Source organism: Pseudomonas sp. MHK4, assembly GCF_054600775.1.
The window spans coordinates 281,763-339,433 of record NZ_BAAIAK010000001.1; the positions used below are offsets into that span (position 1 = coordinate 281,763).

A 57,671-nucleotide genomic window follows, 5' to 3' on the forward strand; every position below is an offset into this window, starting at 1 on the left:
ATGGCTCTGGCTGTAGGGGTAATGGTTGCGGCACAGACGCTTGAGCAGGCCATTGAGCTGCTGCAGCCAGGCACCAGCGGGCGCGCCATCGTAAGGTTTGGGCATTCGCGCAAGTTCAGCGAGTGCGGCCACGCGCACCGGGTCCAGCGGTTGTTCGACGGGGGCGACCGGCTGTTTGCGAGTCAACAGGTGCCGCAGCTTCCACAGGCCAAAGCCGATGGCCGGCAGCAACAACAGCAGCAACCACCAGCCCGGAGCCGGCGGCCAGAAATCCACGGGCGGTGGGGAAATGAGGGGCTGCAGTTGCTCGAGACTGCTCATCGACCTTTCCCCGGCTTCTGTGGGTTGAGGTACTCGCGCAATTGCTCGACCATCTCACTTTGCGTGCTCAGAGGCATCAGCAACACCCGCAGCTTTTGCGCCAGCAACTCCCAGCGGGCGATGCGCGCTTCGGCCTGGGCGCGGTACGTCTGGCGCAGGTCGAAGTTGAGGGTGTCGAGTTCCAGTTGCGCGCCACGCTCGGCGAAACGCAACAGTCCGGCGGCAGGCAGGGCGTGATCCAGCGGGTCGGACAACGGCAGCAGCAGCAGGTCGCAATGGCGCGACAACAGGCTCAACTGCTGTTCGGCGCTTTCGGACAAGGCGCGCTCGTCGCAGATCACGATCGCCAGGCTGCCGGGCCGCAGCACTTCGCGCGCGCGGCGCAAGGCGATGCCGAACGCATCGCGATCGGGCTCGCTTTCGGTATGCAGCGACTGGTTGACCCGCACCAGGCGGTTGAGCAATTGCAGCAGGCTCTGTTTGCTGCGCCTTGGCTTGATTTCGTAATGCTCGTTGTCGCCGAATACCAGGCCGCCCACCCGGTCGTTATGCCCCAGCGCGGCCCAGCCGATCAGGCTCGCGGCCTGGGCGGCGAGCACGGACTTGAACATCAGCCCCGAGCCGAAAAACAACCGGCGACTTTGCTCGACCATGATGAAAATCGGTCGTTCACGTTCTTCGTGAAACAGTTTGGTGTGGGGTTCCTGGGTCCGGGCGGTGACGCGCCAGTCGATACTGCGCACGTCGTCGCCGGCTTGATAAACCCGCACCTGATCGAAATCCACGCCACGGCCCCGCAGCTTGGAGTGGTGCAGGCCAATCAGCGGGCTGCGCTGGCTCGGTGTGGAAAACAGCTGCACTTCACGCACGCGATGGCGCATCTCGATCAACTCGGCGAGGCTGACACGGATGCCCGGTTCGGGCGGCAGGATGGCGTTCATCGAGGTCAAGCGACGGCTACGACGTCGAGAATCCGCTGGACCACCCGGTCCTGGTCGATACCGGCGGCTTCGGCTTCAAAGGAAAGAATGATGCGGTGGCGCAATACATCGAACAGTACCGCCTGGATGTCTTCGGGGCTGACGAAGTCGCGACCGGCCAGCCAGGCGTGGGCCCGGGCGCAGCGATCCAGGGCAATCGAACCGCGGGGGCTGGCGCCGTAGGCGATCCATTCGGCCATTTCCGGATCGAACTTGGCCGGGGTGCGCGTGGCCATGACCAGCTGCACCAGGTATTCCTCCACGGCGTCGGCCATATACAGGCCGAGAATCTCCTTGCGTGCGGCGAAGATCGCCTGCTGGCTGACCCGGCGTTCGGGTTTGGTTTCGCCGTTCAAGGCTTCACCACGGGCTTGCTGCAGGATGCGGCGTTCGACAGCAGCGTCCGGAAAACCGATTTTCACATGCATCAGGAAACGGTCCAGCTGCGCTTCGGGCAGTGGGTAGGTGCCTTCCTGCTCGATCGGGTTTTGCGTGGCCATCACCAGGAACAACGGCGACAACTCATAGGTGCTGCGTCCGACACTGACCTGGCGCTCACCCATGGCTTCGAGCAATGCCGATTGAACCTTGGCCGGGGCACGGTTGATTTCGTCCGCCAGCACCAGGTTGTGGAAGATCGGGCCCTGCTGGAACACGAAGCTGCCGGTTTCCGGACGATAGATCTCGGTACCGGTGATGTCGGCAGGCAACAGGTCGGGGGTGAACTGGATGCGATGGAACTGCGCTTCGATGCCTTCTGCCAGTTCCTTGATGGCCTTGGTCTTGGCCAGGCCAGGGGCCCCTTCGACCAGCATATGGCCGTCGGCAAGCAGGGCGATGAGCAAGCGCTCGATGAGTTTTTCCTGGCCGAGAATCTGCGTTGAAAGAAAGGTTCGCAGCGCTAGCAGCGCTTCACGATGTTCCATCGATGACTGTTCCTGGAAAGGGTGACCGAAGACGTTCGTATAACGCCAGGGCTGGGGGCGTTACTTTAATCCATCGCGGGGGGCGGCGACTAACGGCATTTTGTGCAAAGTGCGGGAAATGGTGGGGAGATTTGCTGGAATTTTGCAGGGCGACGGTCTTGAGGTGACTGGCCGGGCCTCATCGCTGGCAAGCCAGCTCCTACAGGTATTGGCGGTAGGCATTCAATATGCGGTACACATCGGTCATTTGTAGGAGCTGGCTTGCCAGCGATAGGGCCAGTTCAGACAACTCAAACCTCGCTGACGAAGGTCCCGGTACCGTCAAGAATGTTCTTCAGGGTTTCCTGGACTTCCGCCAGATCCACCATGTCCGGGTTGAACGTGATCTCCAGCACATCATCCCCATTCAACGCATCGGCATCCGCCGCTGCGATCTCGATCTTCAGCAGGGTAGGGCCAAGGGTCACCTTCACGCCATCCAGTGTCGAAGGCTCGCCCTCAAGCGTGATTTCCAGCTCATCCTCATCCGGATAACGGCTCATGAGGAACATTTCACCCTTTTCGCTATGGCAGCACAGCATCGCCATGTCGTCTTCTTCTTCATCGCAAGGGTTGACGATCAAGAGGGCGGTGGTCATTTGCATGGGGATTTCCTGGCTCGGGGAGCGTGATGAACGTAACGAAAACGCAATTCTGCCAGCCCAAGGAATTTTCTGCTGCCTCTGGATGCTGGAACGTCGGGAAATATCCGATTTCAATTATCAATTTGATGTATTGGAAGGCCGTTAAAACTCGACTTCGTGAATGATGAAAGGTGTTTCTCACAGATTTTTCCTAACCCGCCTTAGGAAATTTCCGCTCCTGTTGCAGGAGGTTTGCGAGCTCTAAAAATAACGCCCGTCTGCAGGTTTTTCGCTTGTATTGGCGCAATTCAATCCCTTAGCGTGATCAGCCAGACGCAAAGGATTGCGCAATCAATCATGAAAAAAGGACGTCTTTCGATGAGTCAGTATTTCGAATGGGCAGATGAGATCAAGCACCTGTCCGAGGAACAAATCGAGCAACTGTACCAGCGCTATCTGGACGGTGAAAAAAGTGCCGACCTGAAAATCGAGTTCAACATTGCGCCTGAAGTCCGCAGTTTGTTGAAGATATTGCCGCCGATTATCAGCAAGGACCTGACCTGCCCCTACTGCGACCTGCCCATGTGGGTGCGCCGGCACGCCAAGGGCACGCCTGTCTCACTTCGTAACCCTTTCAAGTGTGTCCGTTGCGAGCACTGTCACCATGAGCCCGGCCACCATGGGCGAATCAAGCGCTGTTCCTGCAATGAGTGCTACAAGCTGCGCCAGCAGGAAATCGCCGCCCAGGCGCAGCGCGATCGTCTTGAGCTGGAGAAACGCTACGCCACGCCACGTTCGCCGGTGCCTTATGCGGCGATGGGCTTCGTCCAGAAACTGGCACTGCTCGCCTTGCTGGACGACGGCCAGGTCGCCGGCGCCGAGCGCATTGCCTCGCTCGACACCGGGTTTCGGAGCGAACCTTTGGCGCCCACTGACGAGGCCAGTGAAGCGCTGGTGAGGAACCTGCACGAGGCCGGTGCGCTGGACGTCGATCTGGATGGCGACATCAAGGCCTTCGATCGGGCCTCCGGTTACCTGATCAAGGACGTTTCTTCCGTGCGCTGGCTACCCAATGTCGCGCTGGAGCCCGGTATACGCAGTACTCGCGACGCACTGTACCGGGCTTTGTATCAAGAACTGTCCGGTAATGTTCAGCCCGCGTGGAAAAGCGAACTGTACGCCTTGATGCTGAGCCTGGCCCGGGACGAGTCGATTCAATACATCCAGGTACTGGCCAGTGAAGTGAGTTTTGTATTCACTGCCCTGGGGCGCGCCGAAACCGTTGTCGGCCAGCTTCTGCTGAACTTCTCGGTGAGCCATATCTACTACTTTGCGCGCTTGGCGGTGAAGAATGCCGCGCATTTCTACGCCACCGGCAACTCAAAAGGGCGCAACCACGCTTGCAACACCATCCCGGGCAGCATGTTGGGCACGGCGCAGGATGCAATGGCGCGAAACTGGCGTAAAACCGCCTATCGCGATTCGCGAGTGCCGCAGTCAGCCTTGCACCGAATCCTGTATGACGTGGTACTCAAGGACAGCGGGGCAGGGTTCTCCAAGTCTCCGGGCCGCTACTGGCATGACGAACTGGTGCCACGGTTTTTCTCCGACAATGGTTGCGGGGCGGACCCGAGCGGGCATCTGCAGCTGTTCTGCCGCGAGTGTGATTCGAGCAACGTCGATGCCAGCATGGACAGGATGACGGTTCAAATGCTCTGTTACGACTGCGCGACAGTGAGCAGATTTCAGGCGATCGATGACTTGATCGACTGAATCGGTCGAGGTTCCTTCAATCAGCCCCAACGGCGTCCATGGGCGGTTCGACGATCATGGACGTTGTCAGTTTTTGGTTGAGGCGGGGTGGAGGCGTCCCGACCGGTCGTTCTGGTACGGATGTTCCGCAAAAACCCTGCAGTCAGCCCCGAAATCGCCTTCGACTGCTAGTGTTGTTCAATGTGCGCCTGCAGAGCAGCGTACCGTTGACCGAATATGTCGCAGCACCGCAAGCATGGGCCTTGCCGCACTCGTTAAGCTGCGCAACGGATGAGCACCCGTAAAGGCATTGCGCTGCATGCAGCCCAGTCGCTTTTGCAGATGCCCATTCACGGAAGGTGAATGTGACCCGAGTGTCTCGTTTAGCTTCACCCACCTGTCATCCTGTTGCCTCTGCCCGAGAATCAGGAACAGGGTGACGGATAGCTTTGAAACATAGCCCCGAACAGGGGTGTTTCGCGCGACGCTTTCATCAATAACAAGCCCAAGCGGAGTACCACAGATGGCGTTCTTCACCGCAGCCAGCAAAGCCGACTTCCAGCACCAACTGCAAGCGGCACTGGCGCAGCACATCAGTGAACAGGCACTGCCACAAGTGGCGCTGTTCGCTGAACAATTCTTCGGCATCATTTCCCTGGATGAACTGACCCAACGTCGGTTGTCTGACCTCGCTGGCTGTACTCTTTCTGCGTGGCGCCTGCTTGAGCGCTTCGATCACGCGCAACCGCAAGTTCGCGTCTACAACCCCGATTACGAACGCCATGGCTGGCAGTCGACCCACACCGCGGTCGAAGTGCTGCACCACGACCTGCCGTTCCTGGTGGACTCGGTGCGTACCGAGCTGAACCGTCGCGGCTACAGCATCCACACCCTGCAAACCACCGTGCTGAGCGTGCGTCGTGGCAGCAAGGGCGAGTTGCTGGAAATCCTGCCCAAGGGCACCCAGGGCGACGACGTGCTGCAAGAGTCGTTGATGTACCTGGAAATCGACCGTTGCGCCAACACCGCCGAACTGAACGTGCTGTCCAAAGAGCTGGAGCAAGTGCTCGCCGAAGTGCGCGTTGCGGTGGGCGATTTCGAGCCGATGAAAGCCAAGGTCCAGGAAATCCTCACCAACCTGGACAACAGCCAGTTCGCCACCGATGCCGACGAAAAGAGCGAAATCAAGAGCTTCCTGGAATGGCTGGTGGGCAACCACTTCACCTTCCTCGGCTACGAAGAGTTCGTGGTCAGTGATGAAGCCGATGGCGGCCACATCGTCTATGACAAGGACTCCTTCCTTGGCCTGACCAAACTGCTGCGCGCCGGGCTGAGCTACGATGACCTGCGCATCGAAGACTACGCCGTGAACTACCTGCGCGAACCGACCCTGCTGTCGTTCGCCAAGGCGGCGCACCCAAGCCGTGTGCACCGTCCGGCTTACCCGGACTACGTGTCGATCCGTGAAATCGACGCCAACGGCAAAGTCATCAAGGAATGCCGTTTCATGGGCCTGTACACCTCCTCGGTGTATGGCGAGAGCGTGCGGGTCATCCCGTACATCCGCCGCAAGGTCGCGGAAATCGAACGCCGTTCCGGTTTCCAGGCCAAGGCTCACCTGGGCAAGGAACTGGCCCAGGTACTCGAAGTACTGCCGCGCGACGACCTGTTCCAGACCCCGGTGGACGAGCTGTTCAGCACCGTGATGTCGATCGTGCAGATCCAGGAACGCAACAAGATCCGCGTGTTCCTGCGCAAGGACCCGTACGGTCGTTTCTGCTACTGCCTGGCCTACGTGCCGCGTGATATCTACTCCACCGAAGTACGGCAGAAGATCCAGCAAGTGCTGATGGATCGCCTGAAAGCCTCGGATTGCGAGTTCTGGACCTTCTTCTCCGAGTCCGTGCTGGCCCGTGTGCAGCTGATCCTGCGCGTCGACCCGAAAAACCGCATCGACATCGACCCGCTGCAACTGGAAAACGAAGTGATCCAGGCCTGCCGCAGCTGGCAGGACGATTACTCGGCCCTGACCGTCGAAAGCTTCGGCGAGGCCCAGGGCACCAACGTGCTGGCCGACTTCCCGAAAGGTTTCCCGGCCGGTTACCGCGAGCGTTTCGCAGCGCATTCGGCTGTGGTCGACATGCAGCACCTGCTGAGCCTCAACGAAAAGAACCCGCTGGTGATGAGCTTCTACCAGCCGCTGGGCCAGGTCGGCCAGCGCGAGCTGCATTGCAAGCTGTACCACGCCGATACCCCGTTGGCGCTGTCCGACGTCCTGCCGATCCTGGAAAACCTCGGCCTGCGTGTGCTGGGTGAATTCCCGTACCGCCTGCGCCACACCAATGGCCGCGAGTTCTGGATCCACGACTTCGCCTTCACCGCCGCCGAAGGCCTGGACCTGGACATCCAGCAACTCAACGACACCCTGCAGGACGCGTTCGTCCACATCGTGCGCGGCGATGCCGAGAACGATGCGTTCAACCGCCTGGTACTGACCGCCGGCCTGCCATGGCGTGACGTGGCGCTGCTGCGTGCCTACGCCCGTTACCTCAAGCAGATCCGCCTGGGCTTCGACCTGGGCTACATCGCCAGCACCCTGAACAACCACACCGACATCGCTCGCGAACTGACCCGGTTGTTCAAGACCCGTTTTTACCTGGCGCGCAAGCTGAGCAGTGACGATCTCGAACAGCGTCTGGAACATGCGATCCTGACCGCGCTGGACGACGTCCAGGTGCTCAACGAAGACCGCATCCTGCGTCGCTACCTGGACCTGATCAAGGCCACCCTGCGTACCAACTTCTACCAGACTGACGCCAACGGCCATAACAAGTCGTACTTCAGCTTCAAGTTCAACCCGCACTTGATCCCTGAACTGCCAAAACCTGTGCCGAAGTTCGAGATCTTCGTCTACTCGCCACGCGTCGAAGGCGTGCACCTGCGCTTCGGCAACGTGGCCCGTGGCGGCCTGCGTTGGTCCGACCGTGAAGAAGACTTCCGTACCGAAGTCCTGGGCCTGGTAAAAGCCCAGCAAGTGAAGAACTCGGTGATCGTGCCGGTGGGTGCGAAGGGCGGCTTCCTGCCGCGTCGCCTGCCTCTGGGCGGCAGCCGTGACGAGATCGCGGCCGAGGGCATCGCCTGCTACCGCATCTTCATTTCGGGCCTGTTGGACATCACCGACAACCTCAAGGACGGCGCCCTGGTGCCACCGACCAACGTCGTGCGCCATGACGACGATGACCCGTACCTGGTCGTCGCAGCGGACAAGGGCACCGCGACCTTCTCCGACATCGCCAACGGCATCGCCATCGACTACGGCTTCTGGCTGGGTGACGCGTTTGCGTCCGGTGGTTCGGCCGGTTACGACCACAAGAAAATGGGCATCACCGCCAAGGGCGCGTGGGTTGGCGTGCAGCGCCACTTCCGCGAGCGCGGCATCAATGTCCAGGAAGACAGCATCACCGTGGTGGGCGTCGGCGACATGGCCGGTGACGTGTTCGGTAACGGCTTGCTGATGTCCGACAAGCTGCAACTGGTCGCGGCATTCAACCACCTGCACATCTTCATCGACCCGAACCCGAACCCGGCGACCAGCTTCGTCGAGCGTCAGCGCCTGTTCGACCTGCCGCGTTCGGCCTGGTCGGATTACGACACCAGCATCATGTCCGAAGGCGGCGGCATCTTCTCCCGCAGCGCCAAGAGCATCGCGATTTCCCCGCAGATGCAGGAACGCTTCGACATCCAGGCCGACAAGCTGACCCCGACCGAACTGCTCAATGCCTTGCTCAAGGCACCGGTGGACCTGTTGTGGAACGGCGGTATCGGCACCTACGTCAAGGCCAGCAGCGAAAGCCACGCCGATGTCGGCGACAAGGCCAACGATGCACTGCGCGTGAACGGCAACGAACTGCGCTGCAAAGTGGTGGGCGAGGGCGGTAACCTGGGCATGACCCAGTTGGGTCGTGTCGAGTTCGGCCTCAATGGCGGCGGTTCCAACACCGACTTCATCGACAACGCCGGTGGCGTGGACTGCTCCGACCACGAAGTGAACATCAAGATCCTGCTGAACGAAGTGGTTCAGGCTGGCGACATGACCGACAAGCAGCGTAACCAGTTGCTGGCGAGCATGACCGACGAAGTCGGCGGCCTGGTGCTGGGTAACAACTACAAGCAGACCCAGGCCCTGTCCCTGGCGGCCCGTCGCGCCTTGCCGCGGATTGCCGAGTACAAGCGCCTGATGAACGATCTGGAAGGTCGCGGCAAGCTGGATCGCGCCATCGAGTTCCTGCCGAACGAGGAGGCGCTCAACGAGCGCATCGCCGAAGGCCATGGCCTGACCCGTGCCGAGCTGTCGGTGCTGATCTCCTACAGCAAGATCGACCTCAAGGAGCAGCTGCTGGGCTCCCTGGTGCCGGACGACGACTACCTGACCCGCGACATGGAAACCGCTTTCCCGCCAACCCTGGTGAGCAAGTTCTCCACGGCGATGCGTCGTCACCGTCTGAAGCGCGAAATCGTCAGCACCCAGATCGCCAACGACCTGGTCAACCACATGGGCATCACCTTCGTTCAGCGACTCAAGGAGTCGACGGGCATGAGCCCGGCGAACGTGGCCGGTGCTTATGTGATCGTGCGTGATATTTTCCATCTCCCGCACTGGTTCCGTCAGATTGAAAACCTGGACTACCAGGTGTCCGCCGACGTGCAACTGGAGCTGATGGATGAGCTGATGCGCCTGGGCCGTCGCGCCACGCGCTGGTTCCTGCGTGCCCGTCGCAACGAGCAGAACGCTGCCCGTGACGTCGCGCACTTCGGTCCGCACCTGAAGGAGTTGGGCCTCAAGCTCGACGAACTGCTCAGTGGCGAGATCCGCGAGAACTGGCAGTCGCGCTACCAGGCGTACGTCGAAGCTGGTGTGCCGGAGTTGCTGGCGCGCATGGTGGCGGGTACGTCGCACCTGTACACCCTGCTGCCGATCATCGAGGCCTCCGACGTGACCGGCCAGAACCCTGCGGACGTGGCCAAGGCCTACTTCGCCGTGGGCAGCGCGCTGGACATCACCTGGTACCTGCAGCAGATCAGTGCCCTGCCGGTTGAAAACAACTGGCAGGCCCTGGCCCGTGAAGCGTTCCGCGATGACGTCGACTGGCAGCAACGTGCGATCACCATCTCGGTCCTGCAACAGGGCGACGGCAGCCAGGACGTGGAAACACGCCTGTCGCTGTGGATGGCGCAGCACAGCAGCATGATCGAACGCTGGCGCGCCATGCTGGTGGAAATCCGTGCCGCCAGCGGTACGGACTACGCCATGTACGCGGTGGCCAACCGTGAACTGTTGGACCTGGCGCTGAGCGGGCAAGCGGTGGTGACTACCGCTGCACCTGCCAGCGAAGTGCTGGAGCCGGCGGCCTGATCAGGCGTTGAATGAAAAAGCCCCGCATTGAGAGATGCGGGGCTTTTTTTTCGGCCGAGGTTTTTATAGCGTCAATTCTGGCCCCTTCGCGGGCAAGCCCGCTCCTACAGTGCTACGCGGCTAACCTGTAGGAGCGGGCTTGCCCGCGAAGGGGCCCTATGTGTCAATACAACTTATTACCTTGTTTATTATCAGCCATCGACACTTTATCTGTCGGCCTGGTCAATAAATTACTGAGTGACTGGTCAAACTTCTGCAGTGCCCTTACTTGCACATTTTGCTGTTCATTAATATCGGCAACAATATCTTCACTGCGTTTAAAATCTGCCCACACCGGGCTCAGTGCTACGGCGTCATGGCCTCTTGCCGTGCCGATATAGTTGAGGTTGCGATCATAGAAGTGCGCACTGACATTGGCCTCGACGTCCGAACTACGCGAAGTGATCAACTGGCTGCGGCTGTCGACGATGGCGACCACGTCCGGTTTTGCCGCCTTGAGGCTCTGCATGTCCGGGTACACCGTGACCGAACCGAACTGGCGTTGCAGCGAGGCCTTGACCCAGTCCACCGCCAGGTCGGGCTTGGACGTGGCGACATAGGCGTCGTGGATCGGTTGAACCAGCAGGCTCTGGCCGAAACCGGTGCCGGCATTGGTTTGGTAGTCCTGCAAGTAGGCACGATTGGCCTGGGTGTTGTGGCTGTAGACCACGCCCAGGGAAACGTCGTGGCCGTTTGGAATGCTGGAGGCACTACTGCGACCCACGGGGTCGGTGAAGATACCGTCCAGCGAAGATACCGCGGAAGGTGCCGTTGGAATCGAGCAGCCGGTTAACAGCGCCGTTATTGTCAATGTACTGACAAGTGCAAGTTTCATGGTGTTTCTCCACTGAAACAACATCAGTCGGAAAGTTAAGTTGCCGGACACGGCCGGCAGTGGCTTTCAGACTAAACCTGGAGTCGCCAAATTAAATACCCAATCTGCTTGATAATCAGGTGGTCAATAGTTTTATTTGGTTTAAAGAAGTACGGTTAAGTGCCCGAAGAAATAAAAAGACCCCAATCACGGATTAAGGCCTGTTTATTTATGGCTATTCGTTCAGCGATCAGTTTTTCAAGGGGACCAGCACTTTTTCGTCTGGCGACAACACCATGAATACCAACAGTTTCGCGGGTTTGGTTGTGCTGGCGTTCTTCGACACCAGATGCTCCGAGCCAGCGGGTTCGTACCAATACTCACCGGCCTTGTACGTCACCTCCTTTTCGCCCTTCACCTGGGAAGTGATCGATCCCGAAAGTACATAGGCCATGGCCGTACCGTCGTGTTTGTGGGCGATCGACGCCTGGCCTGGCTTGTAGTCGACCTCAATCATCAAAGCCTTTTTGCCTGGGACGTTTTTCAGCATCTGGTCCTGCAACACCGTGACCTTTTCTGAAGGATCACCGGCCTCGTGGGCTAACGCCGAGGCGCAAACGGTCAAGGCAAGGGCCGCGAGAGAGAAGCGCAACATGTTCATGGTTCATCACCTGCAGTGGTTAGTTGTCAGGGACCAATCTATTGCGTCAGGGGGGACAAACAAACAGCCAATTCTCGGGAAGGCCAGGGGACCAATGTGCGGCGCTTAAACGAAAAAGATCGCAGTCCCCGACAACGTTTGCAGAGGTACCCATACTCTGCAAGCGCGACCAGGGACTGCGATCTTTAACCGTATTTTATCTGATCGGAAAGCTGTTGAAGTCGACGGCGTTGGCCAACTGGCAATCGATCAGGTCGATGAAGCCTTGCACCTGGGGACTGTTGAAATGCGATTGCATCGCCGTTTCCGATTGCCAGTGGGCGCTGACAGTCCAGCGGTTACTGTCCTCAGGGCAGCGGTCGACCATATAGGATTCACAGCCCGGTAGTTCGCGCAGGGTGTCGACAATCTTTTGCAATTGCTGACCCAGTTCTTCCGAGCGGCCGGCGACGGCCTGAACCTTTACGGTATTGATCACGTTGTAGGACATTGACACTCACTCCTGAATCAGGCCGGACGAATCCTGCTCATTGAGGGATAACGCCTATGCAGGATAGGCCTGCACCCCCGGACCACCAATAGCCAATCGCCGGATAAAGCCGCAGACCAATCGTCAGGCTACCTGCTGCAAAATGTCCCGAAAACGATCCAGGGCGATGTCGATGTCCAGGGTCTCAATCGCGCCAAAACCGAGGTAAAACCCGGCCTGGGGCGCTTCTTGGTAGAAAAAGCTGTCGATGGCATAGAGCCCCACTTCAACCTTTTTCGCCAGTTCGATCACCAGCGCCACGTCGATCGGGACCTTGCACAGCACCGCCATGTGAAAACCCGCGGTAATCGGCACCGCCTCAAGCCAGGGCGAGAGATCGCCGGCCATGCGCGCCAGGATCCGTTCACGCCGGCCCGCGTAAATCGAGTGGCAGCGACGAATGTGCTTGAGCAGGCAGCCTTCGGCGATGAACTTGGCCAGTGCCCACTGGGGCAGGGTGGAGGTGTGCAGGTCGGTGAGCTGTTTGGCGCGCACCACCGCCTCGAGAATCGCTGGCGGCAGGATCGCGTAACCCAGGCGCAGCTCCGGCAGCAGGGTTTTCGAGAAGGTCCCGACATAGGCGACGATCCCGCGCTCATCCATGCTTTGCAGCGAATCCGTGGGGCGGCCTTCGTAGCGAAACTCGCTGTCGTAGTCGTCCTCGATGATGATCGCGCCCAATTCATGGGCCTTGGCCAGCAATGCGACCCGCCGCTCCTGGCTCATGGGCATGCCCAGGGGGAACTGGTGCGACGGGGTGACGTAGATCAGCCGCGTTCCGCGGGGGATTTTCTCCACCACAATGCCTTCGGCGTCCACCGGCACGCCCATCACCGTGGCGCCGTGGGTGCCGAACAACAGCCGCGCCGGTGGATAACCGGGGTCCTCCATGGCGACGATACTGCCGGGGCGGGTCAGCACTCGGGAAATGAGGTCCAGCGCCTGTTGCGCGCCGTTGCACACCACCACGTCCTCATCCCGGCAATTGACCCCGCGAGAAAAGGCGATGTGCTGGGCGATGGCATTGCGCAAAGCCGGCAGGCCTTCGGGCAGGCTGTAGAAGCCCTTGGACCCGGCGATCTGGCGCAGCGCATGGGACGTGCAGCGGCGCCAGTCGTCCTGGGGGAACTGGCCCTTGCTGGTGGCGCCGCCAATGAAGTCGTAACGCAGCGAGCCTTCCAGCGTCGGGTGGCGTAGAAACACCGGCAGCTTGCGCCAGGACTCGATCACCTCAAAGCCGGCGAGCTCGTCAGGGCTCTGCTTGCGCTCGACCTTCGAGGCCCGGGCGTTGACGTAGGTGCCTTTGCCAATCACCCCAGTGAGGAAGTTTTCATAGGTCAGCTGGGCATAGGTATCGGAAATGGTCTTGCGTGAGATGCCCAGTTGCTCGGCCAGCAGGCGGCTTGGCGGCAGTTGCGAACCGGCTGCCAGGCGACCCGATTCGATAGCGCTGCGCAGTTGCTTGTACAACTGGCCCGCCAGGTCCTTGCGGCCGTTAATGACGACGTGTAGTTCCATACCGGCAAGGCTCCTGGGCTGTTGAGACGCGTGTGCATCGCGCCAGATTAACCGCAACTTGTGTTTATACATAAGTTGCGTGTAGGAAAAACCGCCAATTGGTCTGCGCCCCGGTGGTCCACGGAGAATTCGCCCAATTGGACCTGTAACGCCGCCTTATCAACGACTACCTTGGGGGCAAATCATCGCTAAATGAGGTTGCGCCATGAACCCCCGCCTGGATTACTACAGCGCCTCGCCCAAGGCGATGAAAGCGATGATCGCCATGGAAGCCCTGACCAGCAGCCTGAGCATCGAGCCGGCGCTGCTGCACCTGGTCAAGATCCGTGCCTCGCAGCTCAACGGCTGTGCGTTCTGCACCGACATGCACTCGGTGGACGCCCGGCGCCTGGGCGAAACCGACCGCCGGCTGTATTCGATTGTGGTGTGGCGCGACAGCAACTTCTTCAATCCCCGTGAGCGCGCCGCACTGGCCTGGACCGAGGCGGTGACGCTGCTGTCCCAGGACCATGTGCCGGATGCCGTTTACGAGCAGGCCCGGACGCAATTCAGCGAAGGGGAGCTGGTGGACTTGACGATGGCTGTCAGCACCATCAACAGCTGGAATCGACTGGCCGTGAGTTTTCGCCAGGCGCCTAGCGCCTGAGTGCTGTCACACGCCGTTCATGCACGTTGCGCAAGATGGAGCTCCCAGGGAAAGATCGACAGGGAGTCATCGATGTCAGGCATGGAAACCCGCAGTGCTCAGCCGGTAGCGCAATATCGCGCAGCCCTCGATACAACCCTGTCCTGGCGCGCCCGAGCGGCCCAGCTCGATCCATTGCTGGCGCAGTGCTTCAGCGTCACTGCCCGTTGCGGCTGCTACATGCAGGCGGCCCGCCGCCTCAACCTCAAGGCGACGCGGTTGCGCGAGCAATTGGCGCAGCTTGAAAGGCAGTTGCAGTGTTCGCTGTTCAGCCCGTCGGAGAACGGCCTGGTGCTCAGTCGTGAGGGGCTGCAACTGCACAAACAGCTGACCGCGCTGGCGCATGAACGCGAGCTGCCGGTGATCGAGCAACCCCGGGTGCGGCTGGCCGTCGCCGAGACCATCCTGCACGACATCCTCGGTCGCGATCTGGTGGCGTTGCTGCGACGCAATGCCAGTGCACGCCTGGACATCATCAGCCTCGACAGCGAATTGTCCCTGCAGGCAGTCAGCGCCGATATCGTGGTGTGGCTGGCGGGTACCGATTCGCCGCTGCCGGGACCGAGTTTCGCCGTCAGCGAGCCGCGATGCCTGGCGCGACTCGACTACGTGCCGCACATCGCCAAACGCTATTCACGGGTCGCCGCCCGGCCGGACGGCCTCGATGACCTCGCCGACTTCATGCTGGTGCAATGGCAGCACGATCGGCAGGTCGACAGTTTTCGACCCTGGAACGACCTGGTCGACCAGCGCCTGGCCGGGGTCGTGCAGCTGCACTCCTACGAACTGATGCTGGAGATGGTCCGTTGCAGCGCCTGCATCGGCCTGTTGCCCGGCTACATGAGCCACTTCGACCGTGGTTTGATCGGTTTGCCGGGGTTGTTCAGCCAACCGATGCAGCGCCAGGTGTGGATGGCGGTGAATGCCGAATCCGAGGGTGAGGTGCAGGTGCAGGCGATTGTCGAGTTGATCCTCAGCACCTTCGAAGAGCGACGGGAGTGGTTTGAAGGCTGAACTCGATCAAATGTGGGAGCGAGCCTGCTCGCGATGGACGTTAACGATAACGCGTGAATCCTGACACCCCACGGCGCTCTCGGGTTTTTCGCGAGCAAGCTCGCTCCTACAGGGTTTTTGCCATGGTGGATGCGTTAGAGTAACTGGCCATGTCTGTCTCAAGGATGAATCACCCATGACCGCCACTGACGCCGTCATCACCCTCGAACGCCTCAACGAATTCCACGTTGAAGGCATCACTGCGCTCTACCGCGATCCGCTTGTCGCCCGTCAGACGTTGCAAATGCCGTTTCCGACCTCCGAGACTTGGCACAGACGCCTGGCGACAGACAACGAGCGTGTCTTTCAATTGGTGGCCCTGCACCAGGGGACGGTGATTGGCAGCATTACTCTGGAGCAGTTTTCCCGTATCCGTCGCAGCCATGTCGGCAACTTCGGCATGGGCGTTGCCCCTGCGTGGCAGGGCAAGGGCGTGGGTTCGACACTGTTGGCGGCGGCGCTGGATATCGCTGACAACTGGATGAACCTGCGGCGGGTCGAGTTGAGCGTGTATGCCGACAACGAAGCGGCCATCGGCCTGTATCGCAAGTTCGGCTTCGAAAACGAAGGGCTGTTTCGCGACTATGCAGTGCGTGATGGTGCCTACGTCGATACCTTGAGCATGGCGCGTCTGCGCAGCATGCCCGGGGCCGATTGATCGCACGCCCTGAGGTAAACGCCACCGCTCGTACGTTTAGTCGTACGTCGGTGGCGCGCATCTGCCATGCTCAAAGTCCGCAGCACCGCTCCAACCATAGGAACACCGCAATGGACGACGTACAGCAACTGGGCGAGATGCTTCGCCACTACGCAGAAAGCGAAGCGCACAAGAAGCAGCTGTTCGAGACGCAATCGGCCGAATGGACGACGCGTATTACCGAGCTGTTCGATCAGATCCAGCAGTGGCTGGAGCCGGTGCTGGCACCGCATCTGCTGGAAGTGAACCGCGAGGCGTACACCGCTTCGGGGCCGAGCGTTCCGGTCGAGACATCGACATTCAAGAGCGAGAAACTGTCCATTGTGATTGCCGGAAAACCGGTGGAGTTCGTGCCGGATGTGATGGGCGCGGGCGGGCAGATTTCACTGGCAGTCATGGGCCTGACCGCCGCGCGCTATGGAAGTGTTTCGCTGGTATGCCTGCCGACAACGAATGGCTGGCAGTGGCGCAAGACCAACGGCCTCAAAGAAGCGGACACTTTTGTCTTCGATGCAAGTTTTCTGGCGCAGCAATTACAAAGTCTAATCCCCCGCGAACGTGGCTAAAGCCATGTTTACTTCGGTTGAATAATGTTTAAATGGCCAGGTGGCGTCCAGAATGGCCAGGTCGACTTGGCCGATTTTGTTCCGTCAGGAAACTTGGCCTGAACCGAAAACACATAATGAGTGCCAGGTTGCAGTTCGTAATTAACGTGATAGGGTGTAATCACATCCATCTGGGTTTGCCCCCACTCAATGCTATACCCGGTGACCGAACTTTGCCGTGGGGTCCAACTGAACCATGCGATGTTGGGCGAAACGACGTCATGATCGTCAATGTAAGGGCCGGGAAGTAATTCCCTAGTATAGAACGAGCTGGAAGCGGGTTGGGACACGTTTCCTGCTGCATCTCTTGCAGCAATTTCAACCCTGTAGGTTGTAGCTTCTCGTAGTCCAGTAAACGTGTAATAGTTGTCGGGGTGGTTGGCGGAGATCACTTGATTCTCGAGTATGATTCGATAGCCAGTGACCTTTAGATTGTCGGTAGAAGGTGTCCAGGTGGCTGTTGCTGAAGTATGGGCAATATTGCTGAACACCGGTGTGCCAGGTCGCGTAGGCGGCACGTCGTCGATATCCGGAAAAAGTATTTTTGCTGATTCTCCGGGGATGTTATTGGAATTGACAGCCCAGACTTCGAAAGTGTTTTTATTGGCTTCAAGGTTGGTAACCGTGTAAGGCGATCCAGGCGCGTAAACAGGGGTTTCGTCATTGACTAAAATCATATAGCCATGCGCAAGATGCACAGGTGGCCATGTCAATCTTACCGAAGTGCTGTTGATGGCTTGTGCGCTCAGGTGTGCTAGTTTGTGAGGCGGGGTGATGTCGCCAGATACGTTAAGAGTCATAGCGGGCGACAGTTCATTCGTGCCTTTTAGGCGCGCTCTGACGTCAACGGGGGCGAACACATTCTCCGTGACGACTATTGTACACTGTTCATCTTTTCCAACATAGAAAGTATAGGGGTAGTGATATATTTGGAAGTCGTAGTCAAGGCTTGATGAGTATGCTTCTTTCCATTCCAATAGTCCGACATGATGCGGCGCGTGTCCAAGATCCATGACTGAAAAATCAGGGTCGATAGGTGCTCCGGGCCGACGCTCGAGTGTGATGGAGGCCCATCTTGAATATAATCCCACATTATCTTCGGCCCGTACCGAAAATACATACTCCGTGGCACGATCAAGATTGGTAACCGAATAAAACAAGTTGGTAGTGTAACCGAGGAAGTTTCCGTCACGGGTAACTTCGTATCTCTTGATACCACTGACGTCGTGGGACAGCTCCCATTCCAATGTGACCGATGTCATCCCGATGCTAGCCAATCCCAGGTTCGCTGGCGTGCTGGGAGGAGCAATATCTTCGACGTGAAGTACTACTTCCGGGCTGAAAGCACTTGTCCTGCCAAGCGCATCTACTGCGCGAACTTTATAGGTGTGGCGACCAGGCATAACCGACTCTAGAATGCCTGGCGATGTATGTGGAGTTATTGTTATGACTCCGTTTGCATGAATCTCGTAATACTGTATGGGAACATTCGTTGGTGCAATCCAGTCGAGTTGTACTTGTTCGGTCAAATCTACCTGAGCTGCTGAAAGCCTTGCTGGTGCGTCAGGGAGTGGATATTGTCTTCCTCGTTCCATGTTGGTGTTGATGCAAAAATCGACGAGGCCGGTTCCCGGAATAAAATCGACATTGACAATATTCGCAAATATCCCCCTTTTTAGAGCCGGGTTGAAGAAGTTGCGAAAGTATGGAAGGTGAGCGTCGTCACGTGGTAGGCGCATGGCACCATTGGCATTGCGCGCATGGGCTTGAAACATCCAGAGATCACCGAAAACCTCTATAGTGCCATTTTTGATTTTACTGAAGACTTCGTTGGTGTAATTCGTCAGGTGCGCCAAGCTTGAGTCCGTGCCTGCCCACATATTTTTAATGGATGGCCAGTGATTTCCTGTCCTGATGTTGGCGGGAGCTGCAATAATTATATTTCTCCCGGGGTAGTTCTGATTGAGCTCCCGTAATGTCATATGTTTTGCGCTTGGTGGAATTAACAGGCTGTTAAGTGGGGCGAGATAGCGCTCGCACCTAGGGATGCTGTCTTTTATTTTGCCTGTTTTGTATGATTCTATTGAAAGTATGATTATCTCTTTTGGGTTGCTTAAGGCAAACGATCTCATGGTTTCTACGCAGTGATCCAGGCGCCGACCGGTATTTATACCATGCTCAAAACATAATTCCTCAACCAGCCGGACACTGTTCTGGCCTGTGGGTTTGTTATAGCTGGAATCAATTATTCGAAGGTCGAAAACACGAGCGCCATGGGCAAGCTGATAGCTAAAGGTATCATCCTGGCAGGCGGCAAGCAGTCCATCAATATGCCAGAGTTTTTTCAGGTCCGCTCCAGCATTGTGAGTCGATGGTAATACCAGGTTTTGAATTCTAAGTTCGAGTATGGACTGCCAAATCTCGGTCATCCATCGACTATGGTTGACGGTGGGTCCGATCTCACGACTAATATGAATGTCGCGGGATGTTTGAGTTGGTACGTTTTTTAATTCATTTTCTTGTTCAGCCTGGCTCATGATCATGACCCTACTTAAGGAATACTGTGAGGGACCAGTATTGGCGGGCGGGCGCGTGCCGGCAACTAGCAGAACTATTAGTTGTGAAATTTTTAATCTTGTCTATAAGCGACCCAGGTTCATCACACCAGTTTCGAGGTGATCCATACGCTGCCATGCGCTTTGGAAACCGCGACGAAAAAAAACAGGTTCATGGATATTTCATTTATGCGGATCAGTTAAGTTGTACTGCTGCGGCGATCTGGCGCGATCTGATACGGTTCTTAATGATTCAGCTGAATCTGTAACGCGCTGCACCGCTGGCGCATAGTTGCCCTCGGAACGAGCCACAGAACCCGATGCCCCCGCATTCCTGATGAGGTAGCGATGTATCAATACGACGATTACGACCGGGCACTGGTATTCGAGCGGGTTGCGCAGTTTCGCGATCAGGTCGAACGCTTCATGGCGGGCGAACTGAGCGAGGAAGAGTTCCTGCCGTTGCGCCTGCAGAACGGCCTGTACATGCAAAAACACGCCTACATGCTGCGCGTCGCCATTCCCTACGGCACGCTGAGTGCCCGGCAGATGCGTACGCTGGCGAGCATCGCCCGGGATTACGATCGCGGCTACGGCCACTTCACGACGCGGCAGAACATGCAGTTCAACTGGATCGAACTGGCCGAGGTGCCGGACATCCTCGAACGCCTGGCCCAGGTGCAGATGCATGCCATCCAGACCTCCGGCAACTGCGTGCGCAACATCACTACCGAAGCCTTTGCCGGGGTCGCGGCCGACGAAATGATCGACCCGCGCCCGCTGGCGGAAATCCTGCGGCAGTGGTCGACCATCAATCCGGAATTCCTCTACCTGCCGCGCAAGTTCAAGATCGCCATCTGCTCGGCCGAGCAGGACCGAGCGGCGATCATGATGCATGACATCGGCCTTTATCTTTACCCTGGCGACGATGGGCAAATGCTGTTGCGGGTGATCGTGGGTGGGGGGCTGGGGCGTACGCCGATCCTGGGCTTGCAGATTCGCGAAGGTTTGCCGTGGAGGCACCTGCTGTCCTACGTCGAGGCGGTGTTGCGGGTGTATAACCGTCACGGCCGACGGGACAACAAGTACAAGGCGCGGATCAAGATCCTGGTCAAGGCCCTGGGCATCGAAGCGTTCGCCAGGGAAGTGGAGCAGGAGTGGACCTATCTCAAGGATGGCCCGGCTCAGCTGACCCTTGAAGAGTTCGAGCGTGTTGCCAGTGCTTTCGTCGCGCCGCAGTATCGCCAGCTGGCGGATACCAGCCTTGAGTTCGGCACACATCTGGCCCAGGACCCGGCGTTCGCACGCTGGGTGCAACGCAATGTTCAGGCGCACAAGGTAGCGGGTTACGCCAGCGTGGTGCTGTCGACCAAACCGGGCATCAGTTCGCCGCCGGGGGATGTCACTGATGCGCAAATGGAGGCGGTGGCCGAGTGGTCCGAGCGTTTCGGCTTTGGCGAGATCCGCATTGCCCATGAGCAAAACATCGTTCTGCCGGACGTGCCCAAAGCCGACTTGTCCACGCTCTGGCGCCTGGCCTGCGAGCACAACCTTGGCAGCACGAACGCCGGTTTGCTGACGGACATCATTGCCTGCCCCGGGGGTGATTTCTGTGCGCTGGCCAACGCCAAGTCGATCCCCATCGCCCAAGCCATTCAAGCGCGCTTCGATGACCTCGATTACCTGCATGACCTGGGCGACATCAGCCTCAACATTTCCGGCTGCATGAACGCCTGCGGTCACCACCACATCGGCAACATCGGCATTCTCGGGGTCGATAAGAACGGCAGCGAGTGGTATCAGATCACACTCGGCGGCGCCCAGGGCAAGCACAGCGCGTTGGGCAAGGTGATCGGCCCGTCCTTCAGCGCCGCGCAAGTGCCTGACGTGATCGAACAGATCATCGACACCTTCGCGCGCTATCGCGAAAGCGAGGAATTGTTTGTCGACACCTTGCAGCGCATCGGCCTGGAGCCGTTCAAAGAGGCGGTTTATCCGAAAGTGCTGGAGGAGTCGGCATGAACAATCTGTTGCGGCTGGAGGCGAGTGGGGCGGGGATTGTCGAGGACGATCCCTGGACGCTGGTTCGGGATCTGCAGGCGCCATTGCCCAGGGGCAGGGTGATTCTGCCCTTGGCACGCTGGCTGGAAAATCCACGGCAGAATGCAGTCTGGCTGGGGCCGGACGATGAGGTGGAGGGTCTTGAGCGATGGTTTGGCGAATTGCCGTTGATCGCCCTGGATTTTCCGAGTTTTCGAGATGGTCGTGGGTACAGCCAGGCGTACTTGCTGCGCACTCGATTGGGTTGGACCGGGGAGTTGCGTGCAGTCGGTGATGTGCTGCGCGATCAGCTGAGCCACATGCGCCAATGCGGGTTCGACAGTTTTGCGGTGCGCGAAGACAAGTCGGCCGAGGATGCGCTCAAGGGGTTGGCGGGGATGAGCGTGTTGTATGGGCGGTCGGCGATCGAGCCGCGGCCTTTGTTTCGGCGGCGCTAACAGAGTCAAGATCAAAAGATCGCAGCCTGCGGCAGCTCCTGCAGGATGTACATCGATCCTTGTGGAGCTGCCGCAGGCTGCGATCTTTGTTTATTTCAACGCCGGATCCCCCATGTTCATCTTCTTCCAGCCCTGTAACAGCACCTGGGCCTTGGGTTCCTGGCCGTTATCCAGGTAATACTGGATCAACGACAACCGCGCATTACGGTTTGCCGGCTGGACTTTCAACAGCCGTTCCAGCTCCTCGCACGCGGCGTCGACCTTGCCGCTGTCATGCAATGCCACGGCCAGCACGTAGCCGTACTGCGCACTCTGCGGTTCCAGTTGCGCGGCTTTGCGCAGGAAGGGCATGGCTTGTTCGGCTTTGCCAGCGCGCACCAGCGACAAGCCCTGGGTGTGTTGCAGCAGCGCAGCGTCGGGGTGTTCCTTGAGGCTTAGCGCCATCAGCGCCTGGGCTTCCTGACTGCGACCATTGGCCTCCAGCCACTGCACCAGCGTCACCAATGCGGGGTAGAAGTCCGGGTCGCGCTGCAGTGATGTGCGCAACAAGTCTTCGACTTCGCCGCTGCGACCGCTGGCCTGATACAGCATGGCCAGGTTGAGGCTGGATTCGGCGCGTTCGGCCAGGCTCTTTTGCACGGCTTCGTACTCGCCGATGGCAGCTTCCCAGTTGCCCTGGGCGCTGCCCAGTCCGTTGCGGGCCACGCTGAGCAAGTCGCGGGCCGCCGCGATGCGCACCGCCTTCACCGGATCGCTCAGCAAGGGCGTCAACAGCGGGGCACGTTCTGGTGGCGGCAAGAACGCGCTGATGGCGCGGATGGCGCTTTCACGCACCTGCGGTGCCGGGTTGCCCAGGTCCTTGGTCGCCAGTTTCAGCGCCTGTTCACTGGGGTACAGCGGCAACTCGGCCAACAGCGTTGCCCGTTGAATGGCCGGCAGGTTGCTGCGTTGCAGTTGCTCGTACAAGGCTTGCGCGGCGCCGGGCTGGCCGTTGCGGATCAGCCACAGGCTTTCGTCGTAGCGCGGGGCTTGCACGGCGCTGGCGTTGGCAGTGTTCCAGAGCTTGAACTGCTCGGTGACCTTGTCGCCGGCCTTGCCCTGGTGGCAGGTCAGGCAGGCGTGCGGTGTGCCGAGTTTTTTCGCGCGCTCCGGGTTGGGGATGCTGAAGCTGTGGTCATGCCTGAAGTCGTTGACCATGTAGAACTTGCCGGGCATATGGCAATCCACACACTGCGAACCCGGCTGGCCCATGGTGTGGCGGGTGTGTTCGATGGAATCGTAGTTCTTCGCTTGCAGGCCTTTGCCGTCGACGGTGTCCACCGGCGTCTTGCCGGCGGTGTTGTGGCATTGCAGGCAGACGCCATTGCCCGGCGCCTTGAGTTCGGTGCTGTGGGGGTTGTGGCAGTTGCTGCAACGCACCCCCTTGTCGAACATTTTGCTCTGGGCAAAGGAGCCGTGCTCGAACACTTCGTCCTTGATCTTGCCGTCCAGGGCATACAGCTCGCGGGTCAGGGCGCTTGGCAGGTAATCATCCATCAGGCGCTTGCCGACGGTGAAGCCATCGCCCAGCGGCGCGCGGCGCGAGTGGCAGCGGGCGCAGGTTTCAATTTCGACGGTGGCGTTCTTGTCCTTGAGGTCGACGGCGAATCCTGCGTGGATCAGCTCGGTTTTTTTCGCGGTCCACTCCAGGTGATTGGAAGCCGGGCCGTGGCAGGCCTGGCAGCCGACGCCGAGACTGTTCCACTGACTGTCGAAGGTGTTTTTCGCGGCATCGAAATTGCGCTTGTACCCGGTGGTGTGGCATTCGACGCACATGAAGTTGGCGTTCTGGCTGGGTTTGCTCCAGTGCAGCGGGTCCTTGAAGGTCACGCCCTGGCCCGGGTAGAGATGAAACCAGCGGTGCTTCTCGGTATCCCAGGCCACGCCCAGGGCTTGCAAGCGACCTTCGCCGACCTCGATCAGGTACTGCTGCAACGGTGCGATACCGAAGGTGTAGGCGACCTTGAAGTCGGCGTTCTTGCCATCGATGCCGGGGGTGTTGACCCAGAATCCGTCGTCCTTGCGCGAGAACCGGGTGGTTTCGTTCTCGGCCTTGAAGGTGACGTTGTTGAAGTCGCCGAGCATGGTCTCGGCGTTCGCTTCCTGCATCGCCAATTGGTGATGGGAACCTTGCCAGTCCTTGACCTGAGTGCTGTGGCAGCCCTGGCATTGTTGTTCGTCGACCATTTTCGCGGGCGCCATGGCGACGGGCTGCGGTTGTGGCTGCGGCTTGGCGGGTTGTGCGACAGGTGCGCTGACCGGCGCATGGGGCACGGGGGCCGGTTGACTGCTGAACAGGAACCAGCCGATGCCCGCTACCGCCAGCAGCAGGAGGCCGATGGTGACGGGAAACAGGTAGCGATTGATCAGGGTCGGTGGCGAATCAGGGTTTGGCTTTGCTGAGTTATTTTTATGTGTCGGCATTACGACTTCCGTAGTCCAGGTGCGTTTGCCGTCAGGCGCGCGTTGAGGCTCGAGGCAGCTTTGCCGGAAGGCCGGCGTGTGTCAAATGATGGTTGTGATGAATTCTGATGGCCTCATCGCTGGCAAGCCAGCTCCTACAGGGTTTTCCGGTGTTCACAAAACCAGTAGGAGCTGGCTTGCCAGCGATAGCGATCTGCAAGGCGCCGCATTACTCCCCGACAAACCAGCGGAAATACGGATTGCCCCCATCCCCGCGCATCACCTCGCGCACATCCCTGGCCCAGGCATCCCTATCACCGTCATAGGCATGCAGGCTCGCCCGATAAAACTGCATCAGGCGCTGCCGATGAGCATTCATGCGCTCGTTGAACCCGACATCGGCATTCACCAGCGGCGCTGCGATGTGCAAGTCCAGCAGGGCCGGCAGCACGCGGCTGATTTCCTTGGTCCGTACCCACGGTGCGTATTCGATTCGCGGCTGATCATCCGTCACTGCCGGTGCGTCAGCGGCGAAGCGCTCCAGGCCGGCGCGATCGGTCACCCAGGTCGCGAGCAATGCGGCGGCCGAGCCAATGCCGACGTCCTGCAAAGTGCTGCGCACGCTATCCTGCTGGAAGCGCTGGTTGATTTTCGCGGCATCCAGCTCGATCGGCTCCATCGAACCCACCAGCAGCATCTCGTGGAACTCGCTGGTCCACAGCGTGGCGTACGGGAAGACATCGAGGAAGCTGCGTACCAGCGAACGCGAGTCGTCGATGTTCTGCGTAGGCAACGGCAACCACTGGGCGACCAGGCCTTGTTTGTGCAGGCGACTGGCAGCCAGTTGATAGAAATCCCGGGAATACAGGTTGACCACGCCGGCCGCGGAGGGTGGTGGCGGTTCGAGGGTGATCAGGTCATAGCGTTGCGGGTTGCGCAGCAGTTCCTGGCGACCGTCGCGCAGGCGCACGTCGACACCCGGATCGGCTGCGGCATTGAAGTTGCCCTTGAACAACGGCGCGGCCTTGACCACCGACGGCAGCAGTTCGGCGACCACCCGGTGCTCGAGGCCCGGATAGCGGGTGAGGGCGCCTGCGGTGATGCCCGTGCCGAAACCGATCACCAGCGCCGAACGCGGTTCGCCGTTGTGGATCAACAGCGGCAACAGCGCCTGAATCCGCATGTAGCGCAGCGAAGGCATGGCATCGCCGGTATTGGACACGCCCTGGATGTACAAGCGCTGGAACGCCCGCTGGCCCTTGCCCTGGCTGACCACGGCCACGGTGCCGCCGCGTCCTTCCTCGTAGAACGCGAGGGTGCCGTTGCGCGCGCCGGGCAGCAGGCTGGCCAGTTTGTCCACCGGTATCAGCAGTGCCAGCGCCAGCGAGACCAGGCCGACTGCGATCACGCCCTGGCGCCGACCTTTCTTCACGCCGTGACCTCTGCGCACCGCGAAGTAGCCGATCCCGGCGGCGATGATTGCCAGCAGTCCAAGGGTTCGAACCAGGCCCAACAGCGGGATCAGCACAAAGCCACAGAGCATCACGCCGACGATGCCGCCCAGGGTATTGAACGCCACCACCTCACCGACATGGCGCCCGACATGGTCGCGCCCGACGCTCAAGCGCAGGGCCACGGGAAACGCCGCGCCGAGCAGCACGGTCGGTACGAACACGATGCTCAACGCGACCACGGCAAAGCGTACGCTCATGCCCAGCAGTTCACTGGCACCCCATGACAACACCCAGGCTTCGGCCACGCTTTGCGCGAGCACCAGCCAGCGCCCCAGCAGGGCAATTTCCAGCAAGGCAATCAAACCGGCACCGGCGATCAGCAAGCCGAACACCCCCCAGGGATCACGCAGGCGATCGACCCGTCGGGCGAGCAGGGCGCTACCGAGGAACAGCCCGGTGAGGTAGGTCGCCAGCACCACGGCAAAGGCGTAGGTGCGGGTACTCATGAACTGCACGATGGATTGCGACCAGACCACTTCGTAACCCAGGGCCACGCCGCCGGCAATCGAGTACAGCCAGAGGGCCAGGCGATCCGGCGCCTTGTCGGCGTGATGCTTGACCGGCGCCTCAACCGCTGGCGTGCGATGGCGCTGGAACCACAAGGCTCCAGCGGCGGCCAGCAGGTTGAGCATCGCGGCGGCCAGGGCACTGCCGCGCACACCGAGGGTGGCAATCAGCACGAACGCGGCGAGCAGGGTACCGGCGATGGCGCCGGCGGTGTTGGCCGCGTACAGGTGTCCACCGGCCTTGCCCAGCTGCTGCGGGTCGCTGGCCAAGGAGCGAACAAGGACCGGCAGGGTGCCGCCCATCAACAGCGCGGGAATACCCACCAAGGCAAAGGGCAACACCCAGGCCAGCAGGCCGATGTGCTGCTCCAGCCAGGCAAACGGACTGGCCGCGACGCTCATGGCGAAGGTCGCGCCGACACCCAGTATTGCCACCAACACTTCCAGCCCGGCATACAGCAGCACCGGTTGCTGCAGGCGGTCCGCCCAGCGACCGAACAGCAAGCCACCCAGTGCTAATCCTGCAAAAAATGCGCTGATCCCGGTGGTGATTGCATACACCTCGACGCCCACCACCAGCGACAGCTGCTTGATCCACAGCACCTGGTACACCAGCGCCGCGGCGCCGGAGACGAACAGCAACAGGGCGGGGATCAACAGCGCCGGGGAGGCGACGTGAGGGGCAGGTATGGCCGACGACTTGCTGGCGACACGTGAGGACATTGCGGATTGCCTTATACAAAACCCGATTTAACACCATCCCTGTAGGAGCTGGCTTGCCAGCGATAGCGGTGGTTCAGCCAACCTCTTCGTTGACTGCAAGTCCGCCATCGCTGGCAAGCCAGCTCCTACGGGGAATGTGTTCGCATTCCTAAAATAGTCCGCTCGCCGGTAAAGGCGAGCGGCGGTCAAGCGGTCTTACTGTGCAGCTTTCATTTTTTCAGCGATTTTCGCATCTACCGCAGCACGGATCTGGTCAACGCTGAAGCTGGCCGGTTTCTGGCTTGGTGGATAGTCGATGAAGGTTTGCAGGAACGCCGCCGACTTCATGACTGCCATTTCAGTCAGGTAAACGTTCTTGGTGGTCCAATCGTAGTATTGGTCGGAAACGATGTCGGCCCTTTCGTACGGGTCCATCCGCAGGTTGAAGATTTTCGGTACGCGCAGGCATACGAACGGTTCGCTCCAGACTTTGAAGCCGCCAGGTGCGCGCTGCTCGCAGAATACCGCCTTCCAGTTATCGAAGCGCATCGACACCAGCACGCCGTCGTCGTTGAAGTAGTAGAACTCCTTGCGCTCGCTTTTAGGCTGTTGGCCGGTCAGGTAAGGCAGCTGGTTGTAACCATCCAGATGCACCTTGAAGTTATTACCGCCGGAAGTGGGCGCCCAGCCTTTGAGCAGCTTGTTTTTTACGTCAGGCTCACCCACGGCAGCCAGCAAGGTCGGGAACCAGTCCAGGCCCGAGAACATCTCGTTGGACACTTCACCCGGTTTGATTTTGCCCGGCCAGCGAATCATGGCTGGAACCCGGTAGGCACCTTCCCAGTTGGAGTTCTTCTCGTTGCGGAACGGCGTGGTCGCGGCGTCCGGCCAGGAGAACTGGTTCGGGCCGTTGTCGGTGGTGTAGACGACGATGGTGTTGTCGGTGATTTTCAGGTCATCGAGGGTTTTCAGCAGTTTGCCGACGTCGCCGTCGTGCTCAAGCATGCCATCGGCATAGTCGTTGCCGGGCATGCCGCTCTGGCCCTTCATCGACTCGCGCACGTGGGTGAACAGGTGCATGCGGGTGGTGTTCATCCAGACGAAGAACGGCTTGTCCGCCTTGGCCTGTTTCTCGATGAACGCTTGCGCCGCCGCCGTGGTTTCGTCGTCGATGGTTTCCATGCGCTTGGTGGTCAGCGCGCCGGTGTCTTCGATCTTGCCGTCGGCGAAGCTGTGGATCACGCCACGGGGTGACACGGCCTTGACGAACTCGGGGTCGTCCTTGGGCCAGTACGGACGCTCGGGTTCTTCCTCGGCGTTAAGGTGGTACAGATTGCCGAAGAACTCGTCGAAACCGTGGTTGGTCGGCAGGTATTCATCCTTGTCGCCCAGGTGGTTCTTGCCGAACTGACCGGTCGCGTAGCCCTGGGATTTCAGCGCCTGGGCGATGGTGATGTCACGCTTTTGCAGGCCGACCGGTGCGCCCGGTACGCCGACCTTGGACAAGCCGGTACGCAGCGGCGTCTGCCCGGTGATGAACGACGATCGTCCGGCGGTGCAACTGTTCTCCGCGTAATAGTCGGTGAACATCATGCCTTCCTTGGCAATCCGGTCGATGTTCGGAGTCTTGTAGCCCACCACGCCCATGGAATAGGCACTGATGTTGGTCTGGCCGATGTCATCGCCAAAAATCACGAGAATGTTGGGTTTATCGGCGGCCCCGGCAGTTGCCGAAATCGCCATTACCGAGGTCGCCACCAAGGCGAGTTTCGGTAACCAATTGCGTATGCGAGTCATCTGACTTGCTCCTTTTCACTGACGTCGCTCGGTGCGACAAACGTTTATTGCGGTCCTGCGTCACGCTTTGTTATTGCACTTGCCCGGGTGTGGCAGCATCGAACGGATAGATCCGGCCCCATTCGGCGGCCATGTCGACGACGGTCCAGCCACGTTTGTTTGCTTCGTCCAACGCCTTGTCCAGGCGGCCAATCTGCGATTGGCGGTCATAGGCCCATTCGCGCTTGGCGTCGGTGTGATGCACCAGCCCCATGAATCGTTTGCCCGACCCGGCTGCGGTCCACTGCAGCATCTGCAGGTCGCCGTCGGAGTTGCCGAAGGCGAGAATCGGTCGACGGCCGATCACCGCGTCGATGCTCACCGGCTTGCCCGGCCCATCATCGTTGTGGGCCAGTTTCGGAGTGCGCAGGATCGATGCCTGGCCATCCTTGTAGTCAAAAGTGGTGACGAATGTAGTGCCGATCACTTGCTCGGGCGGGATGCCGTAGACCTTTTCGGCGAAGGCGCGCATGAACGCGGTGTCACCACCGGAAACGATGTAGGTCTTGAAGTTCTGGCTGCGCAGGTAGTCGAGCATTTCCAGCATCGGCTGGAAGATCATCTCGGTATACGGCTTGCCGGTTTTCGGATGGCGGGCCTGGGTCAGCCAGGTCTTGGCGTAGTCGTCGAAGGCTTCGGTGGTCATGCCGGTGTGGGTCGCACCGAAGATTTTCATCATGCCCTCGAGACCGCTGGCGGCCAGGGCCTTGTGATCGTTTTCCAGTACGGCCTGGAACGGCTGGGTGGTTTTCCACTCCGGGTGCTGCGCTGCGGTGCGCTTGACCTCTTCCAGGGCAAACAGAAACTCGAAGTACATCGGCTGCTCGCTCCACAGGGTGCCGTCGTTATCGAATACGGCGATACGGTCCTCGGGTTTGACGAAGTCCTTGCTGCCTTGATCGGTCACCGCCTGCACGAACTCGATGATGTTCTTTTTCGACGGACCATCATTCCAGGAAGGTAGCGGCTCAGCGGCCTGCACCAGCAATGGCAGGCTCAGGGCAAGGGTCAATAGAAACCGGAAAGCGTGAAGTTGGCGCAGCGATACGGAGCTCATCATGGGAAATCCTTCTCGTGAACGGGGTTGAGTGGTCGCAGTGCGGTAGCGACTGATTCTTGGTTGTGTTCGGCCTGACTATGCAGCGTAGTCAAGGATTTCTTGAGTTGGTGCAGCGCCTGATCTTTGGTCGGCTGGCGGCCGTAGCACGCACGCAGGAATGCTTGCAGGCGCGGGCCGAAGCCCGTCAGCTTCAGACCGTTGCGGCTGCGGCGGGTCCACAGGTACAGGGCGCCGAGTTGTGGCGGTTGGCCATCAAGTTGCGACGGGATCTGGCGCCAGGCGTAGTCGGGCGATTGCAGCCACGCCGCGTGGCGGGCGCGGCGCCGGGCCTGCCAGGCGAGGTGCGCGCGATGCACATACGGGCGGGCAAACCAGGCGAGCAATGCCACGCCGAACAGCAGCGCCAGCAGGCTCAAGGCAAATCCCGAGAGGTGCAGACGATTGCTCTGTCCAAGTTTTTTCAGGTCGTCGCTGATCGAGAACACGGGCTTGTAAGCGCTGTTGGCGGCGGCGTCGAAGCTCACGGCGGGAACCTGGGCGGTGCGGGTCTGCTGGCTACTGGCGTCCCACCATTTCACTTCGATCGCTGGCAAGCTGTAGTGGCCTTGGGTGTCGATGCGGTAGGTCACGCTGTCGATGCGCTCGCCGCCGGTGAAGTTGCCGCGTCCGTCGTCCAGATTGCTGATTAGTGGGCTTTTCGGGTATCGGCTCAGGCCGCTGACATCGCCCAGGGACGGCGTCGGCAGCGACATGGCCAGGGTTCCGTCAGCCTGAAGCGTAAGCTCTCGGGTGAGGCTGTCGCCAACTTTCAGCGGTGTGGCCGAATTGATGATCTTCTGGCTGAACCGCAGCCCTTGAGCGACCAGCACCGGTTCGCCGGGCTGGAACCCCGGCGGTTGCGTCGCCGTGAAGTGCAGCGGTTGGCTTTGCGCCGTCAGTTCGGTGGTGGCCTGGCCCGGAGTTACCCGTACGGTCAGCGGCGGAATATCGAAAGCCTGGGCCACGTTTGGCGTGATCAGGTAGGTGTAGCGCATGCCGTTGAAGGATTTGCCGTCGAGTGTCTGGTTCAGGTGTTCGGCGTGGCCATCGGACGGCATCACCAGCGCGCCGGGCAATTTGAGGTCGGGCAGGGTCGGGGCGCTGGTGAACCAGGTGTCGGTGAGTACATCCAGGCGCAATGCGACGAGGCTGCCGACCATGGCGGTGTTGGCGGGTTGCAGGCTGGCCTCGATGCGCAGGTCGGGTTCGGCGGCGAGGGTGGTTGTGCTGATCAGCAAAGTGAGCAAGAAGCCGATTTTTCGGGTGATTGTTCTGACGCCATCGCTGGCAAGCCAGCTCCTACAGTTGTGCGGGGTGCGGCGCATATCGCCTGTAGGAACTGGCTTGCCAGCTATGGGTGCGACTCGGTTTTTCAGGTTGATCATGGCTTCGCCCCTGCCTGATCCTGCAAGCTGAACTTCTGCTTCAAGAACTTCGCCGGCGATGTCGTCAGGTTCTGCAACCACTGTGCATCCGAAGCAGCCTGTTCGGTTTGCACCGGTTTGCTCTGGCCCTTGCCCGCAGCCTTGTCCATCTTGATGTCGTCCGGCTTGACCTCGGGGGCGTTTTTCTCGGCGTCTTCGGTGTCTTTCTGCAAGGCGATGGCCAGGGCCAGGTTGGCCGTGGCTTCAGGGAACTGTGGCTGCAACTTCAGCGCCTGGGTGTAGGCCGCGATGGCCTGGTCGAACTTGAAGCGGCGCACGTAAATATTGCCCAGGTAGAAATACGCCTGTGGCGTTTCCAGCCGCGCGAAACTGGCCAGGGCCAGGTCGAAATCCGCGGCGTTGTAGGCAGCGATGCCTTTCCAGTAGGGGTCGACGAAATGCGCGGCGGCCTGGGGGAAGTGTTCGTGCTCGAATGCCCAGCGACCCTGCTGGTCCGGGGTGAAAAACGCGTCGGTCAAGGCGTTGGCATGTGCCGGAGCGGGTTGTAGGCCGACACCCACGGCCATTAGCAAACCGGCCATCCAGTTCAGGCTCCAGCCCCTGCGCACACTGAAAAACGCCAGCAACAGCAGCGGCCAGCACAACCAGTAACCGGCATCTTTCCAGTGCAACTCGCGCTGTTCGTCACTGGCACTCTGGAAATGCTGTTGGGCATGCAGGTCAACCCAGTCGAGGTCGTCGTTGTTGAGCGTCAGGCTGCCAAGTGGTGCATCAAGCGTCGAGGCGAGTTGCTTGATTGCGGCCTGATCGAAACTGCCCAGCGCCGGGCGACCATTGCTGTCGGTGCGCGGCTGGCCATTGGCATCGTGGATGATGCCGCCGTCCTCGCTGCCAACGGCGAGGATCAGCACTTGCAGGGCGCTGTCGGCCAGTTGCTTATCCAGGCCGGCCAGTGCCGAGGTGTCGGCGCCGTCGGTGACCAGCAGCAAGGTGCCTGGGGTTTTTTCCGCCGCCAGCAAGCGCTTGGCCTGATCGATCACCGCGCCGACGTTTTTCCCCGGTTTGCCGATCAGTTCGGTGCCCAGCGCCTGGATGAAGGTGTCGAGCAGGGCCGGGTCGTCCGTCGGCGGCAATACCAGGTGCGCGCTGCCGGCGTAGGCGATCAGCGCGTTGCGCGCACCGGCGCGACGCTGGATCAGGTCATGCAGCTTGTGCTTGGCCGCTTCCAGGCGACTCGGTTGCACGTCGTTGGCGTCCATGGACGGCGACAGGTCAATGGCGATGATCAGCGGCGCTCGGTTCTCCAGGAAGTCCGGGCGATCCTGTTCCCAGGTCGGCCCGGCGGCGGCAACCGCGCCGAGTATCAACAGTGCGCAGACCAGATGCACCGGGCGCAGCCATTGTTGATCCCGCGGGGTAATCAGCAAGTGCGGCAGCAGGTGCTCGGCGATGTTGCCGCGCAAGCGCCGCTGCAAGTCGCGGCTGCGGCGCCACAGCAGTGGCAAGAACGCGGCAAAAGGCAGCAGCAACAGCCAGAGTGGGCGCAGGAAGTGGAAGTCATTGAGGTTGATCTCCATTTCAGGCCTCCTGCCGCTGACGCGCGATGGACAGGCGTGGAGACAGCATGGCGATCAGGTGATAGAGCGCGAGCAGGGCGATCGCCAACCCGAGCGGCCACCAGAACAGATCGCGTTTGGGTTGATGGCTGAGGGTTTTCACCTGATGCGGGGTGAGCTGGTCGAGGGTGCTGTAGACCTGATCCAGAGCGTTGCGGTCTTCGGCACGGAAGAACTTGCCGCCGGTGGCTGTGGCGATTTGCTGCAAGCCCTGCAAGTTGACCTTGGCTTCACCGGAAGCATCGGGGTCGCCAATGCCGATGGTGTGGATCACCACGCCTTTGGCCGCGGCCATTTCGGCTGCGTGATCCGGGGTGATGGCGCTGCTGGTGTCGTTGCCGTCGGTGAGCAGGATCACCACTTTTTCCTGTTCATGGGCCTGATCGAGCAATTTCAGGCTCAGGCCTATGGCATCGCCGATCGCCGTGTTGGGGCCGGCCATGCCGATGCCGGTGTCGTCCAGCAACAGCGACAGGCTGGCGTGATCGAGGGTCAATGGCGCTTGTGGGTACGCGCCGCTGCCGAACACGATCAGGCCCAGGCGATCCTCTTTGCGTTTGTCGATAAAGCCATGCACCACTTCCTTGACCGCGGCCAGGCGATTGATCTGCTGGCCATTGGCGTCGGTGAAATCGGTGGTTTCCATGGACTGGGAAATGTCGATGGCCAGCATCAGGTCGCGCACCGGTTGCTGGCGTTCGATGGGTTTTTCCACGTACACCGGCCGGCACGCCGCCAGCAGCAACAGCGCCCACACCAGCAGGTTCAGGAGCAATTGCCAGTGATTGGTGCGAGTACCGGCCTGGCTCGGCGCCTGGCCGACCGCGCGGCTCATGGCGCTGAAAAACGGCACACGCACCGCGCTGCGTGCCTCACGGTAATCAGGCAGGTAGCGATAGCCCAGCCACGGCAAGGGCAGGAGCAGTAACAGCCAGGGGTAATCAAGCTGCCACATGATGATGCTCCACCCAGGTTTTGCAGGTGTTGAACAGTTGCTGGCGCTGTTCGTTTGGCATGGCGCGCAATACGGCATCGGGTGCGTAGGCGAGTTGCGCCAGTTGCTGGCTCAAATCGGCGGGCAAAGGCTGTTTACTGTGGCGCTGCAAAAAGGCTTGCCAATCCGCATTCCCAAGCGCACCGGGATCCTGTAGGAGCTGGCTTGCCAGCGATGGGGCCCTTGAGTCGTGTGGTGTTCTGGCGGCCGCCTTCGCTGGCAAGCCAGCTCCTACAGGAGGGGTGTTCGGCATGGAGATGGCTGTGCGCTTGAGCAATTCTGGAAGCTCGCGTAATGCATTCAGATCATCACTGCGCTTTTGCAACTGCGCCAACCGCACCAGCGCCTCACGCCGATAACGGTCTCGCCGCCATTGCCGGTAACGACGCGCGCTCAGCAGCAGAACCGCAACCACAAACACCGTCAGCAACACCCACCAACCCCAGGTCTGCGGCGCATAACTGACCGGCGCGGGCAGTGCGATTTCCTTGAGTTGCTCGATGCTCGGGATATTCGGGTTCATCGCCGTGCTCCCGCGCGCTTGCCCAACTCGGCGCGCAATTGTTCGTGCGCTTGGGTGGCGGTGCTGAACATCATCAACGGCACCTGGCTGCGCCGCAGCAGCGTCGCCACGTCCTTGAGCCGACCGCTGAGAAAATCACCCAAGGGCTGGTGCACCTGACGACGTTCCACCGCCAGTTCCACCTGCAACTGGCCCTGGGTGATCAGCAGGCGGCCGTTCCTGGGCAGGTTCAGCGCCAATGGATCGTAGACCTGCATGGCGATCACATCGTTATGCGCCGCCAACTGCCGCATCAGCTGCAAGGTGCGCTCACCGGCGCCGGCAAAGTCGCTGACGATGCAGATCAGATGATCATGCCCGGCCAGCGCCAGACACTGCTGCAAGACCTTGTCGAGCTGGTCTTCGCCTTCGGCGTCGGCATTGGCCGCATTCAGTTCCTGGTTCTGTTGGGCGATGCGGCTGCACAACGCTTCGATGCGCTTGCGGCTGCGCAGGGGCGCGATGCTGTCGATGCGCTGATCGTTGAACACCAGTCCGCCAACCCGATCCCCGGCGTTGAACACCATCCACGCCGCCAGGGCGCCGAGTTCGGCGGCGACGGCGGATTTGAAGCTGCGTTGCGAGCCGAAAAACATCGACATGCGCTGGTCCACGACGATCAACGCCGGACGGTCGCGTTCCTCGGTGAAGGTGCGCACCACTGGTTTACCGGTGCGCAGCGAGGCCCGCCAGTCGAGGTGGCGCAAGTCGTCCCCCGGTTGATAGCGGCGCAGTTCATCGAAATTCAGGCCACGGCCGCGCAAGCGCGACGCATGGTTGCCGGCGAGGATGCTGCCCTGGGGTTGGCGGGCAGCAAAACTCAGGTCACGCGCCTTGAACTCCAGGGCCATCAGTTGCGCCAGAGAGACGTACACCAGGCCGTCGACATTCATGCGGGAATCGCAACCTTGTCGAGCAAACGGTCGAGCACCTGATCGGCCGTCACGCCGTCAGCCACCGCGTCGTAGCTCAGTTGCAGCCGATGGCGCAGCACCGGGTGCACCACGGCGCGCACATTATCTGGCGAGACAAAGTCCTGGCCCTGCAACCAGGCATCGGCGCGGGCGCAACGGTCCAGGCCGATACCACCGCGCGGGCTGGCGCCGATGTTGATCCAGCGCCCGAGGTCGGCGTCGTAATCGGCCGGGTGGCGGGTGGCATTGATGATGTCGATCAGGTAGCGGTCGATGGCCGGGGAAACATGCACCGCACTGACTTCCCGGCGCGCGACGAAGATCACGTCCTGGGACAGCTCGAAGCCTTGCACTGGCGCAGTCTTTGCGCCCAACGCGACTTCTTCCTCGCGCAGCAGGCGCAGCACCTGGCTCTCGTTTTCCGCACTCGGGTAATCCAGCAGCACCTTCATCAGGAAGCGGTCCATCTGTGCTTCTGGCAGCGGGTAGGTGCCTTCCTGTTCGATCGGGTTCTGCGTCGCCACCACGATGAACAGTTCTGGCAGCGCATGGCTGTTGCCGGCGACGGTGATCTGCCGTTCTTCCATGGCTTCGAGCAGCGCGGCCTGGACCTTGGCCGGCGCGCGGTTGATTTCGTCGGCCAGGATCAGGTTGCCAAACAGCGGCCCCGGCTGGAAGCGGATCTCGTTCTTGCCCTCGACCTGGTGCAGCACCTCGGCGCCGGTAATGTCCGACGGCAACAGGTCCGGGGTGAACTGGATGCGACTCATCTTCGCGTCCAGGTGTTTGGCCAGCGCCTTCACCGTCCGGGTCTTGGCCAGCCCCGGCAGGCTTTCCAGCAGCAGGTGCCCGTTGGCCAGCAGGCCGACGAGAATCTGCCGGATCACCTGGTCCTGGCCGAGCACCGCTTCGGCGATGCTCGCTTGCAGGGCGTTGAGGTCGTTGAGTGCGGTCATGTTTGCTCCTAGAAAAACGCCAGGGTCATGTTGGCGGCGATGCCGTTGCCTTCAGGGCGATTCTTGGTGTCGAACTCCGGCACCCAGCGCAGGCTGAAGTTGGCTTGGGCATCGGCGAACTTGCCGGTCCAACCCACCACCGGGCCGGCACCGACCGAACGCCCGCGAAAGCCGCTGGTGGCGCCCGCCCCGGAGTCATCATTGATCTGCTGGATATAACCCGCCGCCATACCGGCGGCCCAGCCATTGCCGAAACCGTGGGTCCACAGCAGGTCGAGGTTGAAGAGATCGCCGTTCTGATAGTCCGTGTCGTCGTTCTCGGTATAGAACTCCAGCCCGCTTTCCAGTGTGAACTCGCCGCCCTTGCCGTCGAGATGGGTGAAGGCCACGGTGGGCATGAAGGTGTAGGTGTTCTGCCCGGCGTTGGCCAGGCGATTGACGTCGTAGGCGCCGGTTGGCACGTAGATCGGCAGCGAGAACGAAATGTGGTTGACCTCGTCGAAGTGATAACCGGCGGCGATCGGCGTCACCAGCATGTCGGCGAACTGAGTGGCCTTGTCCTCGGTACCCAGGGTGCGGCCACGGGGGCCGGTGATGCTCGCGGTGACATCGGTGTACTGCACCGGCACGCCGATGGCCGAGGCGTAGTTCCAGCGACCCTTGCCGGTGTCCCAGACATGGGTGAAGTCGGCCATGGTGTAGGAAACCTTCATGTCCAGGTCGGTACTGATTGCGCCACCTATCGGTATCTGAGAGTTGCCCTTGAGATCACCGTCGTACCAGATGCTGGTCAGGGACATCACCCAACCCGGTTCCGGCGGCACGATCCCGGCATTGGAAAACACTTGTTGCCCGGTGATGGGGCGGCCAACGCCACCCTCGACTGCCAGCACGAGCGGACTACCGCCGACCAGGCACAGCGCCAACAACGGGCGCACTACGTAAGGCTTGATCATGACTTGCTCCGCTTATTGATTTTGTGGGTTAACAGGCGTCAACAACGGCATGTGCCATTGGCCGTGGGGACTTGCGGCTTTGACAGGTACAAGGGCGGATAACAGAATGCGGTGATTCATGACACTTCCTTATTGAACACGCGGCGTCATTGCACGGCCGTGATGTCGTCGAGTTTCCAGCTCTTGTCGAAATAGGGCAGGGTCGGGGCATACAGGCGGAAATAGCTGAACCAGTGTTTGCCCGGCAGGGTTTGCACCCAGTTGTTCTCGAAGCCATTGGGGGCGGTCGGGCCGAAGTACAGGTCGACCGAACCGTCGGCATTCTTCTTCAGATCCTGGCGCGACGACAGGTCGCCCTTGCGCTGCGGGTTGTCGATCAGGCAGCGGCTGTCAATGTCATACACCGTCATCGACCAGAACTGCTTGGCCGGCGGATTGGCGTCGACGTGCAGGCGATAGCTCTTCGCACCGTCGAGCCAGTTACCCTTGGCGTCGGAATAGGCGCCGAGGTAGGTCTGGCCAAGCCCCGGGGTTTTCGAAACCATGCCCTTGGTATTGGTGACTGCTTCGTAGAACCAGGCGCTGCGTTCCCACAGCTGGTCGTAGTAAGCGACCCGCTGGGACGGATCGGCGATGTTCAACACCGTGTCCCACTGCCGGTCCGGCCAGTATTGAGCGCCGGGAAAGCGCTTGGCGAAGGTATTGACCTTGGCGATCAGCTCGCCGACTTGTGCACCTTGTTGCAGTGCCTTGCGCTGGGCATCGGTGGGGTTGAACGGTTTGTCCTTCTCGATCCCAAGGCTGGCAAGCATGGCCATGTAGAAGCGATCACGTTCGTTGACCGGCTCTTGCTGGATGATCTGGTGCAAGCGTTCCCAGTACGCCATGCCCCGTGGCTGGGTGCCGGACCAGGCTTTGCCACCGGGGGAGAGCAGTTTGGTCTGGCCGGGCTCGGCACGCTTGGCATAGGGGTACATTCGGAATTGCTCGACCAGTGCCTTGCCCTTGGCCGGGTCGGGATCGAGCACGCGCAAACCCACCAGCACGTTCATGGTTTGCGATTTGGCCAAGTAGTATTTACCCGCATCGGCCGGTGGCTCGGCACCCGGTGGCAGCACCAGGTATTTGCCGCCCTTGCCTTTGTCCGGGCCGGTCTGGCCCATGTCGATGATCGCCCGTTGCCAGAAATCACCGATGCCACCTGCAGTGGGGCCGGGGGGCAGTTCGATCACCAGCGGGCCGGTTTCATTGAGATCGACGAAACCCAGGATGTAGGGCGTGGTGGCGTTGGCGGTGATCACGCCGAGCTTGTCTTCGTAACTGTCGAGCACCATCAGGTCGCCGCTATGAGCGCCCAGCTTGTCGCGAAACTCTTCCTGCCATTGCGCGTAGGACACCAGCGGCAAGGCCCACAGGTAACTCTGGGTCGCCTGCTGGAAATCCAGTTCGGCATAGAGTTTGGCAATGGAGTCATGGGCCGGCAGTTCGCCCTCCATCGTGATCTTGCCGATCCGGGTGTCCAGTTCCTGGGCGCCGACCCCGCAACTGACGAACATCGTCATCAGGCTGAAACCGGCTGCGCGAAGGGCAACGTGCATAGGGGGGTCCTTATTGACCGAAGGTGGCGTTGAGGCCGACGAGCAGGGTGAATTGCGGCATGCCATCGCCTTTTTTCTCGACGGTCCACTGCGGTTCAATAAAGGCGTTGACGATATTAGGCCCGTCTTTCCACACTTTGCCGCCACCCAGACCGAGTGGGATGTAGTGGGTTTCGTTCTTCAGGTCGAAGGTCCAGATGCCGGTGGAGCGCAGGTACCAGCCCTTTTCCAGGTTATGGATGATGAAGGGTTGCAAGGTTGCGCTTTCGACGTTGGGCCGGTCGTGATCGCCGGCGAACGAACTCTGGTATTGCACCAGCGCGCCCAACAGGCCGCGCGGTGAAGAGTCGATAGCGACCGCCGCCAGGCCGCCTTGCCATTTGCCGGCGCCGAGCTCGTCCTGATCGGCGGTGGGGGCGGTGATCATGGGGCCGATGCCCAACTGCACGCCTTCGGTCTTCACCAGGAAAATGTCGAACAGGTTCAGGTCACCTTCGCCGGTGCTGTAGCCACTGTTCGGGTCCGGGTGGGTACTGATTGGCGCCGAGCCGCGTATCAACTGCGGCACACCAATGAAGTCGTTGGGCGCAATCGGCAGCGTGCCGCGTATCAGCAAGTCATTGGTATGGATGTTGGAGTCGTAGTACCTGGGGGTGTAGTAATCCTGAGCGCTCATGCCCGGCGCGAAGTTCAGCGGGTTGTTGCTTTTGTTGGCGGTGTCCGCGTTCTCCGCCTGGGTGCAAACAACAGGCGCAAGCAAGATCGCCAAAAAAAAGGCGTGCGTCCCCGTTTTGTTCAGCATGATTCCCCGATTCCTTGGTGGCTCATTTGGATGACTCGGCACTTGGCGGCCGTTACTGCGTAAGCTCTTTCCTATCAGCCTGTAGGACATGTCTGTAGACGCTAGCAGTTAACCACTGATTCGCTAGTCGAAAGGGTTAATTCTTTGGTTTTGTCTACGAATTCGCATTATTTTTGTGTACTAAAAAGTTAATACGAATCATGGGGTTGAAAGGGGGGATGGCTGGAAATTGGCCTGTCTGCAGACCCTTGGGCGGGTAAGGCGGATAACGCGCTCGCTCCTGCAAGCGGTTGGTACCGGCAGGAGCGAGGCTTCCCGATATTTGTTGCAACCTTAGTTCTTTTTCCCCTGGCCGAATGCCCGCTCTTCCTGCTCGCGCAGCTCCGGTGTCAACTGCGCGCCGAAGTCCTCCAGTTCGAACACCTGGCGGATCTCGATCTCGGCTTCGGTGCCTGGCATCGGGTTGGGGCACCGCTTGACCCATTCGATGGCTTCTTCTTTCGATTTCACTTGCCACAGCCAGAAACCGGCGATCAGTTCCTTGGTTTCGGCGAAGGGGCCATCGATCACTGTGCGTTTGTCGCCGGAGAAACGCACTCGGGCGCCTTTGCTGCTGGGTTGCAGGCCTTCGCCGGCGAGGAGGATGCCGGCCTTGGCCAGTTCCTCGTTGTAGTTGCCCATGGCGCTCAGCAGTTCGGTGCCGGGCATGATGCCGGCTTCGGAGTCCTGGCTGGCCTTGATGATGATCATGAAACGCATGGTGTTGTCTCCGCTGGATTTGGATGGTTCATTTATAGTCGAACGATCACCGGCCAAATCGACAACGGTGTAGCGATAAACTTCTGAACACCCACAGATCCCCGTAGGAGCTGGCTTGCCAGCGATGGCGGCATCAGCTTCACCACCGTCATCGCCAGCAAACCGGCTCCTACAGATGTGTGTCACGCCACAAACCCCACATACCCCCGCAAATCCTGTAGGAGCTGGCTTGCCAGCGATAGCGGCATCAGCTTCACCACCGTCATCGCCAGCAAGCCGGCTCCTACAGATGCGTGTCACGCCACAAATCCCACATACCCCCGCAAATCCTGTAGGAGCTGGCTTGCCAGCGATGGCGGCATCAGCTTCACCACCGTCATCGCCAGCAAGCCGGCTCCTACAGATGCGTGTCACGCCACAAACCCCACATACCCCGCAAACCTGTAGGAGCTGGCTTGCCAGCGATAGCGGCATCAGCTTCTCCACCGTCATCGCCAGCAAGCCGGCTCCTACAGATGTGTGTCACGCCACAAACCCCACATACCCCCGCAAATCCTGTAGGAGCTGGCTTGCCAGCGATGGCGGCATCAGCTTCACCACCGTCATCGCCAGCAAGCCGGCTCCTACAGTGAGCAGAGACCAGAGACCAAGGAAGAGGGGGGCAAGGTTGTATGCAATTCTGTGCGCCGACACATGACAATTTATGTTTGGCCATAGGTCGTCGGACAATTTCGTGGTTAACTTCTGCCTCTTCAAAATTCTCCACCACCAACGTTCAGAAGGACTCCGTTCATGGCTCAAGTCACTCTTAAAGGCAATCCGGTTCAAGTCAACGGCCAACTGCCTCAAGCCGGTTCCAAGGCGCCAGCCTTTTCCCTGGTTGCCGGCAATCTGTCCGACGTCACCCTGCAAGACTTCGCCGGCAAGCGCAAAGTGCTGAACATCTTCCCAAGCGTCGACACCCCGACCTGCGCCACTTCCGTGCGCAAGTTCAACGCCCAGGCCAGCGATGTCGCCAACACCGTAGTGCTGTGCATTTCCGCTGACCTGCCATTCGCCCAGGCCCGCTTCTGCGGCGCCGAAGGCCTGGAAAACGTACAGAACCTGTCGACCCTGCGCGGTGCCGAGTTCATCGAGAACTACGGCGTGGCCATCGCTGACGGCCCGCTCAAAGGCCTGACCGCCCGTGCCGTGGTGGTACTGGACGAGAACGACAACGTGCTGCACAGCGAACTGGTCAAGGAAATCGCTGAAGAGCCAAACTACGAAGCGGCCCTTGCCGTTCTGAAATAAGTCGCATCATTACAATTGTTAACGGCCTGGCCCTGTCCAGGCCGTTTTCATTTGTGTTTCAGTATGTTGGATATCTCTCCTGTTACGTAAGCCGAAGGTAAATTGCCGGTAAAGGCGCTTTGCTTATCACCCACCAGTGCTTATCGTTCAGCCTCATGTAAAACAAGCCCACGCGCCCAATGGTTGATCACTCAATGCAATCCTCCGCTTCCCGTAGTCCTCGTCGCTGGCTGTTTGGCCTGCTTGTCCTGTTGGTCATCGCCGCCCTGTGCTGGAAATTCTGGCCGGGCAGTGCTGCGCCGAAAGAGGGCGCGGGGCAAAAAGCCGTGGCCGGGCACACCGGCAGGTCAGGCGGGATGCGGCCGGGGTTCGGCGGTGCGGCGGGGCTGGTACCGGTGCGTGTGGCGCCGGCGGTCACCGGTGACTTCCCGCTGTATTACAAGGCGTTGGGTACGGTGACGGCGCTGAACACCATCAACGTGCGCAGCCGTGTCGGCGGTGAGCTGATGAAGATCTATTTCGAGGAAGGGCAGATGGTCAAGGCTGGCGACCTGCTGGCTGAAATCGACCCGCGTCCCTACCAGAACGCCTTGCTCCAGGCTGAAGGCACCTTGCTGCAGAACCAGGCGCAATTGAAGAACGCCCAGGTGGATGTCGAGCGTTATACCGGACTGTACCGTGAGGACAGCATCGCCAAGCAGACCCTGGACACCGCCGTGGCGCTGGTCGGTCAGTACCTTGGCACGGTCAAGACCAACCAGGCAGCGGTCAACGACGCCAAGCTCAATCTCGAATTCACCCGGATCCGCGCGCCCATCGCCGGGCGCGTTGGGCTGCGTCAGCTGGACGTCGGCAACCTGGTGGCGGCCAACGACACCACGGCGCTGGCGATCATCACCCAGACCCAGCCCATCAGCGTGGCCTTCACCTTGCCGGAAAACAGCCTCGACGTGGTGCTGGCCCGTTATCGCAGCGGCGCCAAGCTGCCGGCCGAGGCCTGGGATCGCGGCGACACCAAGCTGCAGGCCACCGGCGTGCTGCAGAGCCTGGACAACCAGATCGACGTCACCACCGGCACCCTGAAATTCAAGGCGCGCTACGAGAACCGCGACCAGTCGCTGTTCCCCAACCAATTCGTCAATGTGCGCCTGCTGGCGGATACCCTCAAAGGCGTGGTGCTCGCGCCCTCCGCGGCGATCCAGTTCGGCACCAATGGCACCTTTGTCTATGCCCTGGACGGCGACAAGAAGGTCAAGATCCGTCAGTTGAAGATCGGCGCCAGCGACGGCGAGAACACCGTGGTCACCGAAGGCCTGTCCGCCGGTGATCGGGTGGTGCTGGAGGGCACTGATCGCCTGAAGGACGGTAGCGACGTGGAAGTGGTCAACGACCCGCAGCAAGTGCCGACCAACCCGGCCGGCCACCTGCAAGGCAAATCGGCAGCCACCACGGCTGAACCGGCACCTGCCGACAAGGCGAAAAAGGGCGGCGCATGAATCTCTCGCGGCTGTTCATCCTTCGCCCGGTAGCGACCACCCTGAGCATGCTGGCCATTATCCTGGCCGGCGTGATCGCCTATCGCCTGCTGCCGGTATCGGCCTTGCCCCAGGTCGATTACCCGACCATTCGCGTCATGACCCTGTATCCCGGCGCGAGCCCGGATGTCATGACCAGCGCCGTGACCGCGCCGCTTGAGCGCCAGTTCGGGCAGATGCCCGGCCTGACCCAGATGGCCTCGACCAGTTCCGGCGGCGCTTCGGTGCTGACCCTGCGTTTCAGCCTCGACATCAACATGGACGTCGCCGAGCAACAAGTGCAGGCGGCGATCAACGCCGCGACCAACCTGCTGCCCAAGGATCTGCCGGCACCGCCGGTGTACAACAAGGTCAACCCGGCCGATACCCCGGTCCTCACGTTGGCAATCACCTCAAAGACCATGCTGTTGCCCAAGCTCAATGACCTGGTCGACACCCGCATGGCACAGAAGATCGCCCAGATCAGCGGCGTCGGCATGGTCAGCATCGCCGGTGGCCAGCGCCAGGCGGTGCGGATCAAGGTCAACCCCGAGGCCCTGGCGGCCAACGGCCTGAACCTGTCGGACGTGCGCACCCTGATCGGCGCGTCCAACGTCAACCAGCCCAAGGGCAACTTCGACGGCCCGACCCGGGTGTCGATGCTCGATGCCAACGATCAACTGACCTCGCCCAAGGACTACGCCAACCTGATCCTGGCCTACGCCAACGGCGCGCCATTGCGCCTCAAGGACGTGGCGGAAATCGTCGACGGCGCTGAAAACGAACGCCTGGCGGCCTGGGCCAACGAAAACCAGGCGGTGCTGCTGAACATCCAGCGCCAGCCAGGGGCCAACGTGATCGAGGTGGTGGACCGGATCAAGGCCTTGCTGCCGAGCATCACCGACAACCTGCCGGCCGGCCTTGAGGTCACCGTGCTGACCGACCGCACCCAGACCATCCGCGCCTCGGTCACGGACGTGCAGCATGAATTGCTGATCGCCATCGCCCTGGTGGTGATGGTCACCTTCCTGTTCCTGCGCCGGGCCAGTGCCACGATCATTCCGTCGGTGGCCGTGCCGCTGTCGTTGATCGGTACCTTTGGCGTGATGTACCTGGCAGGCTTCTCGGTCAACAACCTGACCCTGATGGCCCTGACCATCGCCACCGGCTTCGTGGTGGACGATGCGATCGTGATGCTGGAGAACATTTCCCGGTTCATCGAAGAGGGCGACAGCCCGTTGAACGCGGCGCTCAAGGGCGCCAAGCAGATCGGTTTCACCCTGATTTCCCTGACCCTGTCGCTGATCGCCGTGCTGATCCCGCTGCTGTTCATGGCCGACGTGGTGGGGCGGCTGTTCCGCGAATTCGCCATCACCCTGGCGGTGGCAATCCTGATTTCCCTGGTGGTGTCCCTGACCCTGACACCGATGATGTGCGCGCGGTTGCTCAAGCGCGAGCCGAAGGAAGAGGAGCAGGGCCGTTTTTACCGCGCCAGTGGCGCAGCAATTGATTGGATGATCGCGGCTTACGGGCGAAAGTTAAAGTGGGTTCTCAAGAGGCAACCACTGACCTTGATGGTGGCCATCGGCACCTTGGCGCTGACGGTATTCCTGTATATGGTCGTGCCCAAGGGCTTTTTCCCAGTGCAGGACACCGGGGTGATCCAGGGCATTTCCGAAGCACCGCAGTCGATTTCCTTCGCCGCGATGAGCGAGCGCCAGCAGGAACTGGCCAAGGTGATCCTGGCGGATCCGGCGGTCGAGAGCCTGTCGTCCTACATCGGCGTTGACGGCGACAACTCGACGCTAAACAGCGGTCGGTTGCTGATCAACCTCAAGTCTCACAGTGACCGCGACCTGAGCGCCACTGAGGTGATCGCGCGCTTGCAGCCGGAACTGGACAAACTGGTGGGCATCCGCCTGTTCATGCAGCCGGTGCAGGACCTGACCATGGAAGATCGGGTCAGCCGTACGCAGTACCAGTTCAGCATGTCGTCGCCGGATTCCGAACTGCTTAGCCTGTGGAGCGGGCGTCTGGTCGAAGCCCTGGCCCAACGGCCGGAGCTGACCGATGTCGCCAGCGACCTGCAGGACAAAGGCTTGCAGGTCTACCTGGTGATCGACCGCGACGCCGCCTCGCGGGTCGGGGTGTCGGTGTCGAACATAACCGACGCGCTGTACGACGCCTTCGGCCAGCGGCAGATTTCCACGATCTACACCCAGGCCAGCCAATACCGCGTGGTCTTGCAATCGCAGTCCGGCGAGAAGATCGGCCCGCAGGCGCTGGACCAGATCCACGTCAAGACCACCGATGGCGGGCAGGTGCGCCTGTCCAGCCTGGCGCATATCGAAGAGCGCCAGGCGCAACTGGCGATCACCCATATCGGCCAGTTCCCGGCGGTGATGATGTCGTTCAACCTGGCCCCCGGCGTGGCCCTGGGGCATGCGGTAGAAATCATCGAGCAGGTGCAGAAGGACATCGGCATGCCGATTGGCGTGCAAACCCAGTTCCAGGGTGCTGCCGAAGCGTTCCAGGCGTCGCTGTCGAGCACCTTGCTGCTGATCCTGGCGGCGGTGGTGACCATGTACATCGTGCTGGGCGTGCTCTACGAGAGCTACATCCATCCCATCACCATTCTCTCGACCTTGCCCTCGGCGGCGGTCGGCGCCTTGCTGGCGTTGATCCTCAGCGGCAATGACCTGGGCATGATCGCGATCATCGGCATCATCCTGCTGATCGGCATCGTCAAGAAGAACGCGATCATGATGATCGACTTCGCCCTCGATGCCGAGCGCAACCAGGGCATGGACCCGGAAACGGCGATCTATCAGGCCGCGCTGCTACGTTTCCGGCCGATCCTGATGACCACCCTGGCGGCCCTGTTCGGCGCGGTGCCGTTGATGCTGGCCACCGGTTCCGGCGCGGAATTGCGTCAGCCGTTGGGTCTGGTGATGGTCGGCGGCTTGCTGTTGAGTCAGGTCCTGACCCTGTTCACCACGCCGGTGATCTACCTGTATTTCGACCGTCTCGGTCGGCGCTGGGGTCGCAAGCCTGAAGCCGTGGACGCGGTAGAGCAGCCATGAACCTTTCGGGACCTTTCATCAAGCGCCCGGTGGCAACCATGCTGCTCAGCCTGGCGATCATGCTGCTGGGCGGGGTGAGTTTCGGTCTGTTGCCGGTCTCGCCGTTGCCGCAGATGGACTTCCCGGTGATCGTGGTCCAGGCCAGCCTGCCTGGCGCCAGCCCGGAAGTCATGGCCTCCACCGTGGCCACGCCGCTGGAGCGTTCCTTCGGCGCCATCGCCGGGGTCAACACCATGAGCAGCCGCTCCAGCCAAGGCTCGACCCGGGTCATCCTGCAATTCGACCTGGACCGCGACATCAACGGCGCGGCGCGGGAAGTGCAGGCGGCGATCAACGCCTCGCGCAACCTGCTGCCCAGCGGCATGCGGAGCATGCCCACCTACAAGAAGGTCAACCCGTCCCAGGCGCCGATCATGGTGCTGTCGCTGACCTCGGACGTGCTGGAAAAAGGCCAGCTCTATGACCTGGCATCCACCATCCTGTCCCAGAGCCTGTCGCAGGTGCAGGGCGTCGGCGAAGTGCAGATCGGCGGCAGCTCCCTGCCGGCGGTGCGCATCGAGCTCGAACCCCAGGCGCTCAACCAGTACGGCGTGGCCCTGGACGATGTGCGCAACACCATCGCCAATGCCAACGTGCGCCGGCCCAAGGGCTCGGTGGAGGATGGCCAGCGGCTGTGGCAGGTGCAGGCCAACGATCAACTGGAAAAGGCCAAGGACTACGAGTCGCTGATCATCCACTACGCGGACGGCGCAGCCCTGCGCCTGAAGGACGTGGCCAAGGTCAGCGACGGCGTCGAAGACCGCTACAACAGCGGTTTCTTCAACGACGATGCGGCGGTGCTGCTGGTGATCAACCGGCAGGCCGGGGCCAACATCATCGAGACGGTCAACGAGATCAAGGCCCAGTTGCCGGCGTTGCAGGCCGTGCTGCCGGCCAGCGTCAAGCTGAACCTGGCCATGGACCGCTCGCCGGTGATCAAGGCCACGCTGCACGAAGCGGAGATGACCCTGCTGATCGCCGTGGCGCTGGTGATCCTGGTGGTGTTCCTGTTTCTCGGCAGCTTCCGTGCCTCGCTGATCCCGACCCTGGCGGTGCCGGTGTCGCTGGTCGGCACCTTTGCCGTGATGTACCTGTACGGTTTCTCGCTGAACAACCTGTCGCTGATGGCGTTGATCCTGGCCACCGGGCTGGTGGTGGACGATGCCATCGTGGTGCTGGAGAACATCTCCCGGCACATCGACGCGGGTGTGCGGCCGATGAAGGCGGCGTACCTCGGCGCCCAGGAAGTCGGCTTCACCTTGCTGTCGATGAACGTGTCGCTGGTGGCGGTGTTCCTGTCAATCCTGTTCATGGGCGGGATCATCGAGAGCCTGTTCCGCGAATTCTCCATCACCCTGGCGGCGGCCATCGTGGTGTCGCTGGTGGTCTCGCTGACACTGACGCCAATGCTCTGTGCCCGCTGGCTCAAGCCGCACACGCCGGGCCAGGAAAACCGTCTGCAGCGCTGGAGCCAGCGGGCCAACGACTGGATGGTCGGCAAATACGCCACCAGCCTCGACTGGGTGCTGCGTCACCGGCGCCTGACACTGCTCAGCCTATTTGTGACAATTGGCGTTAACATTGCGCTGTATATCGTTGTTCCTAAAACATTTCTTCCGCAACAAGACACCGGCCAACTGATCGGTTTCGTGCGCGGTGACGACGGCCTGTCGTTCAGCGTGATGCAGCCGAAAATGGAGATCTTCCGCCGCGCCGTGCTCAAGGACGAAGCGGTGGAAAGCGTCGCCGGGTTCATCGGAGGCACCAACGGCACCAACAACGCGTTCATGCTGGTGCGCCTGAAACCGATCAAGGAGCGCAGTATTTCCGCGCAAAAGGTCATCGAGCGCCTGCGCAAGGAAATGCCCAAGGTCGCCGGCGCGCAACTGATGCTGATGGCCGACCAGGACCTGCAGTTTGGCGGTGGCCGCGAACAGACCTCCTCGCAGTACTCCTACATCCTGCAAAGCGGTGACCTGGGCGCGTTGCGCGAGTGGTATCCGAAAGTGGTGACTGCACTCAAGGCGCTGCCGGAACTGACCGCGATCGATGCCCGCGAAGGTCGGGGCGCCCAGCAGGTGACACTGATCGTCGACCGCGACCAGGCCAAGCGCCTGGGCGTGGACATGGACATGGTCACGGCGGTGCTCAACAACGCCTACAGCCAGCGGCAGATTTCGACCATCTACGACAGCCTCAACCAGTACCAGGTGGTGATGGAGGTCAATCCCAAGTACGCCCAGGATCCGATCACGCTCAAGCAGGTGCAGGTGATCACGGCGGACGGCGCGCGGATTCCGCTGTCGACCATCGCCCATTACGAGAACAGCCTGGAAGACGATCGGGTCAGCCATGAGGGCCAGTTCGCTTCGGAAAGCATTGCCTTCGACATGGCCGAAGGCGTGACCGTGGAGCAGGGCAGTGCCGCCATCGAGCGGGCGATTGCCGCCGTGGGCCTGCCGGAAGACGTCATCGCGAAAATGGCCGGCACCGCCGATGCCTTTGCCGCGACCCAGAAGAGCCAGCCGTGGATGATCCTCGGCGCCCTGGTGGCGGTGTACCTGGTGCTGGGCGTGCTGTATGAAAGCTACATTCATCCGCTGACCATTCTCTCGACCTTGCCTTCGGCGGGGGTCGGCGCGCTGCTGTCGATTTATGCCCTGGGCGGTGAGTTCAGCCTGATCTCGTTGCTTGGCCTGTTCCTGTTGATCGGCGTGGTGAAGAAAAATGCCATCCTGATGATCGACCTGGCGTTGCAGCTCGAACGCCATCAGGGCATGGCCCCGCTGGAATCGATTCGCAACGCTTGCCTGCAGCGTTTGCGGCCGATCCTGATGACCACCCTGGCCGCGATCCTCGGCGCCTTGCCGTTGTTGATGAGCCGCGCCGAAGGGGCGGAAATGCGCCAGCCGCTGGGCCTGACCATCATCGGCGGGCTGATCTTCAGCCAGGTGCTGACCCTCTACACCACCCCGGTGGTCTACCTCTATCTCGACAAACTGCGCCATCGCTTCAACCGCTGGCGTGGAGTGCGTACCGATGCTGCCTTGGAAACTCCGCTATGACTGACCGTTCGCTGTTCAACCTGGCTCCTGCGCTGATCACCGCCCGTGGCTCGCGCTTGCTGAGCCTGTCGCTGTGCGTGGCGATGCTCAGTGCCTGCGCCGTCGGCCCGGATTACCAGCGCCCGCAAACCGCGGAGCCTGCGCAGTACAAGGAAGCGCCCGGCTGGCGTCAGGCCAATCCGAGCGATTCCCTGGCCCGGGGTGCCTGGTGGGAGCTTTACGGCGATCAGCAACTCAATGGCCTGATCGACAAGCTCAACAGCGCCAACCAGACCGTTGCCCAGTCCGAAGCCCAGTACCGCCAGGCCCAGGCCCTGGTGCGCAGCGCCCGGGGTGCGTTTTTTCCGACGGTGGACCTGACGCTGGGGAAAAACCGCTCCAGCCAGGGCACCGGCAGCAGCAGTTCGAGCCTGACCAGTTCCTCCAGCGGTATTCGCGATACCTACACCGCCCAGGCCGGGGTCAGTTGGGAAGCGGATGTCTGGGGCAAGTTGCGCCGCGGGCTTGAAGCCGACACCGCCAATGCCCAAGCGAGCTTTGCCGACCTGGCGGCGATGCGCCTTAGCCAGCAGTCGGAACTGGTGCAGAACTACCTGCAACTGCGGGTGATCGACGAGCAGAAGCGTTTACTCGAGGCGACCGTCGCGGCCTACCAGCGCTCGCTGAAAATGACCGAAAACCAGTACCGCGCCGGGGTTTCCGGCAAGGACGCGGTGGCCCAGGCACAGACGCAACTCAAGGGCACCGAGGCGGATATGGTCGATCTGATCTGGCAACGCGCCCAGTTGGAAAACGCCATCGCCGTGCTGATCGGCTTGCCACCGGCGCAATTTGGCCTGGCGGAAACCCGGAACATCCCGGCCTTGCCGGCGGTGCCGCTAAGTTTGCCTTCGCAACTGCTGGAACGCCGCCCCGACATTGCCTCGGCCGAGCGCTCGGTGATTGCCGCCAACGCCAACATCGGCGTGGCCAAGGCTGCTTATTACCCGGACCTGACCCTGAGCTTGAACGGCGGCTACAGCAGCAGCACCTCGAAAGACCTGTTCAGCCTGCCGAACCGTTTCTGGTCGGTCGGCCCGCAACTGGCGATGACCTTGTTCGACGGCGGCCAGCGCTCGGCGGAAGTGGACCGCAGCGAGGCGGCCTACGACGAAACCGTAGCCAAATACCGCCAGACCGTGCTCGATGGCTTGCGTGAGGTGGAGAACTATCTGGTCCAGCTCAAGGTGCTGCAGGACGAAGCCGTGGTGCGCCAACAGGCGCTGGACGCAGCCCGTGAGTCGTTGCGCCTGACCGAGAACCAGTACAAGGCGGGCGTGATTGCGTACCTGGATGTGGTGGTGGTCCAGGCTGCGGCACTGAGCAATGAACGCAGCACCCTGGACCTGTTGCAGAGTCGCCTGATTGCCAGCGTGCAGTTGATTGCGGCGCTGGGTGGCGGATGGGACGGGCAGCTTCAGGTGGGTGATAACCGCTGATCGCCGATCCATCTCCCACGGCCGTACCCGATCCCTGTAGGAGCTGGCTTGCCAGCGAAGGCGTCCGAAAGACTGGCGCAAGGTTCAAGGACCCCTTTGCCGGCAAGCCGGCTCCTACAGGGGTTCACATGTATCGACAGAGTTAATGTAAAACCTTAAAACAAGCGTTTCATCGAGTTGATGGCCTTTTGCTCATTTTATGAGTGTTGTTCTCATTTGGAATCAGTACAATCGCCGGATTTACACCTCCGAGAACGGATGCAGTACGGGGGTGATACTGAGACTCTTCCATGCTCATCGGTAGTTATTCCCCAACGCTGGTCATCATTTCGCTCTGTGTGGCCATCCTCGCGGCATACACCGCATTGGACCTGACCGGGCGCATTGCCACGGCCAAGGGCCGGGCGGTGCATTGGTGGACGGCGGGTGGGGCGTTTGCCATGGGTATCGGCGTATGGTCGATGCATTTCATCGGCATGCTCGCGTTCAGGTTGCCCATCGACCTTGGGTACGACTTCTCCATCACCTTGCTGTCGCTGTTGATCGGCATCCTGTCGTGCGGGTTCGCCTTGTGGCTGGTCAGTCAGGCGCGATTGCCGGCCTGGCAGCTGGCGTTCGGCGCGCTGGTCATGGGGGCCGGGATCAGTGCCATGCATTACACCGGCATGGCAGCCATGCGCATGCAGCCAGGCATCGATTACGACCCGACGCTGTTCGGCGCGTCGTTATGCATAGCGGTGGGCGCCTCCGGCGCTGCACTCTGGATTGCCTTTCGCCTGCGCCGGCACACACCTTATGTACGGCTGATCCGCGGTGGCGCGGCGGTGATCATGGGCATTGCCATTGTCGGCATGCACTACACCGGGATGGCTGCTGCACAATTCCCTGCAGGTAGTTTCTGCGGTGCAGCCGTCAATGGCCTGAGCGCAAACGGCCTGGACAACCTGGTCCTGATCACCACCCTGGCGGTCTTGAGCATCGCCTTGCTGACCTCGGTCCTCGATGCGCGCCTGGAAGCTCGAACCGCCAACCTTGCCCAGTCACTGACCGAAGCCAATCGCGAACTGACCCAGCTGGCCTTGCACGACACGCTGACCGGCCTGCCGAATCGGGTGTTGCTGGCCGATCGCATCGATCAGGGGATGTCCAGGGTCGACACCGAGGGTGGTTGCGTGGCGTTGATGTTCATCGATCTCGATGGCTTCAAACCGGTCAATGACGCCTTCGGTCATCATATGGGTGACCAGTTGCTGCGCGAAGTCAGCCTGCGCCTGCGCGAGGATCTGCGTGGCCAGGACACCCTGGCGCGGATCGGCGGCGATGAGTTCGTGCTACTGGTGCAATTGAGCGAGCCGAACGACGCCATGAACCTCGCGGCCCGCCAGGTCAGCCTGATCGCCCGTTCGTTCCGGGTGGCCGAACATGATTTGCAGATCTCCGCCAGCGTCGGCATCGCCCTGTATCCGGGCAATGGCCAGACCGCCCACGAACTGCTGATGAACGCCGATGCGGCGATGTATCACGCCAAGGGCACGGGCAAGAACGGCTACAGTTTCTTCGACGCCTCGATGAACAGCAATGCGCGCAAGCAACTGCAATTGCTGCAGGACCTGCGCAATGCCGTGGACCAGAGAGAGTTCAGCCTGCATTACCAACCCAAATTCGACGCCAACAACGGCCGCCCGGTGGGCGCCGAAGCGTTGTTGCGCTGGCAGCACCCGACCCAGGGCATGCTGCTGCCGGACAAATTCATAGAGCTGGCGGAGAAGACCGGGTTGATCATTCCCATCGGCGAATGGGTGCTCAACGAAGCCTGCCGGCAGATGCGCGAATGGTATGTGCTGGGCTACACCGATTGGCGCATTGCGGTGAACCTCTCGGCCTTGCAGTTCTGCCACGTGGGCCTGGTGCAGAGCGTCGCCAGGGCGCTGGCTACCCACCATCTGCCGGCCAACAGCCTGACCCTGGAAATCACCGAAACCACGGCCATGAGCGATGCCGATGCGAGCATGAAGGTGCTGCAGGAGCTATCGGACATGGGCGTTGACCTGTCCATCGATGACTTCGGTACCGGCTACTCGAGCTTGATGTACCTCAAGCGCCTGCCGGCCAACGAGCTGAAGATCGACCGTGGTTTTGTGCGTGACCTGGAGCGCGACAGCGATGACGCCGCCATCGTTTCGGCGATTGTCGCCCTGGGCCAGGCACTGGGCTTGCGGATCGTCGCCGAAGGCGTGGAAACAGGCTCGCAGCAGGACTTCCTGACCCAACTCGGTTGCGACTCGTTGCAGGGTTATCTGCTCGGTCACCCGTTACCTGCCGAACGCTTCATGAAGGAAATCCACCGCGCCGAGGAATTGGCCCTGGCGTGATCTGACGGGACCGATGACGGTTTCATGCAAAGTCCGCCAATGGCGGTTATTCTTCCCCCCGACTGCATAGGCTTTAATTGGGGAAAGTGTGCATGGACAAAGTCATCGTCATCACTGGTGGAAGTCGCGGTATTGGTGCGGCAACGGCGCTGTTGGCCGCCAAACAAGGCTATCGGATCTGCATCAACTACCAGTCCGATGAACAGGCGGCGCAAACGGTGCTGGATCAGGTCCGGGCGTTAGGCGCCCAAGCCATCGCAGTGCGCGCCGACGTCAGCATCGAAGATGAGGTCATCGGCCTGTTCAACCGGGTGGACAGCGAGCTGGGCCGAGTCACGGCGCTGGTGAACAACGCCGGCACCGTCGGGCAAAAGTCCAGGGTCGACGAAATGTCCGAATGGCGCATCCTCAAGATTCTCAAGACCAATGTGCTGGCGCCCGTACTCTGCGCCAAGCACGCCATCCTGCGCATGTCGCCCAAGCACGGCGGGCAGGGCGGCAGCATCGTCAACGTCTCCTCGGTTGCCGCGCGTTTGGGTGCACCCAACGAATACGTCGACTACGCAGCCTCCAAGGGGGCGCTCGACACCTTCACCATTGGCCTGGCCAAGGAAGTGGCGGGCGAGGGGATTCGGGTCAATGCGGTGCGTCCGGGCTATATCTACACGGATTTCCATGCGCTGAGCGGCGATCCGGATCGGGTCAGCAAGCTCGAGTCGGCAATTCCCATGGCCCGTGGCGGGCGACCGGACGAAGTGGCGGAGGCGATCGTGTGGTTGCTGTCGGACAAGGCGTCCTATGCGACAGGGACGTTTGTCGATTTGGGTGGTGGGCGGTAAAGATCAAGATCAAAAGATCGCAGCCTGCGGCAGCTCCTGCACGGGCTGCGATCTTTGCTTTTAGAAGGATCTGACAATCCGCCCCAGGGTTTCCATCGCCTTTTCAGCCGCCTCATCCCAGGGGCTCCCATAATTCAACCGGATACAATTCCTGAAGCGCTGCGTCGGCGAAAAAATCGGTCCTGGCGCAATGCTGATGCCCTGTGCCAACGCCATCTGGAACAACTTCAATGAATCCATCTGCTCGGGTAGTTCCAGCCAGAGGAAGTAGCCGCCCGCCGGCTGGCTGACGCGGGTCTGCGCCGGGAAGTAGCGGGCAATGGCCGACAGCATGGCGCTTTGCTGTTCCTCCAGGGCGTACCGCAACCTGCGCAAATGGCGATCATAACCACCGTGTTGCAAGTAATCGGCAATCGCTGCCTGGGCCGGCATCGAGGCACAGAGCGAGGTCATGAGTTTCAGCCGTTCGATCTTCTGCGCATAACGCCCGGCGGCGACCCAACCGATGCGATAACCCGGGGCCAGGCTCTTGGCAAAAGAGCCGCAATGCATCACCAGGCCTTCGGTATCGAAGGCCTTTGCCGGTTTCGGCGCCTGCTGCCCGTAATAGAGTTCGGCGTAGACATCGTCCTCGATCAGCGGCACCTGATGGCTGCGCAGCAGTTCCACCAGTTCGCGTTTTTTCGCTTCGGGCATGGTCGCGCCCATCGGGTTCTGGAAGCTGGTCATGCACCAGCAGGCCTTGATCGGATGGCGCTCCAGGGTTTGCGCCAGCACGCCGAGGTCGATGCCGTCACGCGGGTGTACGGGGATTTCCACGGCCTTGAGTTTCAATCTTTCCAGTACTTGCAGGCAGGCATAGAACGCCGGGGCTTCGATGGCCACCAGGTCGCCGGGTTGCGTCACGGCTTGCAGGCACAGGTTCAGCGCTTCGAGGGCGCCGTTGGTGATCAGCAGTTCTTCCATGGGCAGCATCAGGCCGCCGACCATGTAGCGCAGGGCGATCTGCCGGCGCAGTTGTGGGTTGCCCGGCGACATGTCGGTGACCACCATGCGCGGGTCCATCTCGCGGCTGGCGCTGGCCAGCGAGCGCGACAGCCGTTGCAGTGGAAACAGCGTCGGGCTGGGGAACGCCGAGCCGAAGGCTACGGTGTTCGGGTCCTTGATCGAGTCCAGGACCGAGAACACCAGTTCACTGACGTCGACTTCCGTGGATTCATTGACCTGGCTACTGATCTGCGGCTCGGAAAACGGCCGTGGCGCGTGGGCGTTGACGAAGTAGCCGGAGCGCGGGCGGGCGCGAATCAGGCCGCGCCGTTCGAGCAGGTAGTACGCCTGGAACACGGTCGACGGGCTGACCCCGTAGGTCTGGCTGGCGTAGCGCACCGACGGCACGCGTTGGCCGGGCCCGAGGACGCCGGTGCGGATCAGTTCAGCGATGTCATCGGCGAATTTTTCGTAGCGTTTCATCGAGTGCCCGGAAGTTGTCATTCAAGAAAATCGAGGTGGATTCATCGCTGGCAAGCCCGCTCCTACAGGTACTGCATCGTTCTCGCGAATGGCGCACCGCAGTCTAAAGCCTTAGCGGTTCATCGGCGCAACAAACCGGCTCTTGGCCACGCTGTAGACGCCTGGCTCATCGCGGTCGACGACCTTGAAGCTGATGCTCTGCGAGCTGCTGCTCGGCCGCTGCGTGGTCATCGCCACCGACACCGGTACATCGACAATCTCGCCGGGCGCCAGGCTCAACTCGGTCTTGCCTTGCAACTGGAAGCCGTCGCCGTCGACCAGGGCCAGGCGGTAGTCCTGGCGTTGCTGGGTCTTGTTGATGACCTTGAGGCTATAGATGTTCTCGATCTGCCCCTGACTGTTCTCGCGGAACAGGCCGCGGTCCTTGCTCACGTCCAGCGACACCATCGGCCGCTCCATCAGCGCGACGACCAGCGCCACGATCATCACCAGCAGCACGGCGGTGTAACCGATCAACCGTGGCCGCAACAGGTGAGTCTTGCCGCCTTGCAATTGATGTTCCGAGGTATAGCTGATCAGCCCGCGTTCGTAGCCCATCTTGTCCATGATCGAATCGCAGGCGTCGATGCACGCAGCGCAACCGATGCATTCCATCTGCAATCCGTCGCGAATGTCGATGCCGGTCGGGCACACCTGCACGCACAGCTGGCAATCGATGCAATCACCCAGGCCGACCTCGGCTGGCTTGACCTCGCGCTTGCGCGGGCCGCGGCTCTCGCCACGGGCCACGTCGTAGGAAATGGTCAGGGTGTCCTTGTCGAACATCACGCTCTGGAATCGCGCATATGGACACATGTGCATGCACACCGCTTCACGCAGCCAGCCGGCATTGATGTAGGTGGCGCCAGTAAAGAACAGCACCCAGAACAGGCTCACACCTCCCAGGTGCAGGGTCAGCAGTTCTTCGGCCAAGGGGCGGATCGGCGTGAAATAGCCGACGAAGGTCAGGCCGGTCAGCAGGCTGATCGCCAGCCACAAGCTGTGCTTGGCCGAGCGGCGCAGGAGCTTGTTCGGCCCCCAGGGCGCCGCTTGCAGCTTGATCCGCTGGTTGCGTTCGCCTTCGGTGATTTTCTCGCACCACATGAAGATCCAGGTCCAGGAGCTCTGTGGGCAGGTGTAGCCGCACCAGACGCGGCCGGCGAACACGGTGATCGCGAACAGGCCGAACGCGGCAATGATCAGCAGCGCCGAGAGCAGGATGAAATCCTGCGGCCAGAACGTCGCGCCGAAGACATGAAACTTGCTTTGCGAAAGGTCCCACAGCACCGCCTGGCGACCGCCCCAGTTCAACCACACGGTGGCGAAGAACAACAGGAACAGAACACCCGCGCCGCTGATGCGCAGGGTACGGAACAGGCCGGTGAAGCTACGGGTGTGGATAAGGTCGTCGCTGGACTTGGCCTTCATCTTTGGATGCGAAGGCTCGAAGGTCTCGACTACGGGGGCGCTTTCCAGGGTTCGAACGGGGATTCTATCGCTCATGGTCTTTCGCTCATCAGCCTCCATCAGGCAGGAGCACTATGAGCGGCGATCTGTTTGCATGACAGACTCAGGTATCGCTTTAAAAACCGGATCAGATGCTCGCGCAAGCCCGGCCTGCGACAAGTTGAAGCACCTGTCGCGGCGGGGCGTGGGCGGCTATATCAGGCGTTTGCAGGCCTTGTTGATCCCGGTCAGTCAAATCACCGAATCACTGTCGGTGGCCTTCAAATGCCGGCGACCGTCCACCGCACCTGCTACGGTCAAAGCGTCGGCTTCTGCTTCGGTGATGTAGATGCGCTGGCCGTTGAGGTCGACCGCCGACATGGCTTTGGCCCCATCGGTGACGATGGTCACATCGGGGCACAGGCGAATTTCCTCGCCGTTTTCGGTGGTAAAGAAGCAGGTCTCGTTCTCGATGCGTACGGTCATGACGTGATCCTTGTTTTTTACGACTGATGCAGCATTAGGCTATCGCCGCCCGGCATCGTTCTGTGCAACTGATTAATGGTTGATGCGGTCCATGCTCCATAACTCTTCACAAGGCTCTCTACAAGGAAATGGCCATGAACGCCTGGTGGCATGAAGTCTGGATGACCCTGCAAGCGGAGTTCGCCGATATCGGCGATGCCTCGCAATTAACCCGGATCACCGTGCGCCTGCTGATGG

At 60.8% G+C, this 57,671-nt stretch carries 42 protein-coding genes (2 of these 42 cut by a window edge); 16 read left to right on the forward strand and 26 right to left on the reverse strand.

All coding sequences use genetic code 11. From position 1 onward, the window contains the following. From ACYP2Q_RS01325 to ACYP2Q_RS01340, 4 genes are all read right to left on the reverse strand, one after another. Positions 1-321, reverse strand: partial view of a DUF4381 domain-containing protein gene (locus ACYP2Q_RS01325; RefSeq protein WP_459728750.1) — the 5' portion only. The gene continues 174 nt to the left of window position 1, outside the view; 321 of the gene's 495 nt are visible here — the first part of the coding sequence; it begins with the start codon at positions 319-321; its stop codon lies off the left edge, out of view. Continuing rightward, positions 318-1,262: a DUF58 domain-containing protein gene (locus tag ACYP2Q_RS01330; protein ID WP_459728751.1), complete on the reverse strand. Its 945-nt coding sequence runs from the start codon at positions 1,260-1,262 to the stop codon at positions 318-320. The genes ACYP2Q_RS01325 and ACYP2Q_RS01330 overlap by 4 nt, the downstream gene beginning before the upstream one ends. A 5-nt stretch (positions 1,263-1,267) precedes the next feature. After that, positions 1,268-2,227: an AAA family ATPase gene (locus tag ACYP2Q_RS01335; RefSeq protein WP_008150800.1), complete on the reverse strand. Its 960-nt coding sequence runs from the start codon at positions 2,225-2,227 to the stop codon at positions 1,268-1,270. A 290-nt stretch (positions 2,228-2,517) separates the two neighbouring features. Further along, on the reverse strand, positions 2,518-2,871 hold the full coding sequence (locus tag ACYP2Q_RS01340) for a hypothetical protein (RefSeq protein ID WP_459728752.1): 354 nt from the start codon (positions 2,869-2,871) through the stop codon (positions 2,518-2,520). Positions 2,872-3,228: 357 nt separating this feature from the next. Here ACYP2Q_RS01340 and ACYP2Q_RS01345 point away from each other — a divergent pair, with 357 nt between their 5' ends. Both ACYP2Q_RS01345 and ACYP2Q_RS01350 read left to right on the forward strand, forming a co-directional pair. Further along, on the forward strand, positions 3,229-4,623 hold the full coding sequence (locus tag ACYP2Q_RS01345; RefSeq protein ID WP_459728753.1) for a hypothetical protein: 1,395 nt from the start codon (positions 3,229-3,231) through the stop codon (positions 4,621-4,623). 502 nt (positions 4,624-5,125) lie between these two features. Then, positions 5,126-10,015, forward strand: a complete 4,890-nt coding sequence (locus tag ACYP2Q_RS01350; protein ID WP_459728754.1) for an NAD-glutamate dehydrogenase — start codon at positions 5,126-5,128, stop codon at positions 10,013-10,015. 163 nt (positions 10,016-10,178) lie between these two features. Here the strand turns inward: ACYP2Q_RS01350 and ACYP2Q_RS01355 are convergent, their stop codons facing one another. From ACYP2Q_RS01355 to pdxR, 4 genes are all read right to left on the reverse strand, one after another. Then, complete coding sequence (locus tag ACYP2Q_RS01355; protein ID WP_459728755.1) at positions 10,179-10,889, reverse strand: ATPase; 711 nt, start codon at positions 10,887-10,889, stop codon at positions 10,179-10,181. Positions 10,890-11,118: 229 nt separating this feature from the next. Then, positions 11,119-11,529: a cupin domain-containing protein gene (locus tag ACYP2Q_RS01360; RefSeq protein WP_459728756.1), complete on the reverse strand. Its 411-nt coding sequence runs from the start codon at positions 11,527-11,529 to the stop codon at positions 11,119-11,121. 196 nt (positions 11,530-11,725) lie between these two features. Beyond that, positions 11,726-12,019 (reverse strand): putative quinol monooxygenase, encoded by a 294-nt coding sequence (locus tag ACYP2Q_RS01365; RefSeq protein ID WP_459728757.1) that lies wholly within the window; start codon positions 12,017-12,019, stop codon positions 11,726-11,728. Positions 12,020-12,142: 123 nt separating this feature from the next. Then, positions 12,143-13,576, reverse strand: coding sequence for a MocR-like pyridoxine biosynthesis transcription factor PdxR (gene pdxR, locus ACYP2Q_RS01370; RefSeq protein WP_459728758.1), 1,434 nt, complete (start codon positions 13,574-13,576; stop codon positions 12,143-12,145). Positions 13,577-13,781: 205 nt separating this feature from the next. On the opposite strand from pdxR, the gene ACYP2Q_RS01375 reads away from it, so the two are divergent. The 4 genes from ACYP2Q_RS01375 to ACYP2Q_RS01390 all read left to right on the forward strand — a co-directional run bounded on the left by ACYP2Q_RS01375 (position 13,782) and on the right by ACYP2Q_RS01390 (position 16,577). Further along, positions 13,782-14,222 carry a carboxymuconolactone decarboxylase family protein gene (locus ACYP2Q_RS01375; RefSeq protein ID WP_459728759.1) on the forward strand — a complete coding sequence of 147 codons (441 nt, stop codon included), beginning with the start codon at positions 13,782-13,784 and terminating at the stop codon, positions 14,220-14,222. A gap of 72 nt (positions 14,223-14,294) precedes the next feature. Then, entirely contained in the window at positions 14,295-15,275 is a 981-nt protein-coding gene (locus ACYP2Q_RS01380; protein ID WP_459728761.1) for a LysR substrate-binding domain-containing protein, read from the forward strand. Between the two features lie 175 nt (positions 15,276-15,450). After that, the gene (locus ACYP2Q_RS01385) at positions 15,451-15,972 is read left to right on the forward strand and encodes a GNAT family N-acetyltransferase (RefSeq protein WP_459728763.1); all 522 of its coding nucleotides are present in this window, start codon (positions 15,451-15,453) and stop codon (positions 15,970-15,972) included. Positions 15,973-16,082: 110 nt separating this feature from the next. Further along, positions 16,083-16,577, forward strand: a complete 495-nt coding sequence (locus ACYP2Q_RS01390) for a hypothetical protein (protein WP_459728765.1) — start codon at positions 16,083-16,085, stop codon at positions 16,575-16,577. A gap of 8 nt (positions 16,578-16,585) precedes the next feature. Here the strand turns inward: ACYP2Q_RS01390 and ACYP2Q_RS01395 are convergent, their stop codons facing one another. Further along, on the reverse strand, positions 16,586-19,153 hold the full coding sequence (locus ACYP2Q_RS01395; protein ID WP_459728767.1) for a fibronectin type III domain-containing protein: 2,568 nt from the start codon (positions 19,151-19,153) through the stop codon (positions 16,586-16,588). Between the two features lie 366 nt (positions 19,154-19,519). On the opposite strand from ACYP2Q_RS01395, the gene ACYP2Q_RS01400 reads away from it, so the two are divergent. Both ACYP2Q_RS01400 and ACYP2Q_RS01405 read left to right on the forward strand, forming a co-directional pair. Beyond that, positions 19,520-21,193 carry a nitrite/sulfite reductase gene (locus tag ACYP2Q_RS01400; protein ID WP_459728769.1) on the forward strand — a complete coding sequence of 558 codons (1,674 nt, stop codon included), beginning with the start codon at positions 19,520-19,522 and terminating at the stop codon, positions 21,191-21,193. Next, positions 21,190-21,669, forward strand: coding sequence for a DUF934 domain-containing protein (locus ACYP2Q_RS01405; RefSeq protein WP_459728771.1), 480 nt, complete (start codon positions 21,190-21,192; stop codon positions 21,667-21,669). Before ACYP2Q_RS01400 ends, ACYP2Q_RS01405 begins: the two co-directional genes overlap by 4 nt. Positions 21,670-21,759: 90 nt before the next feature. Here ACYP2Q_RS01405 and ACYP2Q_RS01410 read toward each other — a convergent pair whose 3' ends face one another. The 14 genes from ACYP2Q_RS01410 to ACYP2Q_RS01475 all read right to left on the reverse strand — a co-directional run bounded on the left by ACYP2Q_RS01410 (position 21,760) and on the right by ACYP2Q_RS01475 (position 40,310). Then, the gene (locus ACYP2Q_RS01410; protein WP_459728773.1) at positions 21,760-24,132 is read right to left on the reverse strand and encodes a tetratricopeptide repeat protein; all 2,373 of its coding nucleotides are present in this window, start codon (positions 24,130-24,132) and stop codon (positions 21,760-21,762) included. A gap of 208 nt (positions 24,133-24,340) precedes the next feature. Continuing rightward, a complete protein-coding gene (locus tag ACYP2Q_RS01415; protein ID WP_459728775.1) occupies positions 24,341-26,854 on the reverse strand; it encodes a fused MFS/spermidine synthase in 2,514 nt (837 codons plus the stop codon). A gap of 195 nt (positions 26,855-27,049) precedes the next feature. Beyond that, a complete protein-coding gene (locus tag ACYP2Q_RS01420) occupies positions 27,050-28,630 on the reverse strand; it encodes an arylsulfatase (protein WP_459728777.1) in 1,581 nt (526 codons plus the stop codon). Between the two features lie 70 nt (positions 28,631-28,700). Next, positions 28,701-29,729 (reverse strand): HAD family hydrolase, encoded by a 1,029-nt coding sequence (locus tag ACYP2Q_RS01425; RefSeq protein WP_459728779.1) that lies wholly within the window; start codon positions 29,727-29,729, stop codon positions 28,701-28,703. Next, a complete protein-coding gene (locus ACYP2Q_RS01430; RefSeq protein WP_459728781.1) occupies positions 29,726-31,153 on the reverse strand; it encodes a hypothetical protein in 1,428 nt (475 codons plus the stop codon). The genes ACYP2Q_RS01425 and ACYP2Q_RS01430 overlap by 4 nt, the downstream gene beginning before the upstream one ends. Beyond that, positions 31,150-32,730, reverse strand: coding sequence for a VWA domain-containing protein (locus ACYP2Q_RS01435; protein WP_459728783.1), 1,581 nt, complete (start codon positions 32,728-32,730; stop codon positions 31,150-31,152). The genes ACYP2Q_RS01430 and ACYP2Q_RS01435 overlap by 4 nt, the downstream gene beginning before the upstream one ends. Before the next feature lies 1 nt (position 32,731). Further along, positions 32,732-33,724 (reverse strand): vWA domain-containing protein, encoded by a 993-nt coding sequence (locus ACYP2Q_RS01440; protein WP_459728785.1) that lies wholly within the window; start codon positions 33,722-33,724, stop codon positions 32,732-32,734. After that, complete coding sequence (locus ACYP2Q_RS01445) at positions 33,711-34,286, reverse strand: DUF4381 domain-containing protein (protein ID WP_459728787.1); 576 nt, start codon at positions 34,284-34,286, stop codon at positions 33,711-33,713. The genes ACYP2Q_RS01440 and ACYP2Q_RS01445 overlap by 14 nt, the downstream gene beginning before the upstream one ends. Continuing rightward, positions 34,283-35,218, reverse strand: a complete 936-nt coding sequence (locus ACYP2Q_RS01450; RefSeq protein ID WP_459728789.1) for a DUF58 domain-containing protein — start codon at positions 35,216-35,218, stop codon at positions 34,283-34,285. The genes ACYP2Q_RS01445 and ACYP2Q_RS01450 overlap by 4 nt, the downstream gene beginning before the upstream one ends. Continuing rightward, a complete protein-coding gene (locus ACYP2Q_RS01455) occupies positions 35,215-36,195 on the reverse strand; it encodes an AAA family ATPase (RefSeq protein ID WP_459728790.1) in 981 nt (326 codons plus the stop codon). Before ACYP2Q_RS01455 ends, ACYP2Q_RS01450 begins: the two co-directional genes overlap by 4 nt. A gap of 8 nt (positions 36,196-36,203) precedes the next feature. Next, positions 36,204-37,151 carry a SphA family protein gene (locus tag ACYP2Q_RS01460; RefSeq protein WP_459728792.1) on the reverse strand — a complete coding sequence of 316 codons (948 nt, stop codon included), beginning with the start codon at positions 37,149-37,151 and terminating at the stop codon, positions 36,204-36,206. A gap of 146 nt (positions 37,152-37,297) precedes the next feature. Continuing rightward, positions 37,298-38,749 carry a DUF1254 domain-containing protein gene (locus ACYP2Q_RS01465; protein ID WP_459728794.1) on the reverse strand — a complete coding sequence of 484 codons (1,452 nt, stop codon included), beginning with the start codon at positions 38,747-38,749 and terminating at the stop codon, positions 37,298-37,300. 10 nt (positions 38,750-38,759) lie between these two features. After that, a complete protein-coding gene (locus ACYP2Q_RS01470) occupies positions 38,760-39,551 on the reverse strand; it encodes a hypothetical protein (protein ID WP_459728796.1) in 792 nt (263 codons plus the stop codon). Between the two features lie 333 nt (positions 39,552-39,884). Next, a complete protein-coding gene (locus ACYP2Q_RS01475; protein ID WP_459728797.1) occupies positions 39,885-40,310 on the reverse strand; it encodes a YciI family protein in 426 nt (141 codons plus the stop codon). Between the two features lie 792 nt (positions 40,311-41,102). Here ACYP2Q_RS01475 and tpx point away from each other — a divergent pair. The 7 genes from tpx to ACYP2Q_RS01510 all read left to right on the forward strand — a co-directional run bounded on the left by tpx (position 41,103) and on the right by ACYP2Q_RS01510 (position 53,993). Next, positions 41,103-41,603: a thiol peroxidase gene (tpx, locus tag ACYP2Q_RS01480; protein ID WP_459728799.1), complete on the forward strand. Its 501-nt coding sequence runs from the start codon at positions 41,103-41,105 to the stop codon at positions 41,601-41,603. A 179-nt stretch (positions 41,604-41,782) separates the two neighbouring features. Further along, entirely contained in the window at positions 41,783-43,099 is a 1,317-nt protein-coding gene (locus ACYP2Q_RS01485; protein WP_459728801.1) for an MdtA/MuxA family multidrug efflux RND transporter periplasmic adaptor subunit, read from the forward strand. Beyond that, entirely contained in the window at positions 43,096-46,200 is a 3,105-nt protein-coding gene (locus ACYP2Q_RS01490) for an MdtB/MuxB family multidrug efflux RND transporter permease subunit (protein ID WP_459728803.1), read from the forward strand. The genes ACYP2Q_RS01485 and ACYP2Q_RS01490 overlap by 4 nt, the downstream gene beginning before the upstream one ends. Beyond that, on the forward strand, positions 46,197-49,304 hold the full coding sequence (locus ACYP2Q_RS01495) for an efflux RND transporter permease subunit (RefSeq protein ID WP_459728805.1): 3,108 nt from the start codon (positions 46,197-46,199) through the stop codon (positions 49,302-49,304). Before ACYP2Q_RS01490 ends, ACYP2Q_RS01495 begins: the two co-directional genes overlap by 4 nt. Beyond that, entirely contained in the window at positions 49,301-50,782 is a 1,482-nt protein-coding gene (locus tag ACYP2Q_RS01500; RefSeq protein WP_459728808.1) for an efflux transporter outer membrane subunit, read from the forward strand. Before ACYP2Q_RS01495 ends, ACYP2Q_RS01500 begins: the two co-directional genes overlap by 4 nt. Before the next feature lie 290 nt (positions 50,783-51,072). Then, positions 51,073-53,154 (forward strand): putative bifunctional diguanylate cyclase/phosphodiesterase, encoded by a 2,082-nt coding sequence (locus ACYP2Q_RS01505; protein WP_459728810.1) that lies wholly within the window; start codon positions 51,073-51,075, stop codon positions 53,152-53,154. 92 nt (positions 53,155-53,246) lie between these two features. Further along, on the forward strand, positions 53,247-53,993 hold the full coding sequence (locus tag ACYP2Q_RS01510) for an SDR family oxidoreductase (RefSeq protein ID WP_459728812.1): 747 nt from the start codon (positions 53,247-53,249) through the stop codon (positions 53,991-53,993). A gap of 60 nt (positions 53,994-54,053) precedes the next feature. Here the strand turns inward: ACYP2Q_RS01510 and mapR are convergent, their stop codons facing one another. From mapR to ACYP2Q_RS01525, 3 genes are all read right to left on the reverse strand, one after another. Then, positions 54,054-55,463 (reverse strand): GntR family transcriptional regulator MpaR, encoded by a 1,410-nt coding sequence (gene mapR, locus ACYP2Q_RS01515; RefSeq protein ID WP_459728814.1) that lies wholly within the window; start codon positions 55,461-55,463, stop codon positions 54,054-54,056. 111 nt (positions 55,464-55,574) lie between these two features. Beyond that, positions 55,575-57,005 (reverse strand): cytochrome c oxidase accessory protein CcoG, encoded by a 1,431-nt coding sequence (gene ccoG, locus ACYP2Q_RS01520; RefSeq protein ID WP_459728816.1) that lies wholly within the window; start codon positions 57,003-57,005, stop codon positions 55,575-55,577. A 195-nt stretch (positions 57,006-57,200) separates the two neighbouring features. Next, complete coding sequence (locus ACYP2Q_RS01525; protein WP_046818117.1) at positions 57,201-57,434, reverse strand: DUF3203 family protein; 234 nt, start codon at positions 57,432-57,434, stop codon at positions 57,201-57,203. A gap of 134 nt (positions 57,435-57,568) precedes the next feature. On the opposite strand from ACYP2Q_RS01525, the gene ACYP2Q_RS01530 reads away from it, so the two are divergent. Beyond that, on the forward strand, positions 57,569-57,671 hold the 5' portion of the coding sequence (locus tag ACYP2Q_RS01530; protein WP_459728819.1) for an MgtC/SapB family protein. The gene runs 401 nt beyond the window's last position; only the first 103 of its 504 coding nucleotides appear in the window; the start codon lies at positions 57,569-57,571; the stop codon falls past the right edge of the window.

Coding starts and splice junctions, on each gene's coding strand:
- ACYP2Q_RS01420 (WP_459728777.1), bottom strand. CDS start 28,630: ATGACTCGCATACGCAATTGGTTACCGAAACTCGCCTTGGTGGCGACC.
- ACYP2Q_RS01375 (WP_459728759.1), top strand. CDS start 13,782: ATGAACCCCCGCCTGGATTACTACAGCGCCTCGCCCAAGGCGATGAAA.
- ACYP2Q_RS01495 (WP_459728805.1), top strand. CDS start 46,197: ATGAACCTTTCGGGACCTTTCATCAAGCGCCCGGTGGCAACCATGCTG.
- ACYP2Q_RS01425 (WP_459728779.1), bottom strand. CDS start 29,729: ATGATGAGCTCCGTATCGCTGCGCCAACTTCACGCTTTCCGGTTTCTA.
- ACYP2Q_RS01450 (WP_459728789.1), bottom strand. CDS start 35,218: ATGAATGTCGACGGCCTGGTGTACGTCTCTCTGGCGCAACTGATGGCC.
- ACYP2Q_RS01355 (WP_459728755.1), bottom strand. CDS start 10,889: ATGAAACTTGCACTTGTCAGTACATTGACAATAACGGCGCTGTTAACC.
- ACYP2Q_RS01365 (WP_459728757.1), bottom strand. CDS start 12,019: ATGTCCTACAACGTGATCAATACCGTAAAGGTTCAGGCCGTCGCCGGC.
- ACYP2Q_RS01475 (WP_459728797.1), bottom strand. CDS start 40,310: ATGCGTTTCATGATCATCATCAAGGCCAGCCAGGACTCCGAAGCCGGC.
- ACYP2Q_RS01440 (WP_459728785.1), bottom strand. CDS start 33,724: ATGTGGCAGCTTGATTACCCCTGGCTGTTACTGCTCCTGCCCTTGCCG.
- ACYP2Q_RS01510 (WP_459728812.1), top strand. CDS start 53,247: ATGGACAAAGTCATCGTCATCACTGGTGGAAGTCGCGGTATTGGTGCG.
- mapR (WP_459728814.1), bottom strand. CDS start 55,463: ATGAAACGCTACGAAAAATTCGCCGATGACATCGCTGAACTGATCCGC.
- ACYP2Q_RS01400 (WP_459728769.1), top strand. CDS start 19,520: ATGTATCAATACGACGATTACGACCGGGCACTGGTATTCGAGCGGGTT.
- ACYP2Q_RS01340 (WP_459728752.1), bottom strand. CDS start 2,871: ATGCAAATGACCACCGCCCTCTTGATCGTCAACCCTTGCGATGAAGAA.
- ACYP2Q_RS01360 (WP_459728756.1), bottom strand. CDS start 11,529: ATGAACATGTTGCGCTTCTCTCTCGCGGCCCTTGCCTTGACCGTTTGC.
- ACYP2Q_RS01435 (WP_459728783.1), bottom strand. CDS start 32,730: ATGGAGATCAACCTCAATGACTTCCACTTCCTGCGCCCACTCTGGCTG.
- ACYP2Q_RS01460 (WP_459728792.1), bottom strand. CDS start 37,151: ATGATCAAGCCTTACGTAGTGCGCCCGTTGTTGGCGCTGTGCCTGGTC.
- ACYP2Q_RS01330 (WP_459728751.1), bottom strand. CDS start 1,262: ATGAACGCCATCCTGCCGCCCGAACCGGGCATCCGTGTCAGCCTCGCC.
- ACYP2Q_RS01445 (WP_459728787.1), bottom strand. CDS start 34,286: ATGAACCCGAATATCCCGAGCATCGAGCAACTCAAGGAAATCGCACTG.
- ACYP2Q_RS01335 (WP_008150800.1), bottom strand. CDS start 2,227: ATGGAACATCGTGAAGCGCTGCTAGCGCTGCGAACCTTTCTTTCAACG.
- ACYP2Q_RS01485 (WP_459728801.1), top strand. CDS start 41,783: ATGGTTGATCACTCAATGCAATCCTCCGCTTCCCGTAGTCCTCGTCGC.
- ACYP2Q_RS01505 (WP_459728810.1), top strand. CDS start 51,073: ATGCTCATCGGTAGTTATTCCCCAACGCTGGTCATCATTTCGCTCTGT.
- ACYP2Q_RS01410 (WP_459728773.1), bottom strand. CDS start 24,132: ATGCCGACACATAAAAATAACTCAGCAAAGCCAAACCCTGATTCGCCA.
- pdxR (WP_459728758.1), bottom strand. CDS start 13,576: ATGGAACTACACGTCGTCATTAACGGCCGCAAGGACCTGGCGGGCCAG.
- ACYP2Q_RS01345 (WP_459728753.1), top strand. CDS start 3,229: ATGAGTCAGTATTTCGAATGGGCAGATGAGATCAAGCACCTGTCCGAG.
- ACYP2Q_RS01490 (WP_459728803.1), top strand. CDS start 43,096: ATGAATCTCTCGCGGCTGTTCATCCTTCGCCCGGTAGCGACCACCCTG.
- ACYP2Q_RS01465 (WP_459728794.1), bottom strand. CDS start 38,749: ATGCACGTTGCCCTTCGCGCAGCCGGTTTCAGCCTGATGACGATGTTC.
- ACYP2Q_RS01380 (WP_459728761.1), top strand. CDS start 14,295: ATGTCAGGCATGGAAACCCGCAGTGCTCAGCCGGTAGCGCAATATCGC.
- ACYP2Q_RS01350 (WP_459728754.1), top strand. CDS start 5,126: ATGGCGTTCTTCACCGCAGCCAGCAAAGCCGACTTCCAGCACCAACTG.
- ACYP2Q_RS01385 (WP_459728763.1), top strand. CDS start 15,451: ATGACCGCCACTGACGCCGTCATCACCCTCGAACGCCTCAACGAATTC.
- ccoG (WP_459728816.1), bottom strand. CDS start 57,005: ATGAGCGATAGAATCCCCGTTCGAACCCTGGAAAGCGCCCCCGTAGTC.
- ACYP2Q_RS01525 (WP_046818117.1), bottom strand. CDS start 57,434: ATGACCGTACGCATCGAGAACGAGACCTGCTTCTTTACCACCGAAAAC.
- ACYP2Q_RS01430 (WP_459728781.1), bottom strand. CDS start 31,153: ATGATCAACCTGAAAAACCGAGTCGCACCCATAGCTGGCAAGCCAGTT.
- ACYP2Q_RS01415 (WP_459728775.1), bottom strand. CDS start 26,854: ATGTCCTCACGTGTCGCCAGCAAGTCGTCGGCCATACCTGCCCCTCAC.
- ACYP2Q_RS01390 (WP_459728765.1), top strand. CDS start 16,083: ATGGACGACGTACAGCAACTGGGCGAGATGCTTCGCCACTACGCAGAA.
- ACYP2Q_RS01455 (WP_459728790.1), bottom strand. CDS start 36,195: ATGACCGCACTCAACGACCTCAACGCCCTGCAAGCGAGCATCGCCGAA.
- ACYP2Q_RS01405 (WP_459728771.1), top strand. CDS start 21,190: ATGAACAATCTGTTGCGGCTGGAGGCGAGTGGGGCGGGGATTGTCGAG.
- ACYP2Q_RS01395 (WP_459728767.1), bottom strand. CDS start 19,153: ATGAGCCAGGCTGAACAAGAAAATGAATTAAAAAACGTACCAACTCAA.
- tpx (WP_459728799.1), top strand. CDS start 41,103: ATGGCTCAAGTCACTCTTAAAGGCAATCCGGTTCAAGTCAACGGCCAA.
- ACYP2Q_RS01500 (WP_459728808.1), top strand. CDS start 49,301: ATGACTGACCGTTCGCTGTTCAACCTGGCTCCTGCGCTGATCACCGCC.
- ACYP2Q_RS01470 (WP_459728796.1), bottom strand. CDS start 39,551: ATGCTGAACAAAACGGGGACGCACGCCTTTTTTTTGGCGATCTTGCTT.